We start from the raw sequence: 44,158 nt of genomic DNA, 5'->3' as shown, positions 1-44,158 counted from the left end.
TTTAAAAAAAATATTGTTAACTTTTTAATATTTTTTTATTTTCTTATATTTATCTTATATTTTTGGGAACACTAAACTCAGGAAGAATAAAACACATTGTGTAAGTTTTACCTACTGCTCAATCAGAGCAAGATGAAATAAATAATTAGAGTTGTGAGAGGAAAAGAAAATGGCTGTTGAAAAAGTTAACTCATCTTCAAGTCTGGCTGAAGTTATTGACCGCATTTTGGACAAAGGAATTGTAATTGATGCTTGGGTACGTGTTTCTTTAGTTGGTATTGAACTGCTATCAATAGAAGCTCGGATTGTGATTGCTTCAGTTGAAACTTACTTAAGATATGCCGAGGCAGTTGGTTTAACATCTCAGGCTGCTGTTCCATCTGCTGCTTAACCCCACATTAGAAAAAGGGAGTCTTTATGGCTCCTATTTAATATTTCTAGTTAACAAAATAGGAGATATCATCTGATGGCTCTCAAGAATTTATGGGAACAAGAGCGATCGCAGCGATTGCAAATAACTGCTGAACGCCGTCAAAAAGTTAACCAGTGGAAACAGCTAACTCAACAAGAACTTCAGCTACAAGCAGATGTGCTTCATCAAGAATTGAGAAGTTTTGTTACCAGCCTTCACAACGACAGGAACTCACAACAGCAGCAATTTCAGCAAGAGATTGTAGAGCGGCAATTGGAAATATTGCAAATAAAAACAGATGTCTCGCAACGCCAGCAAGAATACCGCCAACAGCGTTCAGCAAACGCTCAGGCATTATTCCAAAACTTGCAAAATTTCCGGGCAATCTTACATAACAGTGTTTGGGGCGATTACAGTCCCGAACAACCAGTTTCCCCGACTCCTGCTAAAGAAGAAAAATTAGTTGCAACGGTTCCAAAATGGTCAATTTCCCGTTCTGCAATTAAATCCACAGGTTTTCGTCCTGCCGTCAATACCATGACTAGGAAAGCGCCTGCGTTGAATGCAGATAATGTTAAATCTAAAGTGCAGCAATACATTCAGCAAGCTGAAGGAGCTACTCTGATAGAAATTGAAGAGGTGATAGGCTTAAGCCGGGTACAAACGATAGATATTCTGCGCTCCTTGATCAAGCAAGGAATACTGGAACAACGCGATCGCCAATACTTTATTCGGCAACAAGCAATTTCTGGACAAACTTAATTTAAGCTCATTTTTTGTATTTGCAGACTAGCGGTTGGGCGATCGCTTATGTCTATCGCCTTAAGCAGCAGAGTACAAAATCGATAAGCATTAAAGCTGGTCTATGGTTTGTAGTATTCAACATTTCCATCTTTTTCCAGTCTGTATTGCAACCACATCTATACAAGCAATTTGCTCAAGAGATGTAACATGGCAACAAGTTAACCTATTAATAATTAGTTAACCTATTAATAATTAGAAAAAGAGCTTAAATCTTTGTTCAATCTTCCGGTTTTAACTTTAAAAATATCCAGATTGGAAAGGGATATAACAAGCTGGGATAGCTCAATCAAGGTTTTGAACTGTGCTATTGGCAATCTCACAATGAAGTTAGTAAGCTGGATTGTTTGAGAAATTCTAATGTAAATGCAAAACTCAAGATATATAAGGAGGTGCGATCTATTGTGAATCAATTGATCGAGCAACTTCAAACTAAATTATTTACAGGTAGGCTAAATCTTGAAGCAAGGGATGGGCCAACTTGGACGCTATATTTTCGTTTAGGACGATTAATTTGGCAGGCTGGCGGTTCTAATGCCGATGAGCGATGGCGACGACACTTGTTGCGGTACTGTTCTAATCTGGATGTGACACAGTTGGAGCAGCTTGTCTCTCCCCAGGAAAATTACCGCGAGTATTCCATTCTTGCTAAGTTGCGAGAACAAAAATTAATCGAACAACAACAACTTGTTAGCCTGATTGCAAGCTCAATAGCTGAAGTCCTGTTTGATATCATGCAGTACATTGAAGCCAAAAAAAATGGCGACAATCCAGCAGGGCAGTTGTCACCTACTACCGTCGTTGGTGAAGTTCCTGGGGTTCTCCTAGCTGTAATACCAACAGAGGAAGTTTTGAAACGGGCTACACAAGCCTGGCAAGAATGGCGAGATGCAGGACTGGCAACCTACTCGCCCAATTTATTTCCGATCATTCAACAAATTGAGCTACTCCAAGGACAAGCATCCTCTAAACAGATTATTGCTCTAGTTGATGGCACAAAAACTTTACGAGGTCTAGGGCAAAAAAGCGGTCGGGATGTCTTAGCTTTGACTCGGTTATTGATGACATTGGTAAAAACAGGGGCGATCGCTTTTTCACCTACCCCAAAGCTCAGGCAGGTTGGGATTAGTAAAGAAACTGGCAACCCGTCCGGTGCAGTTAATAATTCCAATTCTTCACTAAAGGCAGAAGAGGACACTGTTTTACAATTTGCGCCCAATTTCAACAAAGCTGCTCCCCCAGCAACTAGTAAAGAAATTGTCAGTCCGTCCAGTGCAGTTAATAATTCCAATTCTTCACTGAAGAAAGAAGAGAACACTGTTATACAATTTGCCCCCCCAGCGGCTAGCAAAGCAATTATTGATGTCTCAAGACCTTTAGTAGCTTGTGTGGATGATAGTCCGATGATCTGTCGCAGTTTGGAGGAAATTCTCACCCATCAAGGTTATCGCTTTGTTGGCATTCAAGATTCCTTGACGGCAGTTTTAAACCTAATTAAAACCAAGCCAGACTTCATTTTTTTGGATCTTTTGATGCCAAAAGTAAATGGCTATGAAATTTGTTCTCAAATCCGTAAAACTCCAAGTCTCAAAAATGTGCCGGTTGTCATCTTAACTGGGAAAGATGGAATAGTAGATCGGATGCGAGCAAAATTAGTAGGAGCAACTGACTTTTTAGGTAAACCTGTAGAACAAGACAAAGTACTCAATATGCTTCACAAGTATTTAACCGTTTAGGTTGAAGCGGCAGTCATGCCAGTGGCTCCTCTACATCCATTTTCAAAACCGATTGTGGAAGGGAAATTGCTTTCTAAATCTAGCTTGGTGTTAATTTATTTGTCGCCATTATTTTTCAAATTCTGAATTAAATAGTTAGGAAAAAAAATGAAAAAAGTTCTTTTAGTTGAAGATAGCCTCACAGAATCCGAAAAGATGACACGTTACCTAGAGCAAGGAGGATATTCAGTTTATGAAGTTCGTAGTGGTGAAGAGGCTCAACTGCGGTTGAAACAACAAAAACCTGACTTGATTCTACTGGATTTGATTTTGCCAGGCCAAAGTGGATTTGAGTTCTGCCGCAAGTTGAAAGCCGATCCGACAACAAAAGGAATCCCGGTAGTAATTTGCTCAACTAAAAACACAGATGTTGATAGAACTTGGGGCAATATGAGTGGCGCTGATGGCTATTTAGTCAAACCTGTAGATGAAAATACCTTGCTCCAGACTGTTAATAAATTTATTCGCTAAAGGAAACTAGGGCAATGGTACAGGCCAATGATAGCTTTTCTTCGCTACCCATTAATAGCCAATTTCGACTTGAAAACTCTTCTCAAGGAAACAACCAGAGGTTTTTAAGATTTCCGTTGAATGGAAAGGTAAATGGGTTACTCCCATTAGCTGATTTGCGGGGAGTAATTCAGGTTGCGCTGACCGAGATTTTGCCAGTACCGCAGGTAGCAGAATTCTTGTTAGGCATAATGAATTGGCGGGGAGAAGCGATTTGGATTCTTGATTTAGCAGCTTTGTTGGGAGCAACACACTGGTGTCGGCGGGAAAGTGTGCGTAACTCTGGCATGGCGATGCTTGTTCAAGTCCAGAATCAAACCGTCGGGCTGTTGGTAGAGCAAGTCAATACCATTGAAGTTCACGATCCCCAAGAGCGGTTAGAGATTTCGACATCGATGTTACCTGGCCGACTAGGCTCATTCTTACAGGGTTACTTTGTGGATTCTCAAGGTAGCCCTTTGATGTTACTTGACACCCAGGTTGTGATTCAAGCCCTTCAGCCTCTTTAACACTAGACCTCTTGCAAAAATAGTTTTGCATTCTTGGGGGAAAGGGTTTTTTTATCAAGAAGGGGAAGGGGGAAGGGGGAAAGGTAAAAACCTCGCCCTCGTGTGCGAAATAATCCTTGTATTATTGGGAGGTAAAAACCTCGCCCCGCACTTCATGCCGCTACGCTAACGTGGGCGACTTGTTCATTCCTTTTCCCTTTCCCCTTTAACCTTTAACCCTATTTCTTATCCCTTTACCCTTTTCCCGACTTCTGCAAGAAGTTTACTCTGCATTCTACTTCTTAACTCCGACAACCTTCATAGCAAGAAAGATCATGGTAGCGCAACACAATCTTAGACCTAGCCAACCTCAGTCAAATTCCAGCAACGGTTTTAAGGAAACCGATAACGGGCATACCGTTGATGTACCAGCAAAACAGCAAATCACCTCCGCTCTAGAAGAATTGCGAACTGAACTGGATCAAGCTGATTGGGTGGAAACAGGGCCGTTGCGAGAGAGAATCCGCAAGTTAAAAGAACTGCTAAGTGTGTTGCCATATCAAGACGGAGGAGATGGATTAGAGGTAGAGCAAGTACAGGCGATCGCTAGCAAAATCCGCCAATTTTCCGATCTAGATACCTTGCTGGCTACTGCTGTCATGGAGATACAAAGCTCACTGCAAGCCGATCGCGTGGTGCTTTATGAGTTTACGAATCCGACGCTGGGGATAGTTGTTGCGGAGGCAATGAGGGATGGCTTTACCCCAATGCTGAAGGAAAAACTGCCCGCCGTCACTTTTGGGTTAGGTTCTGCCAAGATTTATCAACAAGAAAAATTAGTCGCGATCGCAGATACTCATACTGCAAGCTTGTCTCCTTACCAAAAGCAGCTCGTGGAGCGGTTTCAGGTAAGAGCTTGTGTGAGTTTGCCGATCTTAGCAAAAGATGGGGTTTGGGGTTTGTTGGTAGTGCAGCAATGCGCTGCTGCTCGCCAGTGGCAGAATGCTGAAATTCAGTTACTAAAATTAATCGAGCAGGAATTAGAAGCGCAACTGCAAGTTGCCGCGATCCAGGCTGCGTTGCAACAAGAAGTGGAAAAAGACCAAATCCTTGTCGGTGTAGCGAATAAAATTCTCCAGTCCAAAGATTTGGATACCATCTTTCGCGTTGCTACCCAAGAAGTGCGACAGTCACTAAAATGCGATCGCGTGGCAATTTATCGTTTCCAGCCAGATTGGAGTGGGGAATTTATTGCTGAATCTGCTGGATCTGAGTGGGTTTCTCTATTAGAAGAACAGCGAAACAACCCAGCAATTGTCAATAATGTTAACTATTGCAGTGTTAGGAACCTTGCAGACGAAGGCGGATTGGCTGGGACAACAGGGCGATCGCACAGTGCAGATAGCTACATTCAGCACACCCAAGGCAAAACTTTCCATCGCGGACAGATTTATCGAGTCACTAATGATATCTATAGTGCTGGTTTTTCTGACTGCTATATCAAAATTTTAGAAGCTTATCAAGCCAAAGCATACATTATTGTTGCCATCTTCCAGGGAGAAAAGTTGTGGGGCTTGCTCGCTGCCTATCAAAATTCTCAGCCTCGTCAGTGGAAAGATAGTGAAGTTCGCCTAATGGTGCAGGTTGCAACTTTGTCTAGTATTACTATTCAACAGGTGCAATATCAGCAACAACTTTATCACCGCTCTGAGGAGTCAGCCAAACTTGTTGAACGAGAACGTACTGTTTTCGGCATCATTGAAAAGATTGGGCAAGCAACGGATCTTCGCACCCTTTTCCGGATTACGACCCAAGAGTTGCGGCGATTTTTAAAATGCGATCGCGTTGTCGTTTATCAATTTCATCCAGACTGGAGTGGAGAAGTGATCGCTGAATCTGTGGCTGCTGGTTGGTCGTCACTGTTGGAGATGCAGGAACAAGACAGCACTTTAAAAACAGGTCTGATATCTTCAGAACGTTGCAATATTAAGGATTATGGCTCCCCTGTTAAAGCTGATGCCGATACCCATCTTAAGGAAACGCAGGGTGGAATGTACGCCAAAGGAACGCGCTTCCGTAAAGTCAACGATATTTCTGCTGCTGGTTTTTCACCTTGCTATTTAGAAACATTAGAGAAGTTTCAAGCCAAAGCATACATCATTGTTCCCATCTTCCGCGCTGGTAATCTTTGGGGTTTGTTAGCAGCCTATCAGAATTCTGAGGTTCGGAAATGGACTGAGGAAGAGGCCGGTGCTTTGTTGCAGATTGCCGAACCGTTGAGCATTGCCCTCCAGCAAGCTGAATATATCGAACAGCTACGGTTAAAAAATCTAGAAATGACCCAAGTAGCTGAAGTAGAAAACGCGATCGCACGAATGGCGGATAGAATGCGTAATTCCCAACAGCTAGAAACTATTTACCGCACTACCTTGGCAGAATTGCGGCAGTTGTTCAAATGCGATCGCCTTGCAATATATCGCTTCAACTCTGACTGGAGTGGTGAATTTATTGCTGAATCTGTAGGAAGTGACTGGGTGCCTCTGGTTGGCCCCGATATCAAGACCGTATGGGAAGACGAACACCTACAGCAAACCCAGGGCGGACGCTATCGCAACAATGAAACCTTGGCCGTCAATGACATCTATACTGTTGGTTATGCCCAGTGCCACATCGACCTGTTAGAGCAGTTCCAAGTTAAAGCTTACACCATCGCTCCCATTTTTGCTGGCAACAAACTTTGGGGTTTGTTAGGGGCTTACCAAAATAGTGGGTCACGCCAGTGGAATTCCGAAGAGGTGCGATTGCTGACCAAATTGGGCATTCAGTTGGGGTTAAGCGTGCAGCAAGTTGAGTACATCGAACAGCTGAAGATGAAGAATGCAGAGTTGGCGCGGGCAGCAGAAGAGGAACAAGTGCTGACAGGGATGGTGGAAAAAATCCGTCAAGCACAGGATATGGACACAATTTTCCTGAATGTGCTGCCAAGTTTACGCAAACAACTACAGTGCGATCGCCTAGCAGTATTTCACTTTCATCCCGACTGGAGTGTGGAGTTTGTTGCCGAATCCGTAAAAGATAAATGGTTGTCTTTAGCTGATTCCGACATCAAAACGATTTGGATGGACGAACATTTACAAGAAACTCAGGGCGGACGCTATCGCAATCATGAAACCTTTGTTGTCAATGATATCTACACTGCCGGTCACGTTCAGTGCTACCTAGAGATATTAGAAAAAATCCAGGCTAAGGCTTACGCGATCGCTCCGATCTTTATTGGAAACAAACTCTGGGGCTTTATCGGAGCATACCAAAATACTGGCCCTCGCGAGTGGAAATCCAAGGATGTGCAACTGTTGCGAAAAGTAGCTGTGCAAATGGGTATAGGCTTGCAACAGGTTAAGTATATCGAACAGCTCAAGAATAAGAATGCAGAGTTAGCCAGAACCGCAGAAGGGGAACGAGCATTAACACGGCTGTCAGAAAAAATTCGCCAAGTTCAAGAGCTAGATACGATTTTCCGCAATGCCCTACCAGAATTGCGATCGCATTTGGAATGCGATCGTCTCGCAGTGTATCGCTTCAATCCAGATTGGGGTGGGGAGTTTATTGCCGAATCTGTAAGTCGTGAATGGGTGGCTTTGGTTGGCCCCGATATCAGAACTATATGGGAAGATGAACACCTACAACAAACCCAAGGTGGACGCTATCGCAACAACGAGACGTTTGTAATTAATGACGTTTACACTGCTGGTCATGCCCAGTGCCACTTGAAAATTCTCGAACAATTTCAGATTAGAGCCTATATCATCACCCCGATTATTGCCGGAAACAAGCTCTGGGGTTTGTTAGGAGCTTACCAAAATAGCGGGCCGCGGCAATGGCAAGAGAATGAAGTCAACTTGGTAGCGAAAATCGGCACGCAGTTTGGGGTTGCCGTCCAGCAATCGCAATACTTACAACAAACCTTAACCAAGAATGAGGAACTGATAAAACTGGCAGAACGGGAAGTAGCAAACGCCCGATTTTCCTATCGCCTGCCAAGTCGGTTAACAGAGATGGCCCAAAGTCATGGTAATGTTCTGGAATTTATCCAGTTTGCCACCCACGAACTTCGTCAACTGCTCAAAGTAGATCGAGTTGGAGTTTACCGTTTTGAGCCTGATTGGTCTGGAGAATTTGTAGTTGAGTCTGTGACTGGGGATTGGCCTAAGCTGGTGGGAACTAGCCTTGCCAAAGTTAGAGATACCTATCTCCAGTACAACCAAGGAGGGCGTTATGTCCGCAAAGAAAGTTTGCAGGTTGACAATATATATACTGTCGGTCATGACGAATGTCACATCCAATTGTTAGAAATGTGGGGAACTAAAGCCTACATGATTTCTCCGATTTTTCAAGAAAATCGGCTATGGGGGCTGATGGGAGTTTATCAAAATAGCGCACCGCGCCAGTGGGAGCAATCCGAGGAGGATGTTCTCAACCAAGCCAGCGTCCAGATTGGTATTGCCCTCAATCTTGCAGACTACCTAACACAGGTGCGTACTCAAGAGCAGCAACTAGCAGAAGCAGCAGAGCGCGAACGCACCGCCCGCGAAAAACTCCAACAAGGAGCAATCCGCGTTCTCATGGCTTTGGAACCATCCTTCAGAGGCGATCTTACCGTTCGAGCGCCCCTATCTGAAGATGAAATTGGGACGATCGCCGATGGTTACAATACTACGATCCAAAGTTTGCGAGATTTAGTGCGACAAGTGCAGGTTGCTGCTGGCAGGGTGAGTGAAACTTCCAGCAATAACACTATCTCAGTAGTGAAACTATCTGACCAAGCTCAACAGCAGGCAGAACGGCTCGAAAACGCTCTGGAACAATTACAAATGATGGTAACTTCCACCCAGATAGTTGCTGCTGATGCTCAAAGAGTCGGACAGGCGGTGCAAAGAGCTAATAACACCGTCCAAGCTGGTGATTCCCTGATGGAAAGAACCGTAGATGGCATTTTGGAAATTCGAGAAACTGTGTCGGAAACAGCCAAGAAGATTAAACGTCTCGGTGAAGCTTCTCAGAAAATCTCGAAAGTAGTGAGTCTGATTGAAAACTTTGCCACTCAAACTAATTTGCTGGCACTCAATGCTGCGATCGAGGCTACCCGTGCCGGAGAGTATGGCAAAGGCTTTGCGGTGGTTGCAGATGAAGTTCGTTCTCTGGCTTATCAGTCGGCTAGTGCCACCACAGAAATTGAGCGACTCGTGCAAGAAATTCAAGCTGGCACCAACGAAGTTACCGAAGCAATGGAAATAGGGATTAGCCAAGTCGTCCAAGGCTCGAACTTGATCGATGAGACTCGTCATTCCCTAAGTGCGATCGTGGTAGCTACCAACGAAATTGGTGGACTGGTGCAAGGAATTACCCAAGCAGTTTCCCATCAAAGTCAGCAATCTCAAATGTTGACAGAGGCAATGATGGATGTTTCAGCGATCGCCCGCAAGACTTCAGAAAGTGCCATCCACATTTCCGAGTCTTTTGAGGAACTACGGATGACTTCACAACAACTGGAAACCAGCGTTAGCCAGTTCAAAGTTGACTAAGTAAGTCGTGGTGAATATTTGTTCTCAGGATAAGGCAGAGGGGCAGAGGGGCAGAGGGGCGGAGGGGCAGGGGAGAAACAACTCTCCTCTGCTCCCCTGCCTCCCCTGCTCCCCCTGCCTGCCTTAACAGATAAATCTCCTTGACACCAAGCGTATTATGAACCCCGATCCCAGTAATCAAGAGCAGGCTTTTCTTGCTGAAGCGGCAGAGTTGTTGCAAACCATTGAGCAGAATCTGATCGGTCTACTTGATGAAAAAACAATAGAAAAAGTTCATGCCTTGATGCGAAGCGCCCATACTATCAAAGGGAGTGCTGCCAGTGTTGGGCAAGAAACTATTCAGACGATTGCCCATCATTTGGAAGATGTATTCCAAGCGTTATACGCTCCAGAACTGGAAATCGATCCAGAATTGGGTGCTTTGCTTCTAGATGCTTATGAGTGCCTGCGAACTCCATTGAGTGCAGCTTTGATGGGCTTAACCTGCAATGAGGCAGAAATACTCGATCGAACTGCCTCAATCTTTGCCCAACTCCAACATAAACTAGGCGACTTTTTTGGTCGTGAGGCTCCGCTTCCTAGTTCGGAAGAACTTGGCTTTGATGTCGTAGAGTCAATCTTTTCCGGGAGTGTACTCCAGGATTTGCAACAACTGGAAACTGACATCCAAAGCCAAGATCCGCAACAAATTCAAACAACACTCAACTCCCAAGCAGAATTTTTTGTCGAACTAGCAGCATCTTATGGCTTATCGGGATTAGAAGAAATTGCCCAGGCGACCCTAAACGCGCTCAAAGCACATCCAGACAAAGTATTGCAAATCGCTCAGGCGGCTTTAGAAAATTTTAAAGCAGCTCAAATAGCAGTACTTGCAGGCGATCGCACTCAAGGGGGAGAAATATCTCCACAATTGCGAGAATGGGCAGGACTAACTATTCCTGTCCCAGAATCGCAAGAGCAGCCAGTTGCGATCGCTGCCCAACCCACAGAAACGCCTACAACTGAGAATAAGCCATCCCCCCTCCTCAGTGCCAGCGAAGCGGAATCAATTTGGTCGTTTTTCCCGAAGCGGACTGATAACTCCCTACCGAAAACACCGGAGGTACTGGCACCTATTTCTCAGGATTCGGTAGTAGCTCCCTCTGCCATAGATCGGATTTTACAGTCGATCTGGATCGGAGATCCACAGACATCCTGCCGATACTCAGACTCAGATCGGCCAGCCTCTCCACCACCAGCGCCAAGCCTCCAGGCTCAGTCATCGGCATCACTTCCCAGTATCCGAGTAGCGATAGAACAGCTCGATCGCCTCAGCCATACAATTGGGGAATTGCTAATCAGCGAAAACCAACAAAACCTGCAATCTAACCACATCCACAAAGCAGCCCAAGACACTCTACTACAGTTTTTGTACTGTCAACAACAACTTAGTAAAGTTTTTACTTGGTCGGATCGACATCTGCTGCTTCCCGAACGCAAGCAGCGACATATACATGGATCTCCACGAGTTATCTCTGCTACCGAGGCACAATCCAATTTTGATGCCTTAGAAATGGATAACTATAGCGAGTTGCACATTCTCCTGCAAAATCTGACAGAAGACATGGTGCAATTAGGAGAACAGATTGAGGCTGTTAATGGCTTAGTTCAGCAATCTCGCTTCAGCCTCGGAAAGCGCAAGCAACTGCTTTCAGGAGCGCAGGAAGATTTGCTGCAAGCCAGAATGGTGCCACTGGGAACAGTGTTGAATCGATTACCCCGCCTCCTGCAACAGATGGTAGCAACTTATCATAAGCCTGTTGAACTCAAGCTTGGCGGTACGAAGGTACTGGTGGATAAAGCCATTTCTGAGCAGTTGTACGATCCCTTGCTGCACATGATTCGCAATGCCTTCGATCACGGCATTGAACCGGTAGAAACCCGCCGCCAGCAGGGTAAACCAGAAACCGGAACGATTACAATTAAAGCCTATCATCAAGGCAACCGCACTACTATTGAGGTACGGGATGATGGTCGAGGCTTTAACTGGGAATCCATTCGTCAGCGAGCTATAGAAAAACACCTGCTGACTCCCGAACAAGTTGCCTACGCCTCAGAAGACCAACTGGCAGAGTTATTATTTGAACCAGGCTTTTCTACCGCCAACCAGGTTGGTGAGTTATCTGGTCGTGGTATCGGCTTAGATGTGGTTCGCACTCAATTGCAAGCTTTACAAGGTTCGATTGTGGTGCGATCGCTTTCAGGGCAGGGAACCACCTTCATGCTGCAATTGCCCCTGAGCTTGACAACAGCACGCTTGCTCGTTTGTCAATCTCAAGGTATTACTTATGGCTTGCTGTCTGAAGGAGTTAGCCAGGTTTTATTACCGCAGCCAGAGCAGATTCAAGTCCAGCAATCTTTACATGGGCAAGGCAGCCAAAAATTCTGGCAGTGGGGAGAAGGGCAAAATCAGCAATTAGTTCCCATCCGCTCGCTTGCGAATTTGCTGGATTACAAATATCCTTTATTCACCCAAGACCACAATTTAAACCTAAGTCCTTTTCCAGTCAAACAACGGAACACCATCGAACCTCTGCTGCTGTTAGAAACAGAGCATCAATACCTGTGTTTGCAAGTAGATCAGATTTTAGTCGAGCAGGAATTAGTAATTAAATCCCTCGGCAGAGTCCTGACTTTACCTAGTTACATCCAAGGCTACAGCGTGTTGGGAAATGGTAGTCTGACCCTAATCGTTGACCCGTTGGAGTTAGTTCGGCAAACTTGGGAGACAGATATGATGCCGACTTCCCCAGCATCAAGTCTTGCAATATTGCCCGCGCCTGAGCCTGTTCTTACTCTAGAGGCACAGCAATCCGCAACTATAACGCAACCGCAGCAACAGCCGATGGAAGTCAATACAGCCGTTGCTCAACCTAACCGACTGACAGTGTTAGTCGTGGAAGATTCGGTTGTCCAAAGGCAAAGTTTGGTGCAGACGCTCCAAAAAGCCGATTATCAAGTGTTGCAAGCAGGCGATGGTCGAGAGGCGATCGCTCAAATGGTGCAACACAGTGATGTCGATTTAGTGATTTGTGACATTGAAATGCCGCGTATGAATGGATTTGAGTTTTTAGAACACCATCGCCAAGACGAGCGTTTGTCCGGGATTCCTGTAGTAATGCTGACTACTCGTAGCGGACAGAAGCACCGCCAATTAGCTTTAGCTCTAGGGGCGAAAGCTTACATGACCAAACCCTATTCAGAACAGAGCTTTCTAGCGGCGATCGCTGAACTGGTTAATGGGTAAAGGGTAAAGGGTAAAGGGGAAGGGGTAAAGGGGAAGGGGTAAAGGGGAACGGGGAAGGGAAGGAATGGAAAGGAAAAAAATTGAAACTTTTGAGGATTTAAAAGTATGGCAAAAAGGTATTGACTTAGTTAAGCAAATATACTTAAGGACTAAGGAAGGTGAACTGAGTAGAGACTTTGGTTTAAGAGATCAGTTAAGACGTGCATCCGTATCAATACCTACAAATATTGCAGAAGGATTTGAACGATATTCTCGCAAAGAATACTTAAACTTTCTAAATATTGCTAAAGGGTCTGCTGGTGAAGTTCGCAGTCTTTTAAGAGTAGCGTTAGAAGTAGGCTATCTAGACCAACCAACTTATACACAACTTTCTAATCAAGCTATAGAGTTGAGCCGTATGCTATCTAATCAAATTCAATCTATAAATCAGTCAATGCCCTTCGGGCAGGGAAAAGGTTAAAGGGGAAAGGGGAAAGGGAAGCCCCTAACTTTAGTTAGGGGCTTGAAGTAAGGATGCCTCAATTCTTGCGCAATAGTCTGGAATTGAATCTTTTTCCCCTCCATAAATAAAGTTTAGGGGCTTGCACCCTTTCCCCTTTACCCTTTACCCTTTCCCCTTTACCCTTTCCCCTTTACCCTTTCCCCTTTACCCTTTACCCTTTCCCCTTTACCCTTTCTATTATTTATGCTTAACACTCCCTTTCCGTTTAAGCGATTATCTGGCGCTGTGAGCGAGCGTGACTCATTACGAGTCGTTGTTTTTGCGATCGCAGACTATTTATTTGCTCTGCCAGTTGGTGCAGTTCTCAAGGTGATGGCTTGTCCCCCTATTCGCAGTACGGTTGAAAGTGGTATCGGGATGGTCGATTTGGGAGCGCAAACCATTACGATTGTGGATTTGCGCCAGAAGTTCATTCAGCAAGTACAAGGCCAACAGGCGCATCAAGTTCCCTCTGCGGTTGACACTTCAGGACGCTTCTTACTTCTGACTCAAACACGGACTGGGGAAATTTGTGGCATTCCTGTGGACAAGCCCCCTGCCTTAATCGATATTCCTTTAGAAGCAGTGCGTCCGGTGCCGTGGTCTTATCGGCAAGTGGCGGAGTTAAGCTGTGTTAGCCACATGGCTGTTTTGCCTGTAGCACCAAATGAGGAACCACTCAAAGTACTTCTTTTTGGTATGAGCCAGATATTGGCTGATAAGTTGGGGTTGCCCGGAACAACCCCAACCTTGTCTGCTGGGCTGACATCAGGCGAACAACGGCAAAGATTTCTCCGTTTTTCCTTGGGGAATCAAGGAAGTGGATTGCTACCATTTGACTCAATACAGGACATTATTCATCTCGCTAGCCAAGAAATTTCCCCAGCCCCGGCCTTACCAAGTTGGATTTTAGGTTTCTATAATTGGCAAGGACAAATGCTACGGCTAGTTGACTTGGAACATTTGCTTGGTTATGCGCCGCTTTTGAAGCGGCAGTCACGACCAGAAAAGCCAATGGTTCTGGTTCTCGAACTGCAAAATCAGGTAATCGGGTTTTTGGTGGCTCATGTCTACGATGTAGAGTGGCAGGATTTACAGCAAGCACAATCGGCACCAACCGACCTTTCCCCAAACAAACTGCTAAATTTTGTTCGAGGTATTCTGCCAGGCGATCGCTGGATTTTAGACACCAGAGCGATCGCCCAAACATTGCAATGGCAAACCCACTGATTTAACTTGATGCTGCCAAGGAGTTTTCTGTGACGATCGCAACTTTAGACCCTAATTCTGAAACCCAGCCTGTTGAAAATGAAATCCAGATAGAAGAAATTTTGGCTAATGTGGCTCTAATCAAAGCAGTCTTTCAATCTGCTAAGGGGCCAAAGGTCGCTCAATTGCAGCAGAAGGTAAGTCAAATCGAAGCTTTTATCCAAGCTTTGGCTAAGGATTCGCCCAGTGATAATGATGAAAATGTTCGAGGGGCTTTTCAACTCCAGCGAGAACAACTTGCGGCCATTGATCGGCAAATGCAGCAAGCAAAAGGTCAAGCTGAACTTTTGGAGGTTACAGTCACCGCCCTTCGAGATGTTCTCAACGCCGATCGCGTTTTGATTTATCGTTTTGAGGAAGATAATCGCAGTCGAGCGATCGCTGAAGCTATACAAGCAGGTTGGACATCCTTGCTCAACCAATCCCTACCGATAAATTTGTTTGTTAATAAACCCGATGTTGGCGACGGACAACACTCGCAGGGCAACCTAACTGAAGTATTAGAATTAACTCCCCGCCAACAGCAATTTTGGCAACGCTTTCAGGTGCAAACTAGCCTCTGCTTACCCTTGATTGTCAAACAACAGCCTTGGGGTTTTTTAGTTATTCATCATTGCCTCCAACCCCGACAATGGCAGGAAGCAGAGCGCAGTTTGCTACAACAAGTAGGAATGATGTTGACAATTAACTTGCGCTGGGCTGAAATAGTAGCTCCACCTGTTCAACAGCAAAAGGCTGAATCCTGCGATCGCTCTGAGTTACTAGTGCCATTTCAGCAGGTGAGCCAGGCTGTACAAGAAGGAGCAAGAATCGCCGAGCTTGCCAACGAGCATTTAATGTCTATTCAAGATACTGTTGCTATTACTAATAAACAGCTGCAATACCTTGGTGAATTTTGCCAGCAAGCTTCTGGCTTTGTTGGCCTTGTGGAAGGCTTGAGTACCAAAATTCAGGTTTTGTCCCTGAATACAGCCATCGAAGCCACAAAAGCTAACGACCAGGAACGAGGTTTGCTAGCTGCTGCCGAACAGGTGGAAATTCTCGCCCGTCAAGCCCGCGACAGCACCCTAAATATAGAGGAATGGTTCCAAGAACTCCAGGTGGCAGCAGCAGACGTTACTTCTGCTATCGAACCGTGCGATCGCCAAATCAGTGCTGGGCTGGAGTCAATCGCGCAAATCCACGAGCAATTTCGAGCGATCGGCGACATCGCTGCTTGTACCCTCAAATCAATAGACCTCTTGCAAAAGTAACTTTTGCAAGAGGGGGGAAAGGGAAAAGGTTAAAGGGAAAAGGGTTTTTATTAGCCCTTTCCCCTTTACCCCTTACCCTTTTCCCCACTTCTGTAAGAAGTCTAATGTCGAAGCCATAGAATTGTCACAAACCCATAGAAACTGAGAGTTGTTTTCATGAGTACCGATTTTGTCCCCCAACCGCAGAACGACGATCGCTTCCTAGAAGAAGCGATCGATCTGTTGCTGTTCTTGGAGCAGGAGTTGCCTAACTATACAAAAGACAGTAACCCTGGTACAGCTTTGGCTCTCATGGAAGCTGCTCGCTCTCTGCATTCGATTGCCATAGCAGCCGAGCTAGATGCCATTGCCGTAGTTGCGGCTGCACTAGAAGAGATTTTTCAGCTTTTGCATCAGTATCGGGCAACTGTCAACGCCCCAATCGCCTCGCTGTTGTCGGAAGGATTAGATTGCCTACAAATGCTGTTGATGGCATTTTTAACAGCCTCGCAAATTGACGAAGTAGAAATTCTGGAGCGGATGTCTGCCATTGTTGCTCGTCTACAAGCAGAGTTTGGCGATTCCCAGGAAACAAATCTTGAGACATCGTTAGAGCAACCGCAAGAATATCAACCAGTTATTCAGTTTGGCGATCGCTTGGCCAAGGTAGAATCTTCTGCGGAGCAAGTTATCGTTAAAGACAAGGAAAGTCTTGACAGAGAACTAATAGATGAAACTAGCCCCCAGTCTGGCAGCCTTGTTCACGTAGATATCGAGCAGCTTCCCATCAAGGTAGGGGAACTAACAAACCTGGAGGAGTATGGGGAAGAAGATTTTCATGCTTGGTTGGGGGATTTTTCCCTGTCTGCTGAAATATCTGAAACATCCCTAGTTAAATCTGTTCGCGATCGCCATCCACTCTCTTTGCAAGAATCCATTTCTACCATTCTTGCAACAAGTATTCCAGCCGCTACACCTATCAATATTAAGCATCTTGAACAACTAAACGCGCTAATTGCAACATTATTAATTAACTATAATCAGCAAGCTTGTCAGGAAGAACAACAGCAACATACGATCGGGCGGTTGCTCCGACAAGTTAAACGATTACAACACCTGCTGGATAATCTACAGGAATGGTCAGGACGTTTAGCAGCAATTTCAGATACCCTTTCTCCTCTAGCGGCTTCTCGCTCTCAGCAATTATACGGTACTCTTCAATCTGTTTTGGCTGAAGCGTCTCAAGTGGCATCAACTGTTTATTCCCTTAATAACAATCATCATCAACTCAAACAAGAACTCATACAGCAGGAAAAGTTACTTAACCAGTCTTCCAATTTAGTCAAAAAAGTTACAACTATTCCTTTAAAAGTAGCTTTAGAACCGTTGCATCGCCTTTGGTCTCAGTTACAAGCTCTACAAGATAAGTCTGCTAAACTACATTTACAAATTAGCGATATCCAAGTCGATCGGGCATTTAGCGATCGCCTCCGCACCCTCTTGTTGCATATAAGTTGCTATTTACTAGAGCAAAGTATTGAGTCTGGCCAAACACGCCAACACCTTGGTAAAAATAGCAACGGTATTATTGAAATTCAAGTTTACCAGCAAGGAAATCAACTGATTATTGATGGCTGTGATGATGGCGCAGGACTTAACTTATCTCAAATTTATCAACAAGCTTCAGCCCAAGGACTCGCCCTTACAAAACCAGGAAATATTTTACAAGAGCTAGTACTTGAACCAGAGGTTTCATCTGTTTTATGCGATCGTGCTGCTTTAGAGTTAGGAGCAGAATTAACTGAAGTTTGCAAGCAATTAACAGCTATTCAGGGAAGAATAGTATTGAAGTCTAAAACTGGACATGGTACAGCCTTCTCGCTCCAAATTCCCCTCGATCAAAAAATTGCTCAACTTATCGTCTGCCAAGCTAACTCCAGAGTCTATGCATTTATTGCCGATTCCGTAGAGCAGATTTGTCTATCCCAGTCCGAACAAATTATCCAAACTCAAGCGGGACGCATGTTATTTTTGCAGTCTTCTGGCACCAGTGGCTTGCTTGGTTGCGATCGTGAGGATCTAACAACAGAAATGCTCGTCCCTATCCACTTATTGACTGATGTGCTGATTTGTCCTAACCAGCTTCGCACCTCAGTTACCACTTACAGGACAGATACACTAAATGCTTTCAAGCAGGATAAGCCTTTATTAGTATTTCGTTACTTAGACAAACGATGTGCTTTAGAAGTAGATTGCATAATCGGCAAACAATCCGCTGCGATCCATCCTTTGGGGGAAGCAATCCCAGTTCCTGCTTATATCCAAGGAACTAGCCTTCTTGCCAATGGGCAACTTAGCCTGGTTTTGGATGGTCATCTTCTCGCAAAATCTCTAACTTGAACTCAATACCTACCGAAATGCTTGTTGCACATGAATTACAGCAGTTTTAACATAGACCCCCAATAAAAGCGCTTCAGTTCATAGCACATCCATGCATGAGCGATCGCATTTGAAAAGAGTTAACCTCTGTTAGGAGGATGACGGCGATCTGAGCATAAAAAATTTTACAATGAGTAAATACCCATTTCTGATCCACTCATTACTCATTACTTCTAACTCCTAACTCATTACTCAAAAACTAATAATTTAGGCGTAATTTATGCTTAAACTTTTATTGTATCGTATACCTAGTCTAGCGTAGGCGCAGTCCGCCGCAGGCATCGCACATTCCCTTATAATCGCTGAAATCCTTTTAACGTAACATTTACCATTTTCGGATAAGTCTTGTCAGGAACACGCTCTGAAGTTGATTTAATTGACTTATTCAACGCTTCTTCAAAGCTTTGTTGATCGCTGCTTGATTTAATTGACATAATGTTGTGTCGTAAATAACTCATTAAACTTTTCTAATCGTAGGAGCATTTAAATAAGCCTGAGGATTCTCAGGGTCAAATTCCAGACCATTAAAAAATTTCTCTATGCCCCGTGATGTATTTGGTGGAATCGCTTTTTCTTGACCAATAAGTTTAGCTGCTTCTCGCCACAAATCTTCGCGATTTACAGCCTCAATTAAAGGTTTAGTCTGAAATTCTGGGGAACGATACCCCCATCGCATATCTTCGATTAAAAACCACAAATCATGGCTTTTGTAAGGGTAGGAAGCATTATTGCGCCAAAACTTAATCGCATGAGGACTATTTTCTACAACGCGACCGTTTCCATAATCAAACTTGCCCAGTAAGCGATCGCGAAGTAAATCACTTTTGACTCCCATCCATTGGCGTTGTGAGAGAATCCTTACCATTTCCTCCATATTTTCAGGGCGATCGCACCATATCTGAGCTTCCAAAACAGCAGCTAGCAGTGCTTTAGCTGCCTTAGGATGCTTATCTACCCAGTTACCACGCATGGCGAGTGCTTTTTCAGGGTGATTGTTCCACAACTCTCCACTAGTTACAGCTGAGTATCCAAGCTTCTGTTTAATCAAACGATGATGCCAAGGATCGACCACACAAAAACCATCCATCGTCCCACCGCGCATGTTAGCTACCATTTGAGGCGGTGGTACCACCATCAGGGATGCATCTCGTTCCGGATCAATACCGCCGTAAGCAAGCCACCAGCGCATGAAAAAATCTCCTGTTACCCGTCGATAGGGAATAGCAAAGCGGGAGATTTCTCCACTCAACGCCTTCTGAGCCAAAGCTGATTTGAGGGCAAAACTGTCCAAACCAAGATTTAAATTTTTATGGGCATTGGCAAGTGAAATCCCTTGTCCATTCAAATTTAAACGAGCCAGGATATATATAGGTATTTTACGACCGTATGTAATCTCTCCTGTAGCAATCAGGTATGTCATGGGAAAGAGTAAATGGGCACCATCCAAGCCACCATCGGCTGAACTTAACATCAGTTTGTCACGCGTAACAGCCCAAGAAGCCTGCTTATTTACCTGGACATCAGGCATACCATACTTAGCAAAAAAGCCTTTAGCTTTGGCGATAATTAAAGGAGAGCAGCTGGTAACAGCGATGAAGCCCAGTTTAGCGGTTGTCACCTCAGGAGTATCGCTATAACCAGCATATACACCTGAACTTAACTGGGTAAGAGGGGAGCCAGAAGTGCCACGATGGGTTATGGTTTGAGTCAGTAATGCTGCTGCACCTGTGGTTGCTAAAAATTTGCGTCTGGAAAGCTTTGCCATATCGATTCATCTCTTGCAAGTAAACAGATATATATAGGAATCCGCTTTGATTTCTGAACTAATTTGCGTAAGCAGGTAATAGGCAATAGGCAATAGGCAACAGTCAAGAAGGCTTCTTAGAGGTTGTTTGAAAAGTGTTTCGCTGTCACTTTAGGTACTTTTAGATCCCCCCTAACCCCCCTTCAAAAGGGGGGAAGCCGGAATCAAAGTCCCCCTTTTTAAGGGGGATTTAGGGGGATCTAAAATTTTTGATACCGACAAGAGGACTTTTCAAACATCCTCTTAGTTGTAATGAGTTGTTTCAGAAATCAAATATGAGTCCTATATACTTTGATAGTAATAAGCTAATCGTTATTTAAATTGCATCTCGGTATAAGAGTATCCCCATGTTTTCTAGCAACTTTAACTATGTAATTTAAAATGCTGTTATGGTGGTAATTACGAATTCTACTAGGAGAAAATTAAAGACTAAAGCTCTTAATTTCCTAAGCACTAAAGTGCTTACTACAAACTTTTCATTACTAGCTTAGATATTGTGCTAGCCAAGTTTGTGTGATCGAGTCTAAACTGATTTAGGCAAAACGCTTAAAACTTGGCTTTCTATATATTTAACCTGCTGCTGTCTGTGCAGAAATTGCATCATCTCATGCCGGAGTGCATGATATTTAGTACTATCCATAATCTCCGTCGGGAATCGAGGATATACAAAAGGCACTTCCAAAACTTGATCGATGGTTGCACCAGGGCCATTTTTCAACATTACCACGCGATTAGAGAGCAATAGTGCTTCATCTACATCATGAGTAACCATCATGGCAGTGATATCGTTTGTATTACAAATATGCATCAACTCAGTTTGCAGAGAACTACGAGTCAAAGCATCCAAAGCTCCAAATGGTTCATCCAAAAGTAGCAGCTTGGGCTTAATCGCTAAGGCTCGTGCTAGCGCCACTCGTTGCTTCATTCCGCCAGAAAGTTGTGTTGGTTTTTTGCGAATGGCATCTTTCAGCCCCACCATTTCCAGAGAATCAGCAATTAGCTGATAGCGTTCTTTCTTGGATTTATGACGCATTACCTTATCAACAGCTAAGGCAACATTGTCCCAAGCAGTTAACCAAGGTAAGAGGGAATAGTTCTGAAACACCATCATCCGATCGGAACCAGGTCTGCGTACTAATTGACCGTCAACTTCCACATAGCCTTGTGTTGGTTTCTCCAAGCCAGCCACAATATTAAGTAAGGTAGACTTACCACAACCGGAATGACCGATGAGGGAAACAAAATCTCCCGGTATGATTTTCAGGTTAATATCTTGGAGGACAATATTTTTACTACCATCCGATAGTTTAAATTCCTTTTTTATCTCTTTAATTTCAACAAAACTAGACATATCTATTATATTCCTCTTATGTCTTATAGCTGATAATTTTTTTCTGTAAGCAGGCTATTCTTGTGGAGTTAATTTTAAGGATAAATAAGCCATCATTTTGTCTAGAATTAGACCAACTCCACCCAAGTAAATAATTGCCAAGATGATTTCACTAATATCTGAGTTGTTGTATGCATTGACGATAAAAAAGCCAATTCCATCGTAAGAAAGCAACATCTCAGATGCAACAACAGCTAACCAAGATAGACCTAGTGCAATTCTTAATCCTGTAAAAATGTAGGGAAGTGTAGCAGGCAGTAAGATTTTAAAAAAGTTCTCAAAAATTGTGAGTCCTAAAATCTTGGAAACGTTGGTGTAATCTCTAGGAATCAATTGCACACCCAAAGCAGTATTAAGGATGATTGGCCAAATTGCCGTGATAAAGATTACAAAGATGGCTGAGGGATCGGGTTTGAGGAAAATAGCCTGAGCAAGAGGTAGCCAAGCCAGAGGCGCAACCGGACGCAACAGTTGGATAATTGGGTCGAATGCAAGTCTAGTAAATTTGTTCAAGCTAATAATAAAACCAACAAAAATACCTACTATGGCAGCTAGTGAGTAGCCAAAAACCACTCGTCCAAGGCTGTCAATAACCAACCAAAACAATCCTTTGTTATTACCTCCCTTGTTAAAAAAGGGATCGATAATTAAGTCCCAGGTATCAGTTATAACCTTAAAAGGAGAAGGCAGTGATGTTTCAGGATTTAAGCTGATTAAATACCATACAATTAACAGAATTATGATGCCAAAAACAGAAGGGATAATTTCTTTATATTGCTTGTAAAAACTATGGTATATATCATTTTTAGTGTTTATGAACATTGAGTTAAATCCTTATGTATAACAATACTAATTGCATTGAGATTGCGCCTATTTAGATAAAAAATACAAGAATAAATACAGCAAATTAAAGTTTTATGAAGTATACAATTTAACTCTCAAATTTAGCTATAAAATCTGTTTTACCTCTGATTTATTCTGTTTTTTACAGTTTGATGATACAAATCTTTTTGGGAGAGCGATCGCGACTTAAATTCGTATTAGCTGATAACGCTAGATTGACGAACAAGAAACTCGCGGATAGCTGGGTCTTCTACTAGACCGATGGCACGGCTGTAAGCCTGTTTAGCTTGTGAATTCTGACCCAAATGCTTAAGCAGGTGAGCTTTGAGCGCCCAATATGGCTGATAACTTTTGACAGACTCGGCAGGGAGTGCTTCGAGGAGCGCCAGACCTTGTTCCAACCCTTTGGCTTCTGCGATCGCTGCGGCATGTCCAACTAAAGCACCCAGTGTTGGCGAAAACTGAATCAACCCTTCATATAAAAGTGCTAAAGTCTGCCAATCTGTGCGCTCAGTCACTCTACGTTGAGCGTGTGTCGATTGAATAGCAGCTTCCAACTGAAACTTTCCGAGCTGATTGAATTTTGCTGCTTCGGCAAGTTCGCGCTCCGCCTCGTTTAACATTGGCTGCGACCAAAGTGTAACGTCTTGCTCTAAAAGCGGAATATAAGCACCGTTTTTCGTCCGACGGGCATCACGACGCGCTTCACAATGTAACATCAGCGCTAATAGCCCCCGTGCTTCAGGTTCTTCTGGTAAGAGTTGTACGCACAGACGTGCCAACCAGATTGCTTCTTCTGTTAAACCCTTACGCCGTGGATCGACCCCAGTCACGTTTTCCCAGCCATTACTATAGGCAGCATAGATTGCCTCTAGCACAGCATCCAACCGCATCGCCAAATCTTTGGCTTCTGGCAACTCGAAGGCAATACCAGCATCTCGAATCTTAGCTTTGGCACGGACGAGCCGTTGACTCATTGTTACTGGGGCGATCAGAAAAGCTGAGGCAATCTGAGCAGCATTCAGCCCAAGCACTGTTTGCAGCATTAAAGGGGTACGGATACCTGCATCAATCGCTGGGTGGGCACAGATAAATAGGAGCTTTACGCGATCGTCTGGGAACAAAACTTCTAAAGATGTCTCCTGTTGCACATCATCAGCTATCAGCTTCAGTGCATAGGCTGCTGAGGCTTTCACCTTAGCGTGTCGGGCATCATCGATCAGGCGACGCCGTGCAGTAAGCAGCAGCCATGCTTCTGGATTATCAGGGACACCTTTTTCTGTCCAAGCTTTCAACGCAGCCAGGAATGCATCGCCAAGCACATCTTCCGCAGCAGCCACATCATGTGTGCGAACTGCCAGGTATGCAACTAATTGCCCGTATGAGTTACGTGCTGCGAGTTCTGCGGCTTGACGTGCATTCACAGTAGTCATTAGCCTTGAGTCATTGGCAATAAAGGTCTAACTTCAACCGCACCGTCAGCTGCTGTCGGACAACGAGCCGCCCAATCCAGAGCTGCATCCAAATCTGGTACATCTATGAGGTAGAAACCGCCAAGTTGCTCTTTGGTGTCGGCGTAGGGCCCGTCCTGGACATGCCGTTGACCATCGCGCAATCGCACTGTTGTACCAGCATGAGGCTGATAGAGCGCAGCACCGCCAGCAATTGCACCAGCTTCAGCCAGAGCTTGTGAGTAGGAGCTGAAAGCGCCCCAATAAGCATCCTTGTGCTGTTCATCTGTACGATTATTGAAATCGGTTTCGCTCTCGTAGATTAGGATTGCGTATTGCATGTTAGTTCCTTTGTTGTGAGTTGATTTCGAGTTTGGTATTTTCCGCGCTCAATTATATGACGTGTAATTTATGAACATTTCGACAGAAATCGCAAAATTTTTTTCGTGAACACCAATTATTGGGTATCGTCCTGTGCTTATTAATCAAGGCAGGTATTTTCCAAAGCACATCCAGAATAGTAGCCGAAAACTCTTGATTTGTGGTGCATCGAGCAAAATTTATAATTATGCAGATTGGAAGGCTTTTGAAAAGCGCTTCATCATCCAACCCATAACAATAGCGATCGCTGAGGGTTTGTAGCAATACTGAGAATCTCAATTAAGCTGCGTAACTCCTGCTGAATTAAGTTAACAGTACCTCCCGGTAGTGTTGCCAGACTTGTTGGTTCGGTTCTGCTTCGTTATTTGGAATGTCTCTAACCTTAGTCTTGGTATCACCTGCCATCTCACACAGTACCTCATGGACAAATTCTGTATAACCTGCCGGGTTACCGAGCAGTTTACGAAACTTGGCGGCACAAGCTGCTCCCTTAGCCAACTCAGATAGATAAGACCCCGCTGCTGTTCCTAAGGCTTCTATGGTTGCACGTTCCGCACCACAGATTGAGGAACAAGCGTAACCAACACCACCCCAAATATCTGCTTGTCTTATAGAGGAAAAACCACCTACAGTCACTGATATCCGAGTGACATCAGTACCGTCCAGCAACCAGATGCTACGACCCAAACCCTGGTCAAAGACGCGGCAAGCGTAGCCGACAAGTTGCTTTGGAATAGCTTGACCATCAATATATTCTCGCCATCGGTATATACCATGATTAAAGCCATAGCCATCAATTATCGGCCAACTCCTTATGGGATTAAGTTGTGTTAAATATGGCTCAATGGGCAGTTCGCGTCGAACTAGCATTAAACCCACGCCTAAGTATACCATAGTCTGATAAGCTGTCCTAGCGCCTTCCAGAAATGCCTGCACTCGATTCTGCTTCTTAGGCTTGAGTGCATCCAACTCGGCAAGACCCATGCCTACCCCCTCTAAGGCGAATCCAAACAACTCGGATTCTATTGCATTCAGCCTGGCTACCAGAGCCTCTGGTTCTTCATCGGCGATCGCTGCATGATAGCCCTGCCACATTCCTTCAGCAACCTGTCCGAATCGCTGTGGCACTCTGGCATTCCTCACTGCAACTTTACGTCCGAGCAAATTAGCTTTCATTTGTGCTCTAGCCTCATCTGCGCTGATTCGCCAAGCATCCTGTATCATCTTGATTCTCCTTTTTAAGCAGCATCAAAAATTACTTAAGTTTTTGCCAAAAGCTTAGGAAACAAAAGTAAATTGACTCGAATTGTTTAGGTTTAAAGCTGAGATCGAAACATTCTGAATTATGCCGATAAGTTCAGGTGAAGATGTAGGATCAACAGAGAAAATCAATGTTCCAGTAGGTAATGAACCAAACGACTCGCGTAGCAAATAATTATTTGAGTTGCCAAAAAGCTGAATATTATCAGATGTAGTATTGAAATCAGCTATTAGAGCATAATCCTTTAATCCCTGCTCTAATAATGGGTTAGCGTAGTAGACATTATTGTTGTCACCTAGTACAAATTTATCTGAACCATCACCTCCAATTAGAAAGTCTATTTCACCCACACCAAAGTTAGAAATCGGTGTTCCTGGCAATCCCCCAGGATTAACACCAATTAGTACATCATCGCCCTCAGCACCAAGTAACTGATCATTACCTATATCTCCTCTTAATGTGTCATTTCCAGATCCACCTAAAAGGAAATCATCCCCATCACCACCAGATACAATATCGTTGCCTTTTTCACCATTAAGTTTGTCATCACCTGAGTCACCAAAGAGTTGATCGCTACCTTCGGCACCGAAGAGGACATCATTTCCACCTCCACCTTTTACCGAATCATTGCCACTGCTAGCTTCTACAAAGTCATTACCAGATCCGCCCTCAATGATGTCATTACCCCGTCCTCCTGAAATGCGATCGCTGCCTGCACCCCCATAGACTAGATCGTCCCCAGCACCCGCTTCAATTTCATCATTGCCGTCGCCACCGAAAATTTTGTCTGCGCCTCCCTTTCCAGCGATGACATCAGTATCTCCAAAGAGAATATCATCACCATCTCCCCCAATCAGCAAGTCACGTCCAAGTCCGCCCACAAGCTTATCATCACCATTACCACCAATGACAGTATCATTTCCCTCTGAGGCAGAAACTAAGTCATCGCCATCACCAACAAAAATAGTATCTGAGCCTTTTCCCGCTATAACCAGATCATCTCCGCTTCCCGAAGAAACGAAATCATTGCCATCTCCACCAATAATGACATCATTTCCACTTCCCACTAGAATTATGTCGTCTCCACCAAGACCATCAACTGCTATATCACTTCCAACATCTTGGAGAATGAAATCATCTTTATCAGTTGCTGGAATAATAATCGTAGCCATAACTCTCTAATTCCCCTCTAAAGTTAAACGATTTCAAAAAATAAAAAGCCTGTAAAGCTTATCAAACAACGAATACAGGCTTTTATACCCAAATGCTCGTACTCATCTAATTTCAGATAGACATGCATATAAGCTGTTTGTTGCCATTCAAATTACCTGATTTGAATGGCAAACTTTAATTTTGATGCACAAAGTGCATCAAAATTAAATGCAAAATAGCTTATCTAACTGAAGACAAAGGAATCGCTAGACGATAACTCTGCAAACGAAACACCTTGAACGATACTAATCAGATCGCCCCGGAAGTAAATTGCTGTTCCTTCTGGGAAGTTAGAAGGGGTTAGACCGAGACTAAAGTTACCACCAGGAAAAGACCCGAGATTTGAAGGCAGTCCAATACGGTCTTCACCAGGCTTAAAGTCAGTAATCAGAGCATAGTCATTATCCCCTGCATCGTCGTAGAAGACTTCGGAGTCTTGGATAATCCGTTCTTCTCCCAGGAAGAAGATATCCCTACCGCTGCCGCCAGTTAAAATATCAACCTCGTTTTTGCCTTCGCCAGATTCTGGTGTCGAAAAGGGGTTAGCTCCAAAGAATGTATCATTGCCGTTGCCACCCAAGAGAATGTCGCTGCCAGCATTGCCAATTACGATGTCATCCCCATCTCCACCGTTGATAGTGTCGTTACCGCTGTCACCATTCAGGCGATCAAAACCACTTCCACCAAAAACTTGATCATTACCTGCACCAGCAAGAGCTCGGTCGTTGCCATTTCCTCCACGGATTATATCGTCGCCATTTCCACCATTAAAATCATCATCCCCACTTCCGCCTTTGAGGACATCATTTCCATCTTGCCCAAATAAGACATCATTTCCGGCATTACCGTTTAACTTATCGTCGCCGCCTCCACCAAATATAATATCTCTGCCATCACCACCGTTAACAGTGTCATTTCCAGCCTCACCCACGTCTAAGTCTTCATTGAGGTCAAAGTCCGCAAAAACCAGGTCATCTCCAGATCCCGCGTTGACGACATCATCTCCGGCTCCGGCGGTGAAATCATCATTTCCACTACCACCAAAGATTAAGTCATTGCCAGACTCGGTGAAGATGGTATCATCGCCACCTAACCCAGAGATCGTGTCATTGCCCAAAGTACCAACGAGGGTATTGTCGCTTTCATCGCCATTGAACGAGGTCTGGGTTAGGCTATCAGCGATATCAAAGAGAAAGCTACCACTAGTAATTGCTGGAGGTAAAACACCTGCAACAATAGCAATCAGGTCACCCTCGTGATAGATTGCTGTTCCTTGGGGGAGGTTAGAAGGGGCTATACCTATACCGTAATTACCTCCAGGAACAAACTGGAGATTTGAAGGTAGTGCAATACGGTCTTTACCAGGCTCAAAGTCAGTAATCAGAGCGTAGTCGCTGTCACCTCCCTCATCGTAAAAGACTTCGGAGTCCCGGATAATCCTCTGCTCTCCCAAGTAGAAGATATCGTTACCCGCACCGCCTGTTAGGGTATCTATTTCAGCTGTGTCTTCGCCGGATGCGGGGGTGGAGAAAGGGTTAGAACCAAATAATATATCGTTACCATCGCCACCCAAGAGTATGTCGTTACCAGAATTCCCGATTAGAATTTCGTTACCAGTACCACCGTCAAGGGTGTCATTGCCGCTATCACCATTAAGTCGGTCGTTACCGGAACCACCAATGACTTTATCGTTGCCTGCACCGGCAAGGACGCGATCGTTACCTTCACCCCCATTAAGGATGTCGTTACCATTTCCGCCATTAAAGTCATCATTTCCATCATCACCATTAACGATGTCATCGCCATCCTGTGCAAAGAAGACATCATTCCCAGATCCGCCATTTAAGTTATCGTTGCCCCCACCACCGAAGAAAAAATCTCTTCCATTACCGCCGTTGAGCGTATCATTTCCAGGATTCCCGATGTCTAAGTCTTCGTTGAGGTCAAAGTCACCAAAAAATAGCTCGTCTCCGTCCCCGCCATCAACAAAATCATCTCCACCTCCAGCGGTGAAATCGTCATTGCCATTACCACCCAGAATAATATCGTTACCAGTCTCGGTGAAGATGGTGTCGTTGCCGTCTAACCCATAGATGATGTCAGCATCTAAAGTACCGACAAAAGTATCATCATTAGGACTACCAAAAAACTGAGCCATACGTTATTTACCTCTTGACTGTTGTAAAGTTATCTACTGTGTAACTTAAAGTCTAAGCAGTACGGTAGTCCTGATGCCGATTTGTATCAGCAAGCGCCACAGTACCACGTCTTCGTTAGTTACTTGAATATTACGATCGCTGGCAATAGCAAATATCTATGTATATTTTTTGACTATAAAAATAGGGTCGTTCTAACTGGATGAAAAACACGCGCTCGGTAATGTTGCCAAGTCTGAGATTCTAGTGCTTCGCCATTGACCGCTAAACTCTCAACTACAGCATCAACACCCATTCCCCACAACACCTGACAAGCTAATTCTGTGTAAACTGAGTGATTACCAAGAGATTGACGGGACTTGGCAGCGTAAGCTGTTCCTTGGGCTAATTGAAATCGATAAACACCTGCTGTATTTGTTAGGGCTTCTATGGTTGCACGTTCTGCGCCGCCAGCGTAAGCACAGGCATAACCTACACCACCCCACAAGTCTTGCCGTCTATTTGGTGCAAAGGTATCAATGGTGCGTGCGATGTGATTAACATCGCCACCACCGATAAACCAAATACTGCGACCCAAACCTTGGTCAAAAACACTGCGAGCATAACTAGAAATTTGTTCCGAGATGACTTGATTATCAAGTGAGTCTTGCCAATGGAACATACCTTGATAGTAGCCATAACCATCGACTGCTAACCAACTTCTAGCAAAGTTGAGTTTTTCTAAATGCGGCTTGATAGGCAGTCCAGCACGAGCCAACATCAAACCCAAACCCACATAAACCCAGTTATGATAAAGTGCACCATCACCTGCAACAAAAGTTGCCATGCGATTTTCGTTGCTGGGTGTGAGTAAGTCGCGTTGCGCTAGACCCATACCCACGCCTTCGTAAGCAAATCCTCGCAACTCTTCATCGATTTCATTCATTTTAGGAGCGATCGCTCTTAAATCTTCACTAGCGATCGCTACATGATATCCTTGTAAAACTCTACTACCAATCTTGCTTAACCGTTCTTGCACTCCAGAATCGCTGTTTTGAATTCCTCGTTTGGCCCAAGTATCAGCCATTAAGGCGTTGGCCTCATTTGCTTTAATTTGCATTATCTAAATTATCCTTGTGAAGCAATAGGTACTAAGCTGCTAAGGTTGCTCTAACTGGATGAGGTATCCGTGCCCGGTAATGCTGCCATAAGCGAGATTCTGGAGTTTCGCCAATAGTAGCTAGACTGTCAGCCACAGCATCAGCACTCACTCCCCACAACACCTGACAAGCCAATTCTGTATAGACTGACTGGTTGCCAAGACATTGACGGGACTTAGCAGCGTAAGCAGTACCCTGCGCTAAATGCAAGCGATAAGCACCTGCTGTATTTCCTAAGGCTTCTATGGTTGCACGTTCTGCACCACCAGCGTAAGCACAGGCATAACCTACACCGCCCCACAAGTCTTCTCGCCTATCGAGTGAAAAGGCATCAATGGTGCGTGCGATGCGATTGACATCGCCACCATCGACAAACCAAATACTGCGACCTAAACCTTGGTCAAAGACACTGCGGGTATAACCAGAAATTGGTTGCGAGATTACCTGATGATTGAGTGAGTCTCGCCAGTAGAACATACCTTGATAGTAGCCGTAGCCATCGACTAATAACCAACCCTTAGCGTTATCAAGTCTTTGCAAATGCGGTTCGATAGGTCGCCCAACTCTGGCTAACATCAAACCCAAACCGACATAAACCATGTTTGCATAAGCTGCACCATCACCTGCAACAAACGTGGCTATCCGATTTTGGCTACTAGGCGTCAAAAAATCGCGTTGTGCTAGTCCCATACCGACACCTTCGTAAGCAAATCCCCGCAACTCCTCATCGATTTCATTTAACTTGGGGGCGATCGCTTCTAATTCATCAGTAACAGCTGTATGGTATCCTTTCATTAACGAACGACCAACCTGTTCTAATCGTTTCTGTATACCACCATCACTTTCTTGCACATCGCGTTCAGCCCAAGTAGCGATCAAATCTGTCGGTAGTGTCGCTTTATTCAAACTTGATTGCCAAGCGTCTTGAATCATCATCTTTCTCCTGATTTAAAAAGCTGGATGCATTGATTTTTCTGGAATCCAAGTTCCGTGGAAACCGTAAGGAACTCGCTGGGGTAGAAGAATGCGGGCTACAGGTTTATCTGCGATGTCTTGGGCATTCACCACTACTAGCTCTGAGGTTTTTGTAGCTGTGTCGTAGACGAAAGTTAACAACCAACCATCATCCTCTTGAGTCGCGTTGGAACGGGGCACAAATATTGCCTCTCCTCCATAGCGACCAGTCCCCCACTCATGGACTTGAGAATAACCATTGGCAAAGTCATACTTAATGAGTGCATCTAAAGTAAATACAGGTAGCAGTTCTGGCACCATTCTGGCTGTATAGCCGTATCGATTCCGTCTTCCGACAAATTGCTGATTTAAACTAGGAAATTCTGAAGCTAAATCATCAATTGTTCCTTCTTGGACTGCACCTGTGCGGAGATTGAATCGCCAGCCATATAACTGCGGTTTATTAATTTGATTGTGACGTAAGTTTGTTTTCGTCGGTATGTTCAGCAGTTGAGCATCATCTGTGCGACAGGCAATGATAACGACTTCCTCTTCTGTTTCATAGGCATTGAGAATATGTAAAACATAACAGGTAGAAACTTCAAACCAGCGGATATTTCTGCCATCGCTATGACGGGAAATAATACCAAAACGGCTGGGCAGATTTGGTTCAAACATATAAGCTGGTTTTCTGCGTTGTAGCCTTTCTAAGCTAAATGTCAGGGGCAAATCCATGAATATTGTGTAATTTGCAGTGATGGCAAAGTCATGCATCATCACCCCTGTAGGCAAATCAATCGGAACTGTTCTTAGTAACTCTCCCTCAGATGAAACCACGCTGTACCTTAAATAAGGTGGCTCTAGTAGAGAATATCCAAAAAACATCATTTCCCCAGTTACAAAATCAACTTTGGGGTGAGCGGTGAAGGGAGAATTTAGTTGATTTCCATAAGTGAATGGCCCGATTGTTGTCAAGTCAGGTATGGTAATTTCGTATGGTTCGGCTCCTTCCCAAAGTGCCAATAGTTGACCTGCGTGCCACACTATGCCAGTGTTAGCAGTGTTCTTGAACGGACTGAAAAGATTATTGGGAGGGTTGTGAAGTTGTGGCGATTCCATCAGACTTGTCCAGACGGCTCGACCTACTTTCTGTTCCAGTTTAAATCCTCGTGTCTGGACATAGCGGTTGCGGTAAGTGGCTTTGCCATTATTAATCTCCACCCCATGCAACATCCCATCTCCATCAATCCACTTGTAATCACCTTTGGGAGAAAACTGGGGATTAGGGCCATTGCGGACAAATATTCCTGATAAATCAGTTGGTAATTCTCCAATTATCGGAAGGTCATTGGCTGTGATTTCTGTTTGTATTGGAGAAAAGTTACCTGTAAGATAGGGACTAATTTCTTTTGCGACGATCATAGTCAAGACTACTTGATTAGTAGATTACAAATTCAGAATCAGTTGGTTGAGAATATTATTATTTAGTGTTTCTTTTTCTCTGGATAGGGAGGATATCTCCATTTCAAATCAATCAGAAAAGATTTATTTAATATGCCTCTTTGATAAGAAAAGTTATCAAAGCCAGCTTTACCATGATAACGACCCATTCCACTAGTACCAACTCCACCAAAAGGTAAAGAAGGAACAGTCAAATGCATAACGGTATCGTTAATGCAGACTCCACCAGAGACTGTTTCTTGCAAAATCCGCTCTTGATTTTTTTTATTACTAGAAAAGAAGTATAAAGCAAGGGGTTTTTGTTGTTGATTTACAAGGGCGATCGCTTCTGATAAATCTGTATATTCTATAACAGGAAGAATCGGCCCAAAAATTTCCTCTTGCATGATCTTGTCTTGCCAAGAGACTTGATCGATAATAGTAGGAGCAATATAAAGATTCTCTAAATTTGTTTCGCCTCCCACTAAAATATTACCACTTTCTAACAATTCCGAAAGGCGGCGGAAATGTTTTTGATTGATGACTCTAGCATAGCTTTTACTTACTGAAGGTTCGTCGCCGTAAAAAATTTGTATTTGTTTTTTAATGTTAGTCAATAAATCTTGTTTAATTTTGCGATTTACTAACAGATAATCAGGTGCAGTACAAGTTTGACCTGCATTAAAGAATTTACCCCAAACAATTCTTTTAGCTGTATGTTCAAGATGAATATTTTCATCAACAATACAAGGACTTTTTCCACCTAGCTCAAGGGTAACTGGAGTTAGATTTTTAGCGGCGGCTGCCATTACAAGTTTACCAACTTCAGTGCCACCAGTAAAAAAGATATGATCAAAATTTTGTGACAATAATTCTTGACTGGTTTCAATACCGCCTTCAATCACTTCAATAAAAGATGGATCGAAATTTTCGCGAACTATTTTTTCTATGACCTCAGAAGTATAAGGAGCTATTTCTGATGGTTTTAAAATCGCACAATTACCAGCAGCGATCGCACCCACCAATGGCGCAAACATTAAATTAAATGGGTAATTCCAAGGGCCAATAATCAGAATCACACCAAGAGGTTCAGAACGAACTTGGGCAGAAGAAAGAAACTGATAAAAAGGAGTAGCAACCTTCTGTGGTTTTGTCCATGCTCTAATATTGTTGAGAGCATATTTAATTTCTTCTAAAACTCCAATTATTTCAAAATAAGCTTCAAAGCCTGATTTATGCAAATCAGCTTTTAAAGCTTGAACAATATTATCTTTATTATTCTCAATTGCCTGTTGAAGAATTTTCAGTTGTTGAATCCGAAAATCAATATTTTTGGTTTCACCAGTCTGAAAAAACTGTTGCTGATATTCAATTTCATTATAATCTACTTGAGTTAGCATGGCTTTTTAGGTGTTAAACAGTAGTTATGCAGTAATTGAAAGAAAGAATGGCAGTAACTAAATATACAAGTCTTAAAATTCAACTGCCATTTTCATATTTGTTGTTATCAAACAGAATTCAGGAGTCAGGAGTCAGAATTCAGAATGAATTGTGTATGACTGGCGGATAGCGCAGCGTTAGCGGGTCTGCGATAGCACAGTGTTAGCGAGTCTTCTCCTGTCGGAGACGCTACGCGAACGATAGCGGAGCGGTAGCGAGTCTGCGAGCGTCGCGTCTTGATTCTGACCGGAGGCTCCGGCTCCGCTCCTGAATTCTGACTTCTGAATTCTTCTTTAATCTCCAGCTAAAATTAAGACTTGATTTCCGCTGGCAACGTGACTAATTCTGGAACCTTGAGTATATTTTCGTCCTTTAAGCTTGGGAGTTCATGAGTCCCATTTGGTAACGTCTTTTCATTAGCCAAACTAATCCAGGGCTGTAAGTCGGGTTGGTGTTGGTAACTCTTGAAATCTTCTCTAGCTTTTGCAGTGATACTGTTGTCTGGCACACCTTTGGTTTTAAATTTGAAAATCCAGTTATCCCAACCAGCTAGAGCAGATGCTTTTAGTAAAGCGAAAATATGCTTAAGATTTTGTGGTGCTAACAAACCTTTTAGTCCAAAACCCTTCCATAGGAACTTAAGGTACCAAATAGCAACGAAAAAGTGAGTGTATTGCATAGATACAAAAACATTAGTTCGTTGGGGTTCGTACTTGGTGAGGTGGATATATTCGTCAAAATCCCGGCTCATTATGTAATTAAAAGGCAATTCATCTGCTCGATGGGTGTACATAAACCCGATGTTGGCGTTCTTCTCTGCCAACTCTGTTAACTGTTTGTAGACAGCAGTTAATATTTCGGTAATATATACACGACCTGGTTGCTTAATTTTTGCCAGGAATTTCAAATCTAAATGCCACTTACCGACATACAAAGGAATCATCATCCCAAACCACCACATGTTTTCTATGAACATGCGATGACTCATGATGCTAGCGTTACCAAGATGCTTAGGATGATGGCTGACAAGAAGATTGTTGCGATCGATCATCCCTAAATTAAAGCCATTGTAAACTGCCCGCTTCTTCTCTGCATCTGGCTCACCTGCTAACTTGGCACGAATCACTTCTGTAATGGTATCTATTTCAAAGGACATCATCGTCATTCCCATCGAGTAGAAGGGATCGAAGATAGCTGCTGCATCACCAATTACATACCAGTTATCTTTTGAGAGTATGGTCTTGCTCTTGTGCGCTAGCTTGGGCCAGTAATGGAAATCAATTTCCTCTCCGCTCTTGAGCAGTCGATACATAATGTTATGGTTTGCTTCTAGAAAAGCATAAAACTTTTCTTTAGTGTTGACAGTCTGGGCCTGAATATAGTCGTGATGGTGGACTAATCCGATTGACAACTCCATATTTTGGGTATCTGTGGGAATCATCCAAACCCAATGTCCGTGTCCCATCCAGTGATTAGTAGCATAGTAGTGGCTACAAGTTGAAACTAAAGGATCGTAACCACTGTGAAAGATAGTGCGATCGACATTTTTAACGCGCATCCATGCTGAACCATTGTTAACACCACGGAGGTTTTCAGGGCCAAACAACACATTATCTGTCTTGCGACCGATGATAAACTTGCGTCCTGCTGCATCAATAATATGTTTAGCTGTAAGTTCGAGATACTGACGATCGAGTTTGACTTTCACCACGTTTAGACCATCCCCAGACGTTAAGTCAACATCAACAACACGACCTTGATAAAAGACAGCACCCATCTGCTGATTCATCCTCAGCACATCCCGCTCAAATTTGGGGCGATGAATCAAAACAGAAGCCAATGGTGGTTGCCGAACAGCCCAGAGATGATGATAGTCATTAATGTTTTCTGTACTTTCTGGATGCTTAGGCCAATGAAAGTTTAAACCAAATTTTGGCGGATGATGCTCAACCATGTAGTCATAAAGACCCAACTCCTTGCAGATCATCAGAGTAGAGATTTCAACCGCTGACTCACCCACTTTCAAATCCTTTTCTGTCCGTTCTTCAGGACGAGGATCGACCAAAGCAATTTTGATATTAGGAACATTAAGTAGTAGGTGGCGAGCTTGACATACTCCCGCCAATCCAGCACCCATAATGACTACATCATAATCATAGGTTTGGCACTGAGTGTTGTTCATTGCATTTTCCTTTTCGCTAACTAGAAAATTTGATGAATTTGAAAAATTTCGTCGGAAACTTCAGGAATTTTGAGTTACTTCTTTCCTTTGTGCCCTCTGTTGACTTCTTTATGAGCAGAAGCAGGCGACTCTTTTAGATAACTCTTAAAAGTAGCCGCAAAACGTCTACTTTTAAATACAATCTAGTAATGAACAGTTTGTAGTAAGCACTTTAGTGCTGAGAAAATTAAGGACTACTAGATAGGATTGCTATAACTCAGATGTGACTAGCTCTTGCTCTGGAAATTTTTGAGATTCAGCACTCTTACTCTTGAGCCAAGGCTCCAATTCAGGTTGATGTCTATAACTCTTGAACTCTTCTGTCACCCTAGCAATTTCACTATTAGCTGCCATACCTTTGGTCTTGCGTCGGTAAATTAGATCATCCCAACTAGATTGAGCAGATGCATTGAGTAAAGCAAAAACATATTTTAGATTAACTGGTGACAACACACCTTTTAGTCCAAAACCTTTCCACAGGAATTTGAGATACCAAAGAGCAACAAAGAAGTAAATGTTTTTCATGTATGCAAAAACATTGCATCTTTGAGGTTCGTATTTTGTGTTTTGCAAATAGCTATCAAATTCTTGGGTCATGTAGTAACCGAAGGGTAATTGCTGCCCTCGGTGAACATACATCATGCCAATATTAGCATCTTTTTCTATCAGTTCATTGAATTGTTCATACACATGAGACATCAGTGTTCTGATCACTTGACGACTTTGTTGGCTAAATCTGCGGAGAAATTTCAAATCTAAATGCCATTTGCCAACATACAAAGGCACAATCATCCCAAACCACCACATGTTTTCTAGATAGACGCGCCAGCTCATGATGCTAGCATGACCAAGTTGTTTGGCGTGGTCGTGGAGAAGATGATTGCAAGATTCTACATACCCAAGATTGTATGCATTATAAACAGCCCGCTTCTTCTCTGCATCCGGTTCACCTGCTAATTTGGCTCGGATAATTTCTGTGACACTTTCCATTTGAAATGTCATCATTACCATTCCTAAAGAATAGAAAGGATCGAAGATGGCAGCTGCATCACCAATTACATACCAATTGTCTGGAGAAAACAGAGTTTTACTCTTGTGTGCCACCCTTGGTAAGTAATGAAAGTCAATATCTTCTCCACTCTTGACTAGTTGGTAAAGAATGTTGTGATTTGATTCTAAAAAAGCATAAAACTTTTCTTTGGTGTTAACGCTCTGCGCTGGGATGACTTCATGATGATGAGATACCCCTACTGACAATTCCATAGTCTGAGTATCTGTAGGAATGACCCAGATCCAATGGCCATGACCCATCATGTGATTAGTGGCATAGTAATGGCTACATGTAGCACCTGTAGGATCGTAACCACTGTGAAAAATGGTGCGATCGACATTTTTAACCCGTACCCATGCAGAACCATTGTTAAGACCAGCCAGTTTCTCAGGGCCAAAGAGTAGATTATCTGTTTTCTGACCAATGATAAATTTGCGTCCTGCTGCATCAATAAGATGCTTGGTTGTAAGTTCTAGGTAGTCATTACCTATTTTCACTTTAACATTGTTTGGGATATCACCAGAGCCTAAATCAACGTTGACTACACGACCATTGTAAAAGTCAACTCCCATCTCTTTATTCATTTTCAAGACATCCCGCTCGAACTTGGCGCGGTTCATGAGAACGGAAGCTAGCGGGGGTTGTTTAATAGACCAGACATGATAGTAGTCATCGATGGTCTGTGTATTTTTTGGGTCTTTGGGCCAATGATAGTTTAGTCCAAATTTCGGTGGATGATTCTCAATTAAGTAATCATAAAGACCTAACTCTTTGCCGAAAAAGAGAGTAGAAACTTCGACAGTTGACTCACCAATTTTTAAATCTTTTTCAGTCCGTTCTTCAGGACGTGGGTCAATTAAGGCGATTTTGATGTTGGGAATATTCAGCAGCAAGTGACGAGCTTGACATACTCCAGCGATCCCAGCACCCATAATGACGACATCGTAAGCTTGAGACTGAGTTGTGTTGTTCACTGACATTTCCTATTTCGATGACTAAAAGTTTTGCGAGATGAGCAGATTTTTGATTGATTAAAGTTAGTTAAATTGAGCCAGCAATCCAATTTAAAGAGCGGAATGGGACAACAACTAGGGCAATTATTCTTTCAGGGCTGCGTGTCAGTTGAATGGGAAAAGTGAGAACTTTAAGTTGACTGTTAAGAGCCACATCACTGAATAAAATGCTATCCCCTTCTATGCGTTCGATCGCTAGGTTAATGTCTTTTGCTTTAGTCGCCTTACGTAAGGCTTCTATGGCTGTCCAAATTCGCGTACCAGCCCGATCTACCGAGTCTTTGCTTTCTAGCTGTTGGATTAATGGGTATCGAGAAGAATTTAGTAAGGCAACCCAATCTTCTACACTGCGATGAGTTATCGGTTCAATATCACAACCCTGGACTCCTCGACCGGCAACACAGAAACAAACACGTTCGTCATGGGAAAGCGATACTTCGATTTTTTCTTCTGCGAGTCCTACAACTACTGGTTTACCAGATTCCGTCCACTGAATCCGTACTTTGGATATGAGATTAGCATTATTGTTCAGCAGTTGAGCGATCGCTCTATGGAATAGAGGTAGTTCCAGTTGATGACGTTCTGTGGGTAATAGCGCATGGATACCAGGAAGATAAGCCAATGATATCTCTGGTGCAACGACTTTGAATAAAGGCGATCGATTGCTCAATTCTCTGTAAATAATCTGTTCATCCCTCTGGCTAGGATCGGCCAAATCTTCAGCAGTGGGATTCTCTTCACGGTGTTCTAGTATTCGCAATTGATAGCTATTGAGTCTTTCCATAACACGCCCATCGGCAGCTAAAAGAAAAACATTACTGTGATACTGTTGACCTTCTCGCCCTTGGGGTGTGGTAACACCAATATATGAACCAGTTCCATCTCGATCTGATTGATCGATTTCAAGACTTTCGATGCGGATGGGCAAACAAAGATCCTGCGGAATTACTAGTTGTCCAGCTTGCAGCAATGAGTCTCTGCAATAAGGATCTCCAAGCAAGAAAGGCCCTTGCGCTCTATCTAAAGATTGTTCTTGCTCCTGAGCAGAATACAAGTTTCTGTGGGTTTTGAATACACACCTGTGGGAATTCAGGCTATAAATCTGTTGTAAACGCTGAAACTTGGGGCCTTGGAAAAGTAACCAACTATAAAGATCCGCTTTTGGCTCAATATCTAGAGGTACTTCTGGAAGTTCAACCTGTTCTACAGATGGATTACTTTCAACACCTAATAAAAATGTGGCTGAAAAATGGCTGATGGCAAATCCTGTCTGTTCGGTTTTGATAGTTACATAAACTTGCTGTGGATCATTTTTTAGTTCTCGTTCAAGTACCTCTGCATGAATTTCGATGTCCACTCCTTTGTCAGGAGCTACAACAATCGGACGTTCCAAACGAATATCTTTTATCTGCACAGTTGGTAAGGAATCTTTGCCAGTGACATAGGCAACTGCTTGAGCCATAGCCTCCAAACCGAATACAGTCGGGAACAGATATGAACCTTTATAGAGGTGATCCTGTAAGTATGAATCCCGCTCAAGACTGAGGTGCGCTCTCTGAACAACCTCTACACTCGGTTGATAAATCAGAATCTTCTCTAAAAACTTCGACGAATCAGGAGGTGAGAACAATCCTGGATACCAGGTATCAAAACCACTCGATTCAAAAGCAGCTAAGGTTTGCATAGGTGCTGCGATCGCAACTCGCAAATCTGCGGGTTCATTTTTGATTAGATGCAAGAATCGACTAACGCCTGCATCTTTGGGAATGGCACTAATACCCATTTTGTTCAGGCTCCGAACGCTGCCCATCCGCGCTCCCATTCCTACCTCTTCCCACACACTATATGCCATTGAAATCACGGCGGTTTGAGGGTGTTGAGCTTTAAAACGGCGTAAAATCAGATCCAAAGTTTCATTAGAGAAGCCATACCAAGCATTGCGTTGCATCCCTGTAAAGCCGATGACCGAGGAAAAACCGGCGAAAAGCTTCAGTGGTGTAGCTTCCAGTGCTTTGTATAGATTAATCAAACCGAGAAGTTTAGGACTGATTTCATCAAATGCTGCTTCTGTAGAAACTTGCTCAATCAGTCTTGGCTTATTGAGGGCAGCTCCATGAATTACTCCTGATATCTCACCTAGCTCTTGTCTGACTTTTTGCAAGAGATTTACTACTGCCTGGTAGTCAGCAACGTCACATGCATAGTAGTGGCAAGTTAGTCCTTCAGCATAAAAGCGCCCAAGAGTACGGGTAATATCAGAACTACTACTTTGTTGAATGTTGTCATCAGGATGAGGTGAACGTCCTACAAGTGCCACACGGATACCTGTGTCTTTAGCTAGAGCCAGGGCACACTCGGCAGTAATGCCTTTTGCTCCACCCGTGACGAGGATGACATCCTCAGATGACCAGGTAATTTGGCGGTCTAGATAATCCACAGGTTGCTGCACCTGAGGCCGAGGAACGTAGCGCTTGAGATCGGCATCGTAACTTACAGTTGTATAAATATGGGGAGTAGAGAGTTCTCTGAAGACACATTCTGCCAGACTGCTGGGATCTACCGTGGGGGAGAAATCAACTACCCGAACTTTGAGATCGATTCGTTCTAGATGCAAACTCGCTGCAAAGCCAACTGTACAGCATTGTTCAATATCTGCTAGTGGTAGTTGCGCTCCGAAATGTCCCCCACTAAATTGGACATAAGCAACTGTTGTATGATCACGGGATGCTAGAGGTGGAGTGGCGACACTGCGTAACCGTTCAATCATGCCAATCAAACGGGCTTCTGACGACAATTGGGTGTTGGGCGTACAAGGCAATACTGCAATGAAGTGAGTTACATCGACGTTGTTAGTTAGTGTCTGAGGGCTGACTTCTGCAAAGGTTACACTTTGAACTTGAGCGCCTTGAGTGCGAAGCCGATCGCACAAGACTGCTATTTTATCTACATTACTGAATTCGTAAAGAATCAGCACATTCGCAGTCTGCCAGTTTTCTGGCATCTGTCTGCCTAAAGCAACTGAGGGAAGTTCCTCTGGAATATTTTTGATGATGTAATCACGCACCAGTTGCTTACGTGTTAATTCTGGCCCGCCTGCTGGTGTTTTGCCGTTGTTTTGATTTTTGAAATCTTGCTTTAAAGTAACTCTTGAGATCGGTTCTGAGATTTTAATTCCATTCCCGTTATTATTTGGGATGAAATTATGAATTGTTTCAGCAATCTCTTGAATCGTGGCATTGGCTAGAGAAGGCGGGTCAATTTTCCCAGCAGCACCAAATAGCTTGGCGGTTTCTGCGACAACTTCACCGGCTTTGATGGAGTCAAGGTTGAGATCGTCGAGTAATCGCAATTCTGCTGTGATACTTTCTCTGACATACCCTGTTTGTTGGATAATCAGGTCGGTCAGTGAAGAGGCGATCGCATCGGTTGTACCCATCGTCGATACTAAAGAAGCTGCTTGATTACCATTCGGACTGCGATCGCTTGACATAAAACTGCGAATCGTTTCAGCAATCTCTTGAATAGTGGCATTAGCTAAAGCAGGTGGGTCAATTTTCCCGGCGACACCATATAGCTTGGCGGCTTCTGCGACAATTTCACCGGCTTTGATGGAATCCAGGTTGAGATCGTCAAGTAATCGCAATTCTGCTGTGATACTTTCTTTGACATATCCTGTTTGTTGAACAATCAAGTCTGCCAATAAAAACTCAACACTCTGATTACCATTTGCCACAATGCCATTGGTTTCCCCAGGCTTCAGTAAGGTAGAAATAGCAGTATGAAAGCCATTACCATTAACTGTGCGAGTTGTTCTGGCAGCATTTTGAGGAGTTGCAACTAAAGGTATTTGCAGATCGGCTCGGATAACTTCAGCAATAAACTTACCGCGTCGAGCTAAATAATCTTGCAGCACCTCTGGTGAAATATAGTTGTGTTTGTCAAACACTGAATAATTCAGCAAGCTTTCAGAAGTAATTTCCAAGGATGGCGATGAGTGCGTTGCAGATACATGAAATGGTCGTTCTACAGGATTGTCGATGAAGATGCGTTCTGAGGCTGGTACAAAAGGACGTATAAGCCGACCTTCGTAAAGTGCTTCCCAGTTGATGTCATGACCACGAGCAAATACGTTAGCTAACATCATGTTCAACGACTGGTCAAATCCAGGTTTGGCTTCCACAGGCAGACATTGCAGCCCTTGCAACCCGTTGATGTCACTTACCAATCCAGAGAGTACTTTTCCTGGGCCAACTTCTATTAGCAGGTCGCATGTCTGCTCTAGAGTTTTCACCAGCGATACAAAGTCCACTTGCGCTAGTACTTGATGGGCAAAGTGGTCGCGCAATTGCAATCCTGTTGGCGGCTGTTTGCCATCTACAGATGAAACAAGGTCTATAGTGGTCTTCGGGAGTGTATCTGGAACTAGTTCATAGTTGTGTAGATATTCGGCAGCTTCCAAGACAAGTTGAGAGTGAAAAGCATTAGAAACTGGCAGCTTGTATGTCTTGATTTCTTGAGCAGCGGCCAGTTCAATTACTTGTTCAATGCTCAAGCGCTCACCAGATATGACGATCTGTGTGGGACTATTGATATTTGCAATAACGGCATAGCCATTAACTTGTTTTAACAATTCCTCGGCTTTGTCACGGGAGCAAGCAATACTTACCATGCTTCCCCCTATGCCTTGGCCAGAAGCAGACATGGCACGTCCGCGAACAGCAGCTAAACAGATCAAAGTTTGCTCGTCAAAGGCACCTGCTGCATGAAAAGCAGTTAGTTCCCCCAGGCTATGACCACCTGCGGCGATCGGCTTTAATCCTAGATGTTGGAGGTAGTGCATCCACAGGAGAGAAGCTAGGCAGATGGCTGGTTGAGCGATTTCAGTTTGGGCAATTTTCTGAGACCATTCTTCAAACTGCTCTTGATTGATAGCACGATCTATAGATTTATAGATCGACTCACTAATACTTGGGGCACCAATTTCTTGCAGCCATTTGTCAGCTTGATTTACTAGTTTTTTGGCCCAGCTAAAGCGTTGTACGAGGGTACGGGCCATATTCAACTTTTGAGAACCTTGACCGGGGAAGAGAAAACCGATGCGGCTTTGTTGGACTTGATTGCCAATCCAAATTCCTTGCTGCGGGTTAAGGATTATTTCTCCCTGAGCCAATGGTTTAGCGTTCAATAATTCTTGTAAGAAACTTAGACGTTCAACCAACTCTTCAGGTAAACGGGCGATGAGTGCTGCTCGTACTGGTAGTTCTTGGTTTAGTTTTTGAGCAAGATGTGCAGCTAGATCAATTAGTTCACTTAAACTCAATCCTTGTACTTTCGGGAGTAATGCATCTATGCTTTGTAACAAAGCTGGGATTGATGCTGCACTCAAGACAAAAATCTCTGTTTCTTGAGCAGAAACTAACAAAGCCTGCTCATCAATTAATGGTTCAAGTTGAGTAGCAGGAGCATCGCCAGATTCTAAAGTGACGTGGCAATTGATGCCGCCAAATCCCATTGCAGAGACTCCAGCCCGGAGTGTGTCTGTTGTCTGGCGAACTTCTCCTTGAAGCACCGGGTAAAGACAGTGGGCAGCTTTGTCAAATACTTCGTTTGGCTCATTGCAGCCAGCTAATGGCGGTATTACTCGGCGGTTAACAGCCATAACAGCTTTGATGAACCCTCCAATGCCTGCTGCGGCTTTGGTATGCCCAACTAGGGATTTGAAAGAGGTAATACCACAAGAACGGGAAGGTGTTTCACTGTTTGCACCCATAGCTAGGGCAATACCTTCTAGTTCGACGCGATCGCCTACTGGTGTTCCTGTACCATGACCTTCTATAAAATCAACGTTACTTAAGCTGTAACCGGCTCGGTTATAAGCCCGGCTTAGTGCTTTAGCTTGTCCTTCCCGACTTGGAGCTGTTAGACCTCCTTTGCCATCAGATGATATTCCCCATCCATTCAACACTGCATAGATATAATTATTGTCAGCACGAGCATCTTCTAAGCGCTTCAAAACGACGAAGCCAGCCCCTTCTCCAGGGATAAAGCCACTGGCTTTTTTATCGTAAACGGTCATATCTTTGCTAGTCAGGGCACCTGTTTTGGCAAATCCTACTAGTTCAAAGGT

General features: G+C 43.8%; 28 protein-coding genes (1 of these 28 running past the window's edge). 13 read left to right on the top strand and 15 right to left on the bottom strand.

Going from position 1 to position 44,158, the window contains the following annotated elements:
* Positions 1-169 precede the first annotated feature (169 nt).
* The 12 genes from gvpA (at position 170) to ABF638_RS04850 (ending at position 18,236) form a co-directional block, all read left to right on the top strand.
* Positions 170-391: a gas vesicle structural protein GvpA gene (gene gvpA / locus ABF638_RS04905; protein WP_012408764.1), complete on the top strand. Its 222-nt coding sequence runs from the start codon at positions 170-172 to the stop codon at positions 389-391.
* 75 nt (positions 392-466) lie between these two features.
* Positions 467-1,174 (top strand): gas vesicle protein GvpC, encoded by a 708-nt coding sequence (locus tag ABF638_RS04900; protein ID WP_435020730.1) that lies wholly within the window; start codon positions 467-469, stop codon positions 1,172-1,174.
* A gap of 14 nt (positions 1,175-1,188) precedes the next feature.
* Positions 1,189-1,362: a hypothetical protein gene (locus ABF638_RS04895; protein WP_181852931.1), complete on the top strand. Its 174-nt coding sequence runs from the start codon at positions 1,189-1,191 to the stop codon at positions 1,360-1,362.
* Between the two features lie 255 nt (positions 1,363-1,617).
* Positions 1,618-2,949 carry a response regulator gene (locus tag ABF638_RS04890; RefSeq protein ID WP_435020728.1) on the top strand — a complete coding sequence of 444 codons (1,332 nt, stop codon included), beginning with the start codon at positions 1,618-1,620 and terminating at the stop codon, positions 2,947-2,949.
* Between the two features lie 147 nt (positions 2,950-3,096).
* A complete protein-coding gene (locus tag ABF638_RS04885) occupies positions 3,097-3,459 on the top strand; it encodes a response regulator transcription factor (protein ID WP_069071669.1) in 363 nt (120 codons plus the stop codon).
* A gap of 14 nt (positions 3,460-3,473) precedes the next feature.
* Positions 3,474-4,007 carry a chemotaxis protein CheW gene (locus tag ABF638_RS04880; protein ID WP_435020725.1) on the top strand — a complete coding sequence of 178 codons (534 nt, stop codon included), beginning with the start codon at positions 3,474-3,476 and terminating at the stop codon, positions 4,005-4,007.
* Between the two features lie 314 nt (positions 4,008-4,321).
* Positions 4,322-9,568 (top strand): GAF domain-containing protein, encoded by a 5,247-nt coding sequence (locus ABF638_RS04875; protein ID WP_435020723.1) that lies wholly within the window; start codon positions 4,322-4,324, stop codon positions 9,566-9,568.
* Positions 9,569-9,725: 157 nt separating this feature from the next.
* On the top strand, positions 9,726-12,854 hold the full coding sequence (locus ABF638_RS04870; protein WP_435020721.1) for a hybrid sensor histidine kinase/response regulator: 3,129 nt from the start codon (positions 9,726-9,728) through the stop codon (positions 12,852-12,854).
* A gap of 64 nt (positions 12,855-12,918) precedes the next feature.
* Positions 12,919-13,314 carry a four helix bundle protein gene (locus tag ABF638_RS04865; protein ID WP_435020719.1) on the top strand — a complete coding sequence of 132 codons (396 nt, stop codon included), beginning with the start codon at positions 12,919-12,921 and terminating at the stop codon, positions 13,312-13,314.
* A 225-nt stretch (positions 13,315-13,539) separates the two neighbouring features.
* Positions 13,540-14,565 (top strand): chemotaxis protein CheW, encoded by a 1,026-nt coding sequence (locus ABF638_RS04860; RefSeq protein WP_435020717.1) that lies wholly within the window; start codon positions 13,540-13,542, stop codon positions 14,563-14,565.
* A gap of 29 nt (positions 14,566-14,594) precedes the next feature.
* A complete protein-coding gene (locus ABF638_RS04855; protein WP_435020715.1) occupies positions 14,595-15,857 on the top strand; it encodes a GAF domain-containing protein in 1,263 nt (420 codons plus the stop codon).
* A gap of 156 nt (positions 15,858-16,013) precedes the next feature.
* The gene (locus ABF638_RS04850; protein WP_435020713.1) at positions 16,014-18,236 is read left to right on the top strand and encodes a hypothetical protein; all 2,223 of its coding nucleotides are present in this window, start codon (positions 16,014-16,016) and stop codon (positions 18,234-18,236) included.
* A gap of 496 nt (positions 18,237-18,732) precedes the next feature.
* Here the strand turns inward: ABF638_RS04850 and ABF638_RS04845 are convergent, their stop codons facing one another.
* The 5 genes from ABF638_RS04845 to ABF638_RS04825 form a co-directional block, all read right to left on the bottom strand.
* The gene (locus tag ABF638_RS04845) at positions 18,733-20,040 is read right to left on the bottom strand and encodes a CmpA/NrtA family ABC transporter substrate-binding protein (RefSeq protein WP_435020711.1); all 1,308 of its coding nucleotides are present in this window, start codon (positions 20,038-20,040) and stop codon (positions 18,733-18,735) included.
* Between the two features lie 562 nt (positions 20,041-20,602).
* Positions 20,603-21,430 carry an ABC transporter ATP-binding protein gene (locus ABF638_RS04840; protein ID WP_435020709.1) on the bottom strand — a complete coding sequence of 276 codons (828 nt, stop codon included), beginning with the start codon at positions 21,428-21,430 and terminating at the stop codon, positions 20,603-20,605.
* A gap of 54 nt (positions 21,431-21,484) precedes the next feature.
* A complete protein-coding gene (gene ntrB, locus ABF638_RS04835; protein ID WP_435020708.1) occupies positions 21,485-22,291 on the bottom strand; it encodes a nitrate ABC transporter permease in 807 nt (268 codons plus the stop codon).
* A gap of 218 nt (positions 22,292-22,509) precedes the next feature.
* Positions 22,510-23,745 carry an RNA polymerase sigma factor gene (locus ABF638_RS04830; RefSeq protein ID WP_435020707.1) on the bottom strand — a complete coding sequence of 412 codons (1,236 nt, stop codon included), beginning with the start codon at positions 23,743-23,745 and terminating at the stop codon, positions 22,510-22,512.
* Positions 23,745-24,104, bottom strand: coding sequence for a YciI family protein (locus tag ABF638_RS04825; protein WP_435020705.1), 360 nt, complete (start codon positions 24,102-24,104; stop codon positions 23,745-23,747). The genes ABF638_RS04830 and ABF638_RS04825 overlap by 1 nt, the downstream gene beginning before the upstream one ends.
* A 133-nt stretch (positions 24,105-24,237) precedes the next feature.
* On the opposite strand from ABF638_RS04825, the gene ABF638_RS04820 reads away from it, so the two are divergent.
* Positions 24,238-24,405 (top strand): hypothetical protein, encoded by a 168-nt coding sequence (locus ABF638_RS04820; RefSeq protein WP_435020703.1) that lies wholly within the window; start codon positions 24,238-24,240, stop codon positions 24,403-24,405.
* A gap of 42 nt (positions 24,406-24,447) precedes the next feature.
* Here ABF638_RS04820 and ABF638_RS04815 read toward each other — a convergent pair whose 3' ends face one another.
* The 10 genes from ABF638_RS04815 to ABF638_RS04770 all read right to left on the bottom strand — a co-directional run.
* A complete protein-coding gene (locus ABF638_RS04815) occupies positions 24,448-25,368 on the bottom strand; it encodes a DUF1702 family protein (protein WP_435020701.1) in 921 nt (306 codons plus the stop codon).
* Positions 25,369-25,422: 54 nt separating this feature from the next.
* Entirely contained in the window at positions 25,423-26,577 is a 1,155-nt protein-coding gene (locus ABF638_RS04810) for a calcium-binding protein (protein WP_435020699.1), read from the bottom strand.
* A gap of 224 nt (positions 26,578-26,801) precedes the next feature.
* The gene (locus tag ABF638_RS04805) at positions 26,802-28,775 is read right to left on the bottom strand and encodes a calcium-binding protein (protein ID WP_435020697.1); all 1,974 of its coding nucleotides are present in this window, start codon (positions 28,773-28,775) and stop codon (positions 26,802-26,804) included.
* A 173-nt stretch (positions 28,776-28,948) separates the two neighbouring features.
* Positions 28,949-29,872 (bottom strand): DUF1702 family protein, encoded by a 924-nt coding sequence (locus tag ABF638_RS04800; protein WP_435020695.1) that lies wholly within the window; start codon positions 29,870-29,872, stop codon positions 28,949-28,951.
* Positions 29,873-29,903: 31 nt separating this feature from the next.
* Complete coding sequence (locus ABF638_RS04795) at positions 29,904-30,848, bottom strand: DUF1702 family protein (RefSeq protein ID WP_435020693.1); 945 nt, start codon at positions 30,846-30,848, stop codon at positions 29,904-29,906.
* Between the two features lie 12 nt (positions 30,849-30,860).
* Positions 30,861-32,285, bottom strand: coding sequence for a carotenoid oxygenase family protein (locus ABF638_RS04790; RefSeq protein ID WP_435020739.1), 1,425 nt, complete (start codon positions 32,283-32,285; stop codon positions 30,861-30,863).
* Between the two features lie 65 nt (positions 32,286-32,350).
* Positions 32,351-33,706, bottom strand: coding sequence for an aldehyde dehydrogenase (locus ABF638_RS04785; protein WP_435020691.1), 1,356 nt, complete (start codon positions 33,704-33,706; stop codon positions 32,351-32,353).
* A gap of 350 nt (positions 33,707-34,056) precedes the next feature.
* Positions 34,057-35,928 (bottom strand): NAD(P)/FAD-dependent oxidoreductase, encoded by a 1,872-nt coding sequence (locus ABF638_RS04780; RefSeq protein WP_435020689.1) that lies wholly within the window; start codon positions 35,926-35,928, stop codon positions 34,057-34,059.
* Positions 35,929-36,177: 249 nt separating this feature from the next.
* A complete protein-coding gene (locus tag ABF638_RS04775) occupies positions 36,178-37,950 on the bottom strand; it encodes an NAD(P)/FAD-dependent oxidoreductase (RefSeq protein ID WP_435020737.1) in 1,773 nt (590 codons plus the stop codon).
* A gap of 109 nt (positions 37,951-38,059) precedes the next feature.
* On the bottom strand, positions 38,060-44,158 hold the 3' portion of the coding sequence (locus tag ABF638_RS04770) for an SDR family NAD(P)-dependent oxidoreductase (RefSeq protein ID WP_435020687.1). The gene runs 744 nt beyond the window's last position; the window shows 6,099 of its 6,843 coding nt (coding positions 745-6,843); the start codon falls outside the window, past its right edge; the stop codon is at positions 38,060-38,062.

It is taken from the genome of Nostoc sp. CALU 1950 (assembly GCF_051172895.1).
Classification (GTDB): domain Bacteria; phylum Cyanobacteriota; class Cyanobacteriia; order Cyanobacteriales; family Nostocaceae; genus Nostoc; species Nostoc edaphicum_A.
Note: the sequence above shows the minus strand (reverse complement) of the source record. Positions and strands in the feature narration are given on the sequence as shown.

Bases quoted from the DNA above. Each gene is read 5' to 3' on its own strand.
- gvpA (WP_012408764.1), top strand. From the start codon at position 170: ATGGCTGTTGAAAAAGTTAACTCATCTTCAAGTCTGGCTGAAGTTATT.
- ABF638_RS04900 (WP_435020730.1), top strand. From the start codon at position 467: ATGGCTCTCAAGAATTTATGGGAACAAGAGCGATCGCAGCGATTGCAA.
- ABF638_RS04885 (WP_069071669.1), top strand. From the start codon at position 3,097: ATGAAAAAAGTTCTTTTAGTTGAAGATAGCCTCACAGAATCCGAAAAG.
- ABF638_RS04880 (WP_435020725.1), top strand. From the start codon at position 3,474: ATGGTACAGGCCAATGATAGCTTTTCTTCGCTACCCATTAATAGCCAA.
- ABF638_RS04875 (WP_435020723.1), top strand. From the start codon at position 4,322: ATGGTAGCGCAACACAATCTTAGACCTAGCCAACCTCAGTCAAATTCC.
- ABF638_RS04870 (WP_435020721.1), top strand. From the start codon at position 9,726: ATGAACCCCGATCCCAGTAATCAAGAGCAGGCTTTTCTTGCTGAAGCG.
- ABF638_RS04865 (WP_435020719.1), top strand. From the start codon at position 12,919: ATGGAAAGGAAAAAAATTGAAACTTTTGAGGATTTAAAAGTATGGCAA.
- ABF638_RS04860 (WP_435020717.1), top strand. From the start codon at position 13,540: ATGCTTAACACTCCCTTTCCGTTTAAGCGATTATCTGGCGCTGTGAGC.
- ABF638_RS04850 (WP_435020713.1), top strand. From the start codon at position 16,014: ATGAGTACCGATTTTGTCCCCCAACCGCAGAACGACGATCGCTTCCTA.
- ABF638_RS04845 (WP_435020711.1), bottom strand. From the start codon at position 20,040: ATGGCAAAGCTTTCCAGACGCAAATTTTTAGCAACCACAGGTGCAGCA.
- ABF638_RS04840 (WP_435020709.1), bottom strand. From the start codon at position 21,430: ATGTCTAGTTTTGTTGAAATTAAAGAGATAAAAAAGGAATTTAAACTA.
- ntrB (WP_435020708.1), bottom strand. From the start codon at position 22,291: ATGTTCATAAACACTAAAAATGATATATACCATAGTTTTTACAAGCAA.
- ABF638_RS04830 (WP_435020707.1), bottom strand. From the start codon at position 23,745: ATGACTACTGTGAATGCACGTCAAGCCGCAGAACTCGCAGCACGTAAC.
- ABF638_RS04825 (WP_435020705.1), bottom strand. From the start codon at position 24,104: ATGCAATACGCAATCCTAATCTACGAGAGCGAAACCGATTTCAATAAT.
- ABF638_RS04815 (WP_435020701.1), bottom strand. From the start codon at position 25,368: ATGATACAGGATGCTTGGCGAATCAGCGCAGATGAGGCTAGAGCACAA.
- ABF638_RS04810 (WP_435020699.1), bottom strand. From the start codon at position 26,577: ATGGCTACGATTATTATTCCAGCAACTGATAAAGATGATTTCATTCTC.
- ABF638_RS04805 (WP_435020697.1), bottom strand. From the start codon at position 28,775: ATGGCTCAGTTTTTTGGTAGTCCTAATGATGATACTTTTGTCGGTACT.
- ABF638_RS04800 (WP_435020695.1), bottom strand. From the start codon at position 29,872: ATGCAAATTAAAGCAAATGAGGCCAACGCCTTAATGGCTGATACTTGG.
- ABF638_RS04795 (WP_435020693.1), bottom strand. From the start codon at position 30,848: ATGATGATTCAAGACGCTTGGCAATCAAGTTTGAATAAAGCGACACTA.
- ABF638_RS04785 (WP_435020691.1), bottom strand. From the start codon at position 33,706: ATGCTAACTCAAGTAGATTATAATGAAATTGAATATCAGCAACAGTTT.
- ABF638_RS04780 (WP_435020689.1), bottom strand. From the start codon at position 35,928: ATGAACAACACTCAGTGCCAAACCTATGATTATGATGTAGTCATTATG.
- ABF638_RS04775 (WP_435020737.1), bottom strand. From the start codon at position 37,950: ATGGGTGCTGGGATCGCTGGAGTATGTCAAGCTCGTCACTTGCTGCTG.